General features: G+C 48.0%; 62 protein-coding genes and 3 tRNA genes (2 of these 65 cut by a window edge). 20 read left to right on the forward strand and 45 right to left on the reverse strand.

The features are described from left to right. Positions 1–373, forward strand: the 3' end of a protein-coding gene (locus AOC06_RS05420; protein ID WP_215292499.1) for an efflux RND transporter permease subunit. The gene continues 2726 nt to the left of window position 1, outside the view; 373 of the gene's 3099 nt are visible here — the last part of the coding sequence; the start codon falls outside the window, past its left edge; the stop codon is at positions 371–373. 1 nt (position 374) lies between these two features. Then, positions 375–1070, forward strand: coding sequence for a DNA polymerase III subunit epsilon (gene dnaQ, locus AOC06_RS05425; protein ID WP_215379271.1), 696 nt, complete (start codon positions 375–377; stop codon positions 1068–1070). On the opposite strand, the gene AOC06_RS05430 is transcribed toward dnaQ, so the two are convergent. From AOC06_RS05430 to AOC06_RS05440, 3 genes are read right to left on the reverse strand one after another with little or no spacing between them, the layout of a single operon-like run. Then, the gene (locus AOC06_RS05430; protein ID WP_305120657.1) at positions 1067–2158 is read right to left on the reverse strand and encodes a tartrate dehydrogenase; all 1092 of its coding nucleotides are present in this window, start codon (positions 2156–2158) and stop codon (positions 1067–1069) included. The two genes, dnaQ and AOC06_RS05430, sit on opposite strands and share 4 nt — an antisense overlap. 51 nt (positions 2159–2209) lie before the next feature. Then, the gene (locus AOC06_RS05435) at positions 2210–2884 is read right to left on the reverse strand and encodes a SprT family zinc-dependent metalloprotease (RefSeq protein ID WP_215379273.1); all 675 of its coding nucleotides are present in this window, start codon (positions 2882–2884) and stop codon (positions 2210–2212) included. 2 nt (positions 2885–2886) lie between these two features. Next, positions 2887–4008, reverse strand: coding sequence for an NADH:flavin oxidoreductase/NADH oxidase (locus tag AOC06_RS05440; protein WP_215379274.1), 1122 nt, complete (start codon positions 4006–4008; stop codon positions 2887–2889). Between the two features lie 154 nt (positions 4009–4162). Between AOC06_RS05440 and AOC06_RS05445 the strand changes: the two genes are divergently transcribed. Continuing rightward, positions 4163–5686, forward strand: a complete 1524-nt coding sequence (locus AOC06_RS05445) for a CoA-acylating methylmalonate-semialdehyde dehydrogenase (RefSeq protein WP_215379276.1) — start codon at positions 4163–4165, stop codon at positions 5684–5686. 77 nt (positions 5687–5763) lie between these two features. Here the strand turns inward: AOC06_RS05445 and AOC06_RS05450 are convergent, their stop codons facing one another. From AOC06_RS05450 to rpsO, 22 genes are all read right to left on the reverse strand, one after another. Beyond that, positions 5764–6267: a DUF1178 family protein gene (locus AOC06_RS05450; RefSeq protein WP_112238350.1), complete on the reverse strand. Its 504-nt coding sequence runs from the start codon at positions 6265–6267 to the stop codon at positions 5764–5766. A gap of 68 nt (positions 6268–6335) precedes the next feature. Next, positions 6336–6938 carry an NUDIX domain-containing protein gene (locus AOC06_RS05455; RefSeq protein ID WP_215379277.1) on the reverse strand — a complete coding sequence of 201 codons (603 nt, stop codon included), beginning with the start codon at positions 6936–6938 and terminating at the stop codon, positions 6336–6338. Between the two features lie 18 nt (positions 6939–6956). Further along, complete coding sequence (gene nuoN, locus AOC06_RS05460; protein WP_215379280.1) at positions 6957–8456, reverse strand: NADH-quinone oxidoreductase subunit NuoN; 1500 nt, start codon at positions 8454–8456, stop codon at positions 6957–6959. Between the two features lie 10 nt (positions 8457–8466). Next, positions 8467–9933: an NADH-quinone oxidoreductase subunit M gene (locus AOC06_RS05465; RefSeq protein WP_215379282.1), complete on the reverse strand. Its 1467-nt coding sequence runs from the start codon at positions 9931–9933 to the stop codon at positions 8467–8469. Positions 9934–9957: 24 nt separating this feature from the next. After that, on the reverse strand, positions 9958–12012 hold the full coding sequence (gene nuoL / locus AOC06_RS05470; RefSeq protein ID WP_215379285.1) for an NADH-quinone oxidoreductase subunit L: 2055 nt from the start codon (positions 12010–12012) through the stop codon (positions 9958–9960). A gap of 2 nt (positions 12013–12014) precedes the next feature. Then, on the reverse strand, positions 12015–12323 hold the full coding sequence (nuoK, locus tag AOC06_RS05475; RefSeq protein WP_112204328.1) for an NADH-quinone oxidoreductase subunit NuoK: 309 nt from the start codon (positions 12321–12323) through the stop codon (positions 12015–12017). Next, positions 12320–12967, reverse strand: coding sequence for an NADH-quinone oxidoreductase subunit J (locus tag AOC06_RS05480; RefSeq protein ID WP_215379287.1), 648 nt, complete (start codon positions 12965–12967; stop codon positions 12320–12322). The genes nuoK and AOC06_RS05480 overlap by 4 nt, the downstream gene beginning before the upstream one ends. Before the next feature lie 20 nt (positions 12968–12987). Further along, positions 12988–13479 (reverse strand): NADH-quinone oxidoreductase subunit NuoI, encoded by a 492-nt coding sequence (gene nuoI, locus AOC06_RS05485; protein ID WP_215335771.1) that lies wholly within the window; start codon positions 13477–13479, stop codon positions 12988–12990. Between the two features lie 9 nt (positions 13480–13488). Further along, positions 13489–14562 carry an NADH-quinone oxidoreductase subunit NuoH gene (nuoH, locus tag AOC06_RS05490; RefSeq protein ID WP_215379290.1) on the reverse strand — a complete coding sequence of 358 codons (1074 nt, stop codon included), beginning with the start codon at positions 14560–14562 and terminating at the stop codon, positions 13489–13491. A 3-nt stretch (positions 14563–14565) separates the two neighbouring features. After that, positions 14566–16884: an NADH-quinone oxidoreductase subunit NuoG gene (gene nuoG / locus AOC06_RS05495; RefSeq protein ID WP_215379293.1), complete on the reverse strand. Its 2319-nt coding sequence runs from the start codon at positions 16882–16884 to the stop codon at positions 14566–14568. Between the two features lie 33 nt (positions 16885–16917). Next, positions 16918–18216 (reverse strand): NADH-quinone oxidoreductase subunit NuoF, encoded by a 1299-nt coding sequence (gene nuoF, locus AOC06_RS05500; RefSeq protein ID WP_215379296.1) that lies wholly within the window; start codon positions 18214–18216, stop codon positions 16918–16920. Next, on the reverse strand, positions 18213–18716 hold the full coding sequence (gene nuoE / locus AOC06_RS05505) for an NADH-quinone oxidoreductase subunit NuoE (RefSeq protein WP_215335775.1): 504 nt from the start codon (positions 18714–18716) through the stop codon (positions 18213–18215). Before nuoE ends, nuoF begins: the two co-directional genes overlap by 4 nt. Positions 18717–18736: 20 nt before the next feature. Continuing rightward, on the reverse strand, positions 18737–19990 hold the full coding sequence (locus tag AOC06_RS05510) for an NADH-quinone oxidoreductase subunit D (RefSeq protein WP_215379299.1): 1254 nt from the start codon (positions 19988–19990) through the stop codon (positions 18737–18739). Between the two features lie 3 nt (positions 19991–19993). After that, positions 19994–20593, reverse strand: a complete 600-nt coding sequence (locus tag AOC06_RS05515; RefSeq protein WP_215379302.1) for an NADH-quinone oxidoreductase subunit C — start codon at positions 20591–20593, stop codon at positions 19994–19996. A 1-nt stretch (position 20594) separates the two neighbouring features. After that, positions 20595–21077, reverse strand: a complete 483-nt coding sequence (locus AOC06_RS05520; RefSeq protein ID WP_011902891.1) for a NuoB/complex I 20 kDa subunit family protein — start codon at positions 21075–21077, stop codon at positions 20595–20597. A 5-nt stretch (positions 21078–21082) separates the two neighbouring features. Beyond that, on the reverse strand, positions 21083–21442 hold the full coding sequence (locus tag AOC06_RS05525; RefSeq protein ID WP_215335778.1) for an NADH-quinone oxidoreductase subunit A: 360 nt from the start codon (positions 21440–21442) through the stop codon (positions 21083–21085). A 98-nt stretch (positions 21443–21540) separates the two neighbouring features. Continuing rightward, positions 21541–21625 (reverse strand) — tRNA-Leu (locus AOC06_RS05530). Between the two features lie 90 nt (positions 21626–21715). Beyond that, on the reverse strand, positions 21716–22063 hold the full coding sequence (gene secG, locus AOC06_RS05535; RefSeq protein WP_215379305.1) for a preprotein translocase subunit SecG: 348 nt from the start codon (positions 22061–22063) through the stop codon (positions 21716–21718). Positions 22064–22084: 21 nt separating this feature from the next. Continuing rightward, positions 22085–22843 (reverse strand): triose-phosphate isomerase, encoded by a 759-nt coding sequence (gene tpiA, locus AOC06_RS05540; RefSeq protein ID WP_215379307.1) that lies wholly within the window; start codon positions 22841–22843, stop codon positions 22085–22087. Between the two features lie 4 nt (positions 22844–22847). Further along, on the reverse strand, positions 22848–23849 hold the full coding sequence (locus tag AOC06_RS05545; RefSeq protein WP_215379308.1) for an NAD(P)H-quinone oxidoreductase: 1002 nt from the start codon (positions 23847–23849) through the stop codon (positions 22848–22850). Positions 23850–23871: 22 nt separating this feature from the next. Then, the gene (pnp, locus tag AOC06_RS05550) at positions 23872–26043 is read right to left on the reverse strand and encodes a polyribonucleotide nucleotidyltransferase (protein ID WP_215379310.1); all 2172 of its coding nucleotides are present in this window, start codon (positions 26041–26043) and stop codon (positions 23872–23874) included. Positions 26044–26312: 269 nt separating this feature from the next. After that, complete coding sequence (rpsO, locus tag AOC06_RS05555) at positions 26313–26582, reverse strand: 30S ribosomal protein S15 (protein WP_112204355.1); 270 nt, start codon at positions 26580–26582, stop codon at positions 26313–26315. A gap of 209 nt (positions 26583–26791) precedes the next feature. Here rpsO and AOC06_RS05560 point away from each other — a divergent pair, with 209 nt between their 5' ends. Next, positions 26792–27397, forward strand: a complete 606-nt coding sequence (locus tag AOC06_RS05560) for a lipid-binding SYLF domain-containing protein (protein WP_215379312.1) — start codon at positions 26792–26794, stop codon at positions 27395–27397. On the opposite strand, the gene AOC06_RS05565 is transcribed toward AOC06_RS05560, so the two are convergent. The 6 genes from AOC06_RS05565 to AOC06_RS05590 all read right to left on the reverse strand — a co-directional run bounded on the left by AOC06_RS05565 (position 27394) and on the right by AOC06_RS05590 (position 34044). Beyond that, positions 27394–28941, reverse strand: a complete 1548-nt coding sequence (locus tag AOC06_RS05565; protein ID WP_215379313.1) for a 2-isopropylmalate synthase — start codon at positions 28939–28941, stop codon at positions 27394–27396. The two genes, AOC06_RS05560 and AOC06_RS05565, sit on opposite strands and share 4 nt — an antisense overlap. A 205-nt stretch (positions 28942–29146) precedes the next feature. Beyond that, positions 29147–30010 carry a CDP-diacylglycerol--serine O-phosphatidyltransferase gene (gene pssA, locus AOC06_RS05570; RefSeq protein WP_215368734.1) on the reverse strand — a complete coding sequence of 288 codons (864 nt, stop codon included), beginning with the start codon at positions 30008–30010 and terminating at the stop codon, positions 29147–29149. Between the two features lie 10 nt (positions 30011–30020). After that, the gene (locus AOC06_RS05575) at positions 30021–30668 is read right to left on the reverse strand and encodes a phosphatidylserine decarboxylase (protein ID WP_215351122.1); all 648 of its coding nucleotides are present in this window, start codon (positions 30666–30668) and stop codon (positions 30021–30023) included. A 31-nt stretch (positions 30669–30699) separates the two neighbouring features. Further along, complete coding sequence (gene ilvC / locus AOC06_RS05580) at positions 30700–31716, reverse strand: ketol-acid reductoisomerase (protein ID WP_215379315.1); 1017 nt, start codon at positions 31714–31716, stop codon at positions 30700–30702. A 55-nt stretch (positions 31717–31771) separates the two neighbouring features. Beyond that, complete coding sequence (gene ilvN, locus AOC06_RS05585) at positions 31772–32263, reverse strand: acetolactate synthase small subunit (protein WP_112204366.1); 492 nt, start codon at positions 32261–32263, stop codon at positions 31772–31774. After that, complete coding sequence (locus tag AOC06_RS05590; RefSeq protein ID WP_215379318.1) at positions 32263–34044, reverse strand: acetolactate synthase 3 catalytic subunit; 1782 nt, start codon at positions 34042–34044, stop codon at positions 32263–32265. The genes ilvN and AOC06_RS05590 overlap by 1 nt, the downstream gene beginning before the upstream one ends. 192 nt (positions 34045–34236) lie before the next feature. On the opposite strand from AOC06_RS05590, the gene AOC06_RS05595 reads away from it, so the two are divergent. From AOC06_RS05595 to AOC06_RS05610, 4 genes are read left to right on the forward strand one after another with little or no spacing between them, the layout of a single operon-like run. After that, positions 34237–34806 (forward strand): RNA polymerase sigma factor, encoded by a 570-nt coding sequence (locus AOC06_RS05595; protein WP_215379320.1) that lies wholly within the window; start codon positions 34237–34239, stop codon positions 34804–34806. Next, positions 34803–35261 carry a DUF3619 family protein gene (locus AOC06_RS05600; protein WP_255879894.1) on the forward strand — a complete coding sequence of 153 codons (459 nt, stop codon included), beginning with the start codon at positions 34803–34805 and terminating at the stop codon, positions 35259–35261. The genes AOC06_RS05595 and AOC06_RS05600 overlap by 4 nt, the downstream gene beginning before the upstream one ends. Before the next feature lie 33 nt (positions 35262–35294). Next, entirely contained in the window at positions 35295–35933 is a 639-nt protein-coding gene (locus AOC06_RS05605) for a DUF3106 domain-containing protein (protein ID WP_215379323.1), read from the forward strand. A 9-nt stretch (positions 35934–35942) separates the two neighbouring features. Beyond that, entirely contained in the window at positions 35943–36479 is a 537-nt protein-coding gene (locus AOC06_RS05610) for an RDD family protein (protein ID WP_215379325.1), read from the forward strand. A gap of 1 nt (position 36480) precedes the next feature. Here AOC06_RS05610 and AOC06_RS05615 read toward each other — a convergent pair whose 3' ends face one another. The 5 genes from AOC06_RS05615 to AOC06_RS05635 all read right to left on the reverse strand — a co-directional run bounded on the left by AOC06_RS05615 (position 36481) and on the right by AOC06_RS05635 (position 40174). Continuing rightward, entirely contained in the window at positions 36481–37119 is a 639-nt protein-coding gene (locus AOC06_RS05615) for a PqiC family protein (protein WP_215285428.1), read from the reverse strand. 14 nt (positions 37120–37133) lie between these two features. Further along, positions 37134–38078: an MlaD family protein gene (locus AOC06_RS05620; protein WP_215379328.1), complete on the reverse strand. Its 945-nt coding sequence runs from the start codon at positions 38076–38078 to the stop codon at positions 37134–37136. After that, complete coding sequence (locus AOC06_RS05625) at positions 38075–38839, reverse strand: ABC transporter ATP-binding protein (RefSeq protein WP_215285430.1); 765 nt, start codon at positions 38837–38839, stop codon at positions 38075–38077. Before AOC06_RS05625 ends, AOC06_RS05620 begins: the two co-directional genes overlap by 4 nt. Beyond that, entirely contained in the window at positions 38839–40023 is a 1185-nt protein-coding gene (locus tag AOC06_RS05630) for an ABC transporter permease (protein WP_215379331.1), read from the reverse strand. Before AOC06_RS05630 ends, AOC06_RS05625 begins: the two co-directional genes overlap by 1 nt. A 74-nt stretch (positions 40024–40097) precedes the next feature. Next, positions 40098–40174, reverse strand: a tRNA-Arg gene (locus tag AOC06_RS05635). Between the two features lie 18 nt (positions 40175–40192). Here AOC06_RS05635 and greB point away from each other — a divergent pair. Beyond that, entirely contained in the window at positions 40193–40693 is a 501-nt protein-coding gene (gene greB / locus AOC06_RS05640; RefSeq protein WP_215379334.1) for a transcription elongation factor GreB, read from the forward strand. On the opposite strand, the gene AOC06_RS05645 is transcribed toward greB, so the two are convergent. The 4 genes from AOC06_RS05645 to AOC06_RS05660 all read right to left on the reverse strand — a co-directional run bounded on the left by AOC06_RS05645 (position 40690) and on the right by AOC06_RS05660 (position 44922). Then, positions 40690–42993 carry a RelA/SpoT family protein gene (locus AOC06_RS05645; RefSeq protein WP_255880100.1) on the reverse strand — a complete coding sequence of 768 codons (2304 nt, stop codon included), beginning with the start codon at positions 42991–42993 and terminating at the stop codon, positions 40690–40692. The genes greB and AOC06_RS05645 overlap by 4 nt on opposite strands. Before the next feature lie 93 nt (positions 42994–43086). After that, positions 43087–43290, reverse strand: coding sequence for a DNA-directed RNA polymerase subunit omega (gene rpoZ, locus AOC06_RS05650; RefSeq protein ID WP_011902918.1), 204 nt, complete (start codon positions 43288–43290; stop codon positions 43087–43089). Positions 43291–43336: 46 nt separating this feature from the next. Next, positions 43337–43966, reverse strand: coding sequence for a guanylate kinase (gene gmk / locus AOC06_RS05655; protein ID WP_215379339.1), 630 nt, complete (start codon positions 43964–43966; stop codon positions 43337–43339). Between the two features lie 26 nt (positions 43967–43992). After that, entirely contained in the window at positions 43993–44922 is a 930-nt protein-coding gene (locus AOC06_RS05660) for a YicC/YloC family endoribonuclease (protein WP_215379342.1), read from the reverse strand. Between the two features lie 41 nt (positions 44923–44963). Here AOC06_RS05660 and rph point away from each other — a divergent pair, with 41 nt between their 5' ends. The 3 genes from rph to hemW are packed head-to-tail and all read left to right on the forward strand — an operon-like array spanning position 44964 to position 47488. After that, positions 44964–45704, forward strand: a complete 741-nt coding sequence (rph, locus tag AOC06_RS05665; protein WP_215379345.1) for a ribonuclease PH — start codon at positions 44964–44966, stop codon at positions 45702–45704. 10 nt (positions 45705–45714) lie between these two features. Then, on the forward strand, positions 45715–46314 hold the full coding sequence (gene rdgB, locus AOC06_RS05670; RefSeq protein WP_215379347.1) for an RdgB/HAM1 family non-canonical purine NTP pyrophosphatase: 600 nt from the start codon (positions 45715–45717) through the stop codon (positions 46312–46314). Beyond that, the gene (gene hemW, locus AOC06_RS05675; RefSeq protein WP_215379350.1) at positions 46307–47488 is read left to right on the forward strand and encodes a radical SAM family heme chaperone HemW; all 1182 of its coding nucleotides are present in this window, start codon (positions 46307–46309) and stop codon (positions 47486–47488) included. The genes rdgB and hemW overlap by 8 nt, the downstream gene beginning before the upstream one ends. Here hemW and AOC06_RS05680 read toward each other — a convergent pair. Both AOC06_RS05680 and AOC06_RS05685 read right to left on the reverse strand, forming a co-directional pair. After that, positions 47485–47805, reverse strand: coding sequence for a hypothetical protein (locus AOC06_RS05680; RefSeq protein WP_215379353.1), 321 nt, complete (start codon positions 47803–47805; stop codon positions 47485–47487). The two genes, hemW and AOC06_RS05680, sit on opposite strands and share 4 nt — an antisense overlap. Before the next feature lie 37 nt (positions 47806–47842). After that, a tRNA-Ser gene (locus AOC06_RS05685) sits at positions 47843–47932 on the reverse strand. A gap of 108 nt (positions 47933–48040) precedes the next feature. Between AOC06_RS05685 and pgi the strand changes: the two genes are divergently transcribed. From pgi to AOC06_RS05725, 8 genes are all read left to right on the forward strand, one after another. Continuing rightward, a complete protein-coding gene (gene pgi / locus AOC06_RS05690) occupies positions 48041–49525 on the forward strand; it encodes a glucose-6-phosphate isomerase (RefSeq protein WP_215379355.1) in 1485 nt (494 codons plus the stop codon). 85 nt (positions 49526–49610) lie between these two features. Beyond that, entirely contained in the window at positions 49611–49871 is a 261-nt protein-coding gene (locus AOC06_RS05695; protein ID WP_215379357.1) for an AbrB/MazE/SpoVT family DNA-binding domain-containing protein, read from the forward strand. A 41-nt stretch (positions 49872–49912) separates the two neighbouring features. Next, the gene (locus tag AOC06_RS05700; RefSeq protein WP_255879896.1) at positions 49913–50239 is read left to right on the forward strand and encodes a type II toxin-antitoxin system PemK/MazF family toxin; all 327 of its coding nucleotides are present in this window, start codon (positions 49913–49915) and stop codon (positions 50237–50239) included. Positions 50240–50256: 17 nt separating this feature from the next. After that, the gene (locus tag AOC06_RS05705; protein ID WP_215379360.1) at positions 50257–51642 is read left to right on the forward strand and encodes a phosphomannomutase/phosphoglucomutase; all 1386 of its coding nucleotides are present in this window, start codon (positions 50257–50259) and stop codon (positions 51640–51642) included. Between the two features lie 12 nt (positions 51643–51654). Next, the gene (nadA, locus tag AOC06_RS05710; RefSeq protein ID WP_439650653.1) at positions 51655–52770 is read left to right on the forward strand and encodes a quinolinate synthase NadA; all 1116 of its coding nucleotides are present in this window, start codon (positions 51655–51657) and stop codon (positions 52768–52770) included. A 6-nt stretch (positions 52771–52776) separates the two neighbouring features. Beyond that, positions 52777–53631, forward strand: coding sequence for a carboxylating nicotinate-nucleotide diphosphorylase (nadC, locus tag AOC06_RS05715; RefSeq protein ID WP_215379364.1), 855 nt, complete (start codon positions 52777–52779; stop codon positions 53629–53631). A gap of 75 nt (positions 53632–53706) precedes the next feature. Beyond that, the gene (locus AOC06_RS05720) at positions 53707–53997 is read left to right on the forward strand and encodes a type II toxin-antitoxin system RelE/ParE family toxin (RefSeq protein ID WP_112204489.1); all 291 of its coding nucleotides are present in this window, start codon (positions 53707–53709) and stop codon (positions 53995–53997) included. Positions 53998–54005: 8 nt separating this feature from the next. Beyond that, a complete protein-coding gene (locus AOC06_RS05725; RefSeq protein WP_112204491.1) occupies positions 54006–54314 on the forward strand; it encodes an addiction module antidote protein in 309 nt (102 codons plus the stop codon). 11 nt (positions 54315–54325) lie between these two features. On the opposite strand, the gene nadB is transcribed toward AOC06_RS05725, so the two are convergent. The 3 genes in view from nadB to AOC06_RS05740 are tightly spaced (at most 40 nt apart) and all read right to left on the reverse strand, a layout consistent with a single transcriptional unit that may run on beyond the window. Continuing rightward, positions 54326–55972 carry an L-aspartate oxidase gene (gene nadB, locus AOC06_RS05730; protein WP_215379365.1) on the reverse strand — a complete coding sequence of 549 codons (1647 nt, stop codon included), beginning with the start codon at positions 55970–55972 and terminating at the stop codon, positions 54326–54328. A 40-nt stretch (positions 55973–56012) separates the two neighbouring features. After that, entirely contained in the window at positions 56013–56291 is a 279-nt protein-coding gene (locus tag AOC06_RS05735; RefSeq protein ID WP_112204496.1) for a type II toxin-antitoxin system RelE/ParE family toxin, read from the reverse strand. Beyond that, positions 56291–56467, reverse strand: the 3' portion of a protein-coding gene (locus tag AOC06_RS05740; protein WP_112204498.1) for a ParD-like family protein. 51 nt of this gene lie beyond the right edge of the window; only the last 177 of its 228 coding nucleotides appear in the window; its start codon lies off the right edge, out of view — the gene reads right to left on this strand; its stop codon occupies positions 56291–56293. The genes AOC06_RS05735 and AOC06_RS05740 overlap by 1 nt, the downstream gene beginning before the upstream one ends.

The following is a 56467-nucleotide window of genomic DNA, read 5'->3' on the forward strand; positions in this document are numbered from 1 at the left end:
GATCGCATCGATTGGCATCTTGCTCTTGATTGGTATTGTGAAGAAGAATGCGATTTTGATGATCGACTTTGCTCTGCAGGCGCAACGAGGTCAAGGTATGACTCCAGAAAAAGCGATTCGTGAAGCCTGTATCTTGCGCTTCCGCCCTATCATGATGACAACCTTTGCTGCCTTGATGGGCGCCCTACCGATCGCTCTGGGTCTGGGTGCAGGCGCTGAACTTAGACAACCGCTAGGTATTACGGTTGCAGGCGGCTTGATCTTCTCTCAATTTGTGACCTTGATTATTACGCCCGTGATTTATCTCTACCTAGATAAATACGCAGGCAACGGGCCCATGGAAATTCCGGAATCTGTTTTAGAGGGAACCTAATATGCGTCAAGTTATTCTCGATACTGAAACAACGGGATTAAACCCTGCCACCGGTGATCGCATTATTGAAATCGGCTGCGTTGAAATGATTGGTCGACGTTTAACGGATCGGACCTTTCATTACTACATTAATCCAGAGCGGGATATCGATGCAGGCGCTTTTGCAGTCCATGGTCTTTCAAGAGAGTTTCTCTCTGACAAGCCAGTCTTTGGCAATATCGTTGATCAATTGATTGAGTTTGTTGATGGCGCTGAGATCGTGATTCATAACGCTGCCTTCGACTTGGGTTTCTTGGATAATGAATTCGCCCTACTCAAAAGACCAGCATTTAGATCTTTAGCCGCCAAGATCACTGACACCCTGCTCGATGCGCGGCAGATGTTTCCGGGTAAACGAAATTCTCTAGATGCCCTTTGTGAGCGTTTTTCTATCAGCAATGAGCACCGCACTCTACACGGTGCTTTATTGGATGCGCAATTACTTGCCGAGGTCTATTTAGCGATGACTCGGGGTCAAGAGGACCTCACCATTGATCTGATTGACTACACAGTCAATCACGATGATGCTGGCCTACCCAAGGCCTTACCTACCAATCTCAAACTCATGGCTGCCAGTGCAGATGAATGCAAACAGCATGAGCAAATTTTGGCAGACATCGCCAAGGCTAGCAAAAAAGACCCCGTCTGGAGTGCTTAAATCGCTGCGGCGATTGCCTTACCAAGATCATCGGTCTTCGCAGTGCCACCCAAGTCTGGAGTCAAAGGTGAGTTCTTGGGTCCACCCGCAAGCACCTTCTCAATCGCAGTAAAGATTGCTTTGCCAGCCTCAGGATATCCGAGATGATCCAACATCATGGAGCCACTCCAAATTTGCCCAATCGGGTTAGCAATCATCTTGCCGTAGATATCGGGTGCTGAACCATGCACAGGCTCAAACAAAGATGGGAATTTCCCTTCGGGATTAATACTGCCCGATGGCGCAACGGCAATCGTGCCGGTACAAGCTGGGCCTAAATCAGACAAGATGTCGCCGAAGAGATTGCTAGCAACGACAACGTCAAAACGGTCAGGGTTCATAACAAACTGTGCCGTCAAAATATCGATGTGGTACTTGTCGGTTTTAACATCAGCAAATTGTTTTGCCATGGCTTCAACCCGTTCATCCCAATACGGCATGGTGATGGCAATGCCATTGGATTTGGTAGCTGAAGTTAAATGCTTTTTTGGACGACTCTGCGCCAGATCATATGCGTACTTCAAAATACGATCTACACCATAACGGGTAAATACAGATTCTTGCACTACAAATTCACGATCGGTATCGGGGAACATCTTGCCGCCGACGCTCGAATACTCACCTTCCGTGTTTTCACGTACGACGAAGAAATCAATATCGCCAGGCTTACGATTCGCCAAGGGGCAAGGTACACCAGGTAAAAGACGCACAGGACGTAAGTTAACGTATTGGTCAAAGCCCCTACGAAACTGGATCAAACTTCCCCACAGCGATACGTGGTCAGGAATGATATTGGGCATTCCGACTGCACCAAAGAAAATGGCATCGTATTGCATTAAGGTTTCAAACCAATTGTCAGGCATCATCTTGCCGTGCTTTTGGTAATAGTCACAGCTAGCAAAATCAAAATGGTCGAATTGCATGCCAATGCCGAATTTCTGGTTAGCCACCTCTAAGGCACGAACGCCTTCTGGCATCACTTCTTTACCAATACCGTCACCGGCAATCACAGCGATTTTAGGGTTCTTGAAGATCTTTTTTGCGTTCATCAGTTTTGTCTATTAGTTAGTTATGTTGATTTATTTTACTAGCGAAAAAGTTTAGCTAATCGCCCGGCGAATATCATCACTGCTGGTCTTGCTACCCCGCTCTACGCTCTCAGTATCGTGCTCGCTTGTATTTTCAATGGTTTCTGGCACAGCCTCTTGCATCCGAATATTATCCCTTGGACAGATCGGCGCACCATAGCTAGCCCAGCGCTTGAGTAAAGTGACTTCATAGCCACACTGGCTGCACTTTGCCTTACTGCGACTGGCGTTGCTTGGACGAGGGGGCGGAAACACAATCGCCTGATGAGGATAAGGGCCTAATTCTTGGCTAATCATGGAGAGCTTGACCATCAATTCCTCAGTCGCATGCGCCATTCGAGCAGGACCCTCTAGCCCTACAGTTTGAGCAATACCTTTGAAGTCCTCTCCATGACCACTAAAACAGTCATCGACTGCGTGGCATAACTCATGTACCAAGGTATCCAACAATTGCACTGGATCATCTAATTTAGGTGAGATGAAAATCTCATTGACGCCACCACCCGATCGCTCGCGAGGCCAGCACTGGCCCAGGGTTGTGCGAGGACTACTCGATGCCGGAAAACCACAAGAGACTCTCACAGGTGGAATTGCATAACCCGCTTTAGAGAATACCGGCTCTAAATGTCTTACTGCATCTTGGAGCCAGGATTCGCGAACCGCATGCTGCTTTACTTCTGATGTCATGTTTAGCGCTGCCCTACTTTGACGCCACCAAAGATAGCTTGGGCTTCGCGTGGCAGGCAACGCCAATAGCGCTCGTTAGCAACTACGGTGTCACCGAGCGCTGCAGCAGCCTCCCAACCCCAACGTGGCTTGTAGAGAAATGCTCTAGCCAAAGCAATGAGATCTGCATCACCATCCTGGAGAATTTCTTCTGCTTGATGTGGGTCGGTAATTAAACCAACTGCCATCGTTGGCAGACCAGATTTCTCTTTAACAATCTTTGAAAACGGTATTTGATACTTGGGTCCAATCGCAATCTTTTGCAATGGCGAAATTCCTCCGGAAGAGATGTGAACGTAGTCGCAACCAATCGCTTTGAGTTGCACCGCAAATTCTGCAGTCTCTTCTGGTGTCCAACCACCCTCGACCCAATCATGCGCAGAGATCCGAATGCCTAATACACCTGAGTAGGCAGCTCTGACTGCTTTGAATAGCTCCAAAGGAAAACGAATGCGATTCTCAAACGAGCCGCCGTATTCATCTGTACGTTGATTGGAGATAGGCGATAAAAATTGATGCAGTAAATAACCATGTGCACCATGTAGTTCCACGCCTTCAACCCCAATGCGTACTGCTCGATTAGCGGCAGTTACAAATGATGCAATCATCTTGTTGAGCTCGTCCTTAGAAAGCTCATGGGGCAAACGCTCGCCCTCAAGCTGAGGAATGGCTGATGGTGCTTCGGTTTCCCAGCCGCCCTGATTTACTGCTAAGAGTTGACCGCCATCCCATGGTGTTGCACTAGAGGCCTTGCGACCAGCGTGCGCTAGCTGGATAAATACTGGAGTAGCAGGAGCCAACTTACGGGCGCGACTCAGTTTGTCTTTTAAAGCTGCTTCCGTACGGTCATCCCATAAACCTAAACAGGCTGGTGTAATGCGCCCCTCAGGAGTGACTCCAGTAGCCTCAATAATGAATAGACCTGCGCCGCTATTTAAGAGGTTGCCCCAATGCATTAAATGCCAGTCTGTTGCCTCACCATTCACTGCAGAGTACTGGCACATGGGTGCAACGACGATGCGATTGGCGAGGCTTACAGGGCCTTTTGGTGAGGGTAAGGAATAACTAGAAAAAAGCAGGCTCATAGGGACCTTTTAGGGCAAAAATGCGGTTATCAGACTAAAAACAGCGAAAGCGATAGAATACCTAAAACAAGAATAGGAGACCCTCTTTCGTGGCCCTCACGATCCTGGAAACCTTCTTTTTGCCGACAAACCTGAGGATCACAAAATACACATTATGAAGAATGCACCCCAAGCCTTTGAATCTAAAGAAGATGTTGGACACTTCCTTGGTGGCACAGTAGTTACCCCTCAAGATAGTCGCTTTGCCGACGTCTACAACCCCTCTACCGGCTCAGTAGCCCGTCGGGTTGCCTTGGCCAGCCGCAAGGACGTAGATCAGGCTGTAGCCGTTGCAGAAACCGCATTTCAGACCTGGAGCCAGACCTCGCCATTGCGCCGGGCTCGCATCATGTTTAAGTATCTCGAGCTCCTCAATGCTCACCGTGATGAGTTAGCCGCCATGATTACTGCCGAGCATGGGAAAGTGTTTACCGATGCCCAAGGTGAAGTAACCCGCGGTATTGAAATCGTAGAATTTGCTACAGGCATTCCTGAGCTGCTCAAGGGTGATTACACCGAACAAGTTTCGACTGGGATTGATAACTGGGTGATGCGCCAACCTTTGGGTGTTGTAGCCGGCATTACGCCTTTTAACTTCCCCGTCATGGTTCCCATGTGGATGTTCCCAGTCGCAATCGCCTGTGGCAACACCTTTATCCTCAAGCCCAGCCCAACTGACCCTTCCCCTGCCTTATTAATGGCTAAGCTCCTCAAAGAAGCGGGTTTGCCTGATGGGGTATTTAATGTGGTGCAAGGCGACAAAGAAGCCGTTGATGCTTTGATTGAGAACCCAGACGTTAAGGCAGTCAGCTTCGTCGGTTCAACCCCGATTGCTAATTACATTTACGAGCGCTGTGCACATTTTGGCAAACGCTCACAAGCATTGGGTGGCGCCAAGAATCACATGGTGATCATGCCAGATGCCGACATGGATAAAGCAATTGACGCTCTCATTGGCGCGGCCTATGGCTCTGCTGGTGAACGCTGCATGGCGATCTCAGTAGCAGTCTTAGTTGGTACTGCTGCTGACAAGATCATGCCTAAACTGATTGAGCGTACCAAGACCCTGAAGGTTAAGAATGGCATGGAGCTTGACGCTGAAATGGGTCCAATCGTTACTAAAGTAGCGCTCGATAGAATTACTGGTTACATCGAGAGTGGCGTTGCCTCTGGCGCTAAATTATTGGTGGATGGTCGCGGTCTCAAAGTCCCAGGCCATGAGAATGGCTTCTTCATCGGCGGCACTTTATTTGATAACGTGACGCCCGATATGAAGATTTATCTCGAGGAGATCTTTGGGCCAGTTCTCTCATGCTTGCGCGTAGCGAACTTTACCGACGCCTTGAACCTAGTCAACTCCTGCGAATACGGCAACGGCGTAGCCTGCTTCACCAGTGACGGCAACATCGCTCGTGAGTTTGCACGCCGCGTTCAAGTCGGCATGGTAGGCATCAACGTACCTATTCCTGTGCCGATGGCATGGCATGGCTTTGGTGGTTGGAAAAAATCCCTCTTTGGGGATATGCATGCCTACGGTAAAGAAGGTGTTCGCTTCTATACAAAGCAAAAGAGCGTGATGCAGCGCTGGCCTGAAAGTATCGACAAAGGTGCAGAGTTTGTGATGCCGACTTCCAAATAAGTCGGTGAATACGGCAGTAATCAGAATAGCGATCTTCGGATCGCTATTTTTTTATCCTCAATGAAGCAGCATGCAATCTATTGCAAGGTATCTTTGAATGCGGGTAACAACGGCATCGCCATTACCTCTATACCCTCATCTCGCAAAGCTTCAGCTTCATCTAGGGTGGTTTGACCACGAATGCTTCGCTCGGGAGACTCTTTGTAGTGAATTCTTCTAGCCTCTTCTGCAAATGCAGAACCCACATCCTCAGAGCGCCCCATCAGCTCACGCATGCCTTTCAGAAAAGCAGCTTGTACTTGGGCCTCCAACTGAGAGTGATCGCTGCCAGCTAAAGCAACGACATCGCCGCTAGGGCTAACTTGCTGCACTTGAGGCTGAGCTGTGTTGGCTAGCTCCATGCTCTGGCTTGAGCTTGATTTCGCAATATGTGGAGCAGATGGCATCCGAGTAATCTCGGTACTATCGCATAGAGGACACGCCAAGATACCATTTGCTTGTTGGGAGAGGCAATCTTCCTCAGACGCAAACCAACCCTCAAAGCGATGATCTAAGGGGCAGGATAAATTGTAGACTTTCATAAAACCTAAATGGGGGCAAATATGCCAAATTCAATAGCCCCTATTTTATCGGGTTTATGCAGGGCTAGCTAAGAACCCAGGGCGCTGGGTTTAACGAGATTGCGGCGATAGCGATCTAACCAATAAATCGCAATAGTGGTTTTGACGTCGGTAATGACACCCTGCTCTACCCAGGCCAAGATTTCATCCAAAGGCGCGGCGAAGACATCCAGAAACTCTTCTTCATCTAAGCGACTCTTACCAGCTTGCAGGCCTTCGGCTAGATAGATATCGATAAACTCAGTGGAATATGAAATCACCGGATGAATCCGGCGGATATAGCTCCACTTACTGGCAGAGTAACCTGTTTCTTCTTCAAGCTCTCTTTGTGCACAAACTAGAGGATCTTCATTGGGATCCAATTTACCTGCAGGAATTTCCATGCAGACTTTGGCTATGGGATAGCGATACTGGCGCTCCAGCAGTATGCGGCCATCATCGAGTATTGCCAAAATAGCAACCGCACCAGGATGCGTCAAATACTCGCGGACCGCCTCTTGGCCATCGGGCAAGCTAACCCGATCGCGCTTCATATTTAAGAAAATGCCGCCGTAGATATCTTCGCCCGAGATTCTCTCCTCACGAAGATGCTGATCACCTGGAGGTAAGTCGTGTAGGGATTTTTCGGTCATGGCCGGACCTTAAAGAGCTTAAGAGCCCAGCAAGGTGCGACGCATTGCGTCGAGGCAAGTCGCCATCAGGCCACCAGGGAAAATTCCCAAGACCAGCACCAGAATGCAATTGAGGCTCAAAAGACCTTTAGCAAAGGTGGATCCCGATATGGTGGTTTCATGCAAAGGCTCATCAAAATACATCACCTTCACAACACGCAAGTAGTAGAAAGCACCGATCAAGGAAGCAATCACCGCGATGATCGCGATAAAGGTATGTTGAGCATCTACTAAGGCCTCGAGGACGGATAGCTTTGCGGCAAAACCGACTGTTGGTGGAATACCGGCCAAGGAGAACATCATGACCAAACCAATAAAGGCAAACCAAGGGTGCTTCTTGTTGAGACCCTTTAAACCATCTAAAGTTTCGCAGTCATAGCCCTTGCGTGACAGTAGCATTAATAAACCGAAGCTACCCAGCGTGGTTAAGACATAGGTAATAACGTAGTATGTCGATGCACTAAATGCGTGATCATCAAACACCGAAAGCATACCGAGCATCACAAAGCCCATTTGCGCAATAGCTGAGTAGGCCAACATCCGCTTCACATTGGTTTGGGCAATCGCCGTAACGTTACCAACCACCAGCGACAGAATAGATAAGAGTACTAGCATAGGCTGCCAGTCACCCAAAAGTGGCAACAAGGTATTCACTAGCAAGCGGAATAACAATCCAAAAGCAGCAATCTTCGGAGCAGCGGCAATCATTAAGGTCACCGCAGTTGGCGCACCTTGATACACATCCGGCACCCACATGTGGAATGGCACTACACCCAACTTAAAGGCTAAGCCAGCAACAATAAATACCAAGCCAAATGCCATCACCAAATGATTTACACGGGGATCAGCCACTGTTCTGAAGATCTCAATGAGATCGAGTGAGCCAGTTACTCCATAGAGCATCGACATGCCGTAGAGCAAGAATCCGGAGGCCAAGGCCCCCAAGATGAAATACTTAATGGCAGCTTCAACACTCTTCTCACTGTTATGACGCATCGCTACCAAGGCATAGGTAGGGAGAGCCATCAACTCGAGACCCAAGTAGAGGGTCAGCAGATTCGAACCGGAAACCAAAACCAATTGACCCAACAAAGCCAATAAGCTCAAAACAATAAAGTCAGGCCGGAATAGACCGCGATCCATCAGGTACTGCTTAGAGTAGATCAAGCTTACAAGTACTGCCCCGCAAGAACAGGCTTTCAAGAGATTGGAGAATGGATCAGACTGAAACAAGCCATTCATCGCCACCAGTGAGACATCACCGATGCGGCCAGCAAAGGCGATGACTAAGTAAGCCAGCAAAATAATCGTGAAGAAATAAACAAATCCCACCCCGCGTGGGGTGTGGAAGATATCTTGTTCTACTCCAGCCTGGGCGGGCTGACGCTCTCGAACATAAACACTGGCAACTAGAAGCGCACAGGTCACTACGAGTAGTACGAGTTCAGGCAGGATGGCGAAAAGGTCAAAGGCTTGCATGTGCTTTTACTCAGATTTTGCTAACAGCAACATGCTGCAGCAGATTAATCACAGCGGGATGAATGATGTCGGTAAAGGGCTTGGGATAGACACCCATACCCAGTACACAGATTGTCAATACAGCCATCATGAAATACTCGCGGGCATTGAGATCTTTAAGGTCCTCAACGTGCTTGTTGTGGATTGCACCGAAGAACACACGCTTAACCATCCAAAGAGAATATGCCGCACCCAGAATCAAAGCGGTGGCTGCCAAAATACCAATCAAGAAGTCGTAATCGACCGCCGCCAGAATTACCATGAACTCCCCCACGAAACCGGAAGTCGCTGGCAAGCCGCAATTGGCCATCGCCATCAATACAGCAAAAGCAGTAAAGGCTGGCATCTTGTGAACTACGCCACCGTAATCCGCAATTTGACGGGTATGCATGCGGTCGTACAGTACACCAATGGAGAGGAACATCGCGCCGGATACGAAACCGTGCGAGATCATTTGAACAATACCGCCCTCTACGCCCAAGGGGCTGAAGAGGAAGAAGCCCAGAGTAACAAAGCCCATGTGGGCCACTGATGAATAGGCCACCAGTTTTTTCATATCCTTTTGAACCAGGGCTACGGTACCAACATAGATCACCGCCACTAAAGACAGGAAGATCACAAAGGGGCCGAGATACTGACTGGCATCTGGGGCAATGGGTAATGAGAAACGTAAGAAACCATAAGCACCCAGCTTTAACATGATCGCCGCCAAGACCACTGAACCACCAGTAGGCGCCTCAACGTGTACATCAGGCAGCCAGGTATGCAGTGGCCACATTGGTACTTTCACAGCAAAAGCCATGAAGAAGGCAAAGAAAATCAGAACTTGCTCAACAATATCCAATGGTGCTTTTTGCCAAGTCAAAATATCAAAGGTATTGGTTGCGTTATACAGGTACAGCATCGCGATCAAGGTCAATAAAGAACCGAGCAAGGTGTACAAGAAGAACTTGAACGCTGCGTAGATTCGGTTTTGACCACCCCACACACCAATGATGATGTACATCGGAATCAGGGTCGCTTCAAAGAAAACATAGAAGAGCAAAGCATCAAGCGCAGCAAAAACCCCGATCATTAATCCAGAGAGGATCAGGAATGACGCCATGTACTGCGAGACCTTCTTATCAATCACTTCCCAAGCAGCAATCACAACAAAGATATTGATGAAAGCGGTCAGAACAATGAACCAAACGGAAATGCCATCAACTCCTAAGTGGTAGTTAATGTCATAACGGGGAATCCAAGAAACATTCTCGACAAACTGCATGCCTGCATTGGCAATATCAAATTGCAAAATTAGCGGCAGAGTTGCAATGAAACCAATGATGGATCCGATCAGGGCAAGCCAACGCACACCCGCGCTGGGATGCTCAGACCCATAGAACAAAATAATGAGTCCAAAGAAAATCGGAATCCAGATGGCAAATGAAAGAATCATGATGGCTACTTAAGTAACAAAGGCCTAGCGAACAAAAGGCAGGTAAGCGTACAAAACCCAAGCGAGCAATACCGCTAAGCCTGCAATCATTGCAAAAGCGTAGTGATAGAGATAACCGGATTGCAAATGGCGAATCACACCGGCAAAGCGCCCAACAGCATGCGCACTGCCATTAACCAAGAAACCGTCGATGATCTTTTGATCACCGCGATGCCACAAGATACCGCCAATCCACAACAAACCTTTAGCAAAGAAGGCTTGGTTAAAAGCATCGAGGTAGTACTTATTGTCGAGCAGTAACTTGATGGGTGCCAAGGCCTGAGCGAATTTTTCAGGAAGTTTGGTTGCCCATAAATATCCAATCGCAGCAGAAAGCACTCCCAACGCAACCAATAAGAGCACCGGGGACGTAAAGGCATGCAAGGCCATGGCGATTGGGCCATGAAACTCTTCAGCCAATTCCATCATCGCTGGGTGCTTGCTGATATCGACAAAAATAGAGTCGCCGAAGAAAGTTCCGAACAGCATTGGCTCAATGGTATAGAAGCCAATAATGACTGAAGGTATCGCCAACAGAATCAATGGCAGCGTCACAACCAGAGGGGACTCATGGGGTTTTTCACCAGGGGCAAGACCATGGTGAGCGTGATCATCACCCTCTTCTGCATGATGGTGATCCTGTACATGTGAATCGTGATAGCCCCAACGCGCCTTGCCGTGGAAGACATAGAAGTAGAGACGGAAAGAATATAAGGCAGTAACAAACACACTCGCCATTACTGCAAAGTAGGCAAAGCCAGAACCGGGAATGTGGCTCGCCGCTACCGCTTCAATGATGGAATCTTTTGAATAGAAGCCAGAAAAGAATGGAGTACCAATCAATGCCAGATTACCCAAGAGCATCATTAAGCAAGTGATTGGCATGTACTTCCAAAGGCCGCCCATCTTGCGCATATCTTGCTCATGGTGCATACCCAAAATCACGCTACCAGCGGCAAGGAATAACAATGCCTTAAAGAAGGCGTGGGTCATCAAATGAAAAATGGCTACTGGATAAGCAGAAACACCCAATGCTACGGTCATGTAGCCCAGCTGCGACAACGTGGAATACGCCACCACCCGCTTGATATCGTTCTGGACAATACCCAGAAAGCCCATGAATAGTGCTGTAATCGAACCAATAACCAAGATGAAGCTCAAAGCTGTATCAGACAGCTCAAAGAGTGGCGACATCCGCGCCACCATAAAGATGCCCGCAGTAACCATCGTTGCGGCATGAATCAATGCAGAAATTGGAGTTGGACCTTCCATGGAGTCTGGCAGCCAAACATGCAATGGAAACTGGGCTGATTTACCCATCGCACCAATAAACAAGCAAATACAAGCAACCGTCACTAAGTTCCAGCCAGTACCAGGCAAGGTTTGTGCTGCTAAAGCACTGTTTTGAGCAAAGATCACGTCGTACTGCATCGATCCTGTACTGGCCAATAACAAACCGATGCCAAGAATGAAGCCAAAGTCGCCAACGCGGTTAACCAAAAAGGCCTTCATATTGGCAAACACTGCTGATTGACGCTCAAAATAGAAACCGATCAAGAGGTAGGACACTACGCCCACTGCTTCCCAACCAAAGAAGAGTTGCAAGAGGTTATTACTCATGACCAGCATCAGCATGGCAAAGGTGAATAAGGAGATGTAAGAGAAGAAACGGTTATAGCCCTCTTCTCCAGCCATATAGCCAATGGTGTAGATGTGAACCATCAAAGATACAAATGTCACGACACACATCATGGTGGCAGTTAATGGATCGATTAAGAAACCAATATCGAGATTGAGCTCACCCAATTGCATCCAGTGATAAACGGTGCCATTGAAGTAGAAACCATCCATCACCTGCACTAAGACAAAGCAAGATAAAACAAAGGCAATCATCACACCCAAGATGGTGGCAAACTGACAGGCCCCGTGACCAATCCGATCACCGCCCAATTTAGTACCGAAGAATCCAGCGATGACAGAACCAATCAGTGGAGCTAATGGCACGGCACAGAGAACGGGAAGAGTTAAGGTGAATTGCATGGCTAGCCTTTTAGGTGGTCAAGGTCTTCGGCATTAATCGTATCTACCTTACGGAAGAGTACAACCAAGATTGCCAAACCAATCGCTGCTTCAGCAGCGGCCACGGTCAGAATGAAAAATACAAATACTTGACCTGCCATATCACCCAAGTAATGGGAGAAGGCAACAAAGTTCAAATTGACTGAGAGCAGCATGAGTTCGATCGCCATCAATAGCACAATCACGTTCTTGCGATTGAGGAAAATACCAATCACGCTCGTCGCAAACAAAATTGCGCTCAGCACAAGATAGTGAGCCAGGGTTACAGTCATTTCTTTTCTCCCCGGGCATCTTGCTTCGCAGCCATATCGGTATCCATTTTGACGATCCGCATCCGGTCTGAAGCTTTGACATTAATTTGCTCAGCTACGTTCTGGGCTTTCGCATCCTTACGATTACGCAAGGTCAATGCAACGGCAGCAATGATAGCAACCAATAAAATAACGCCAGCGACTTCAAAGGCATAGACATAATCAACGAAGATCAACATACCCAGAGCCTTAGTATTGCTCATGGTAGATTCTTCCAGCATAGGCTGCACGGGAGAGCTAGTACCAATGAAGCTCCGAATCAAGACAATCGATAGCTCCAGCACAATCACTGCACCCATTAAGAATGCGACTGGCAAATACTTCTTAAAGTCACGACGAAGGTGCTCTAGATCGAGATCGAGCATCATCACTACGAACAGGAACAGCACCATTACCGCGCCTACATAAACCAAGATTAAAGCCAAACTGAGGAACTCCGCTTTGAGCAGCATCCACAAGCCTGAAGCGCAGAAAAAAGCCAGAACCAAAAACAAAGCAGCATGCACAGGGTTGCGGGCTGTAATGACTCGCAAAGCAGAGATAACTAATAGGCCCGCAAAGGCGTAAAAGAAGATCGAAAAGATGGTGGAGGGATCGAATGTCATAGTCTTATAGCTCGATTCGATTAACGATAAGGTGCATCAACTGCACGGTTAGCTGCAATGTCTTTTTCATACTTATCACCGACTGCGAGCAACATGTCTTTTGTGAAATACAGGTCGCCCCGCTTGTCACCAAAGTATTCAAAAATATTGGTCTCGACAATCGCATCTACTGGACAAGCTTCTTCACAAAAGCCACAGAAGATACATTTAGTTAGGTCAATGTCATAGCGGCTGGTTCGACGCGTACCGTCATCACGCTCAGCAGTTTCAATCGTAATGGCATAGGCAGGACAAACTGCTTCACATAATTTACAACCAATGCAACGCTCTTCCCCATTCTCATAGCGACGCAGCGCATGCAAGCCGCGGAAGCGTGGAGACTGAGGTGTTTTCTCTTCTGGATACTGAATCGTAATCTTGGGCTTAAACAGATAGCGACCAGTAATCGACATACCAGTCAAAATGTCTTTGAGCATCAAGCTATTGAGAAATTGGTTGATTTTCTTAATCATCGTCTTTACCTATTTCCAAATATTCCATGGGGATACAACCCAAGCACCAATTACCATGACCCAGAATACAGAGATGGGAATAAAAATCTTCCAACCCAAACGCATGATCTGGTCATAACGGTAGCGAGGCAAAGTGGCACGCAACCAAATGACACAAGACAAAAGGAAGAAGGTCTTACCAAACAACCAGAAGAAGCCTGGTATGTCGCGCAAGATTGGTAAATCCACAATCGGCAACCAGCCACCTAAGAACATTGTCGATGCCAAGGCAGCGATCAATATCATATTGGCGTATTCAGCCAAGAAGAACATCGCAAAGGCCATGCCCGAGTACTCAACCATATGTCCTGCAACAATTTCTGACTCCCCTTCAACCACGTCAAATGGATGACGATTAGTCTCAGCCACGCCGGAAATAAAGTAGATCACAAACATTGGTAATAAAGGTAACCAGTTCCAGGAGAGGAAGTTCAGGCCTTTACTTGCGAAAAAACCATGCATCTGGGATTCCACAATCGCACTCAGATTTAAAGAACCTGAAGTTAATAAGACTGTTACCAAGGCAAAACCCATCGCAATCTCATAGGAGATCATCTGAGCCGATGCACGCATCGCGCCAAGGAATGGATATTTTGAATTGGATGACCAGCCAGCCAATATGACGCCGTAGACACCGATGGAAGAGATCGCCATCACATAGAGCAAGCCAGCGTTGACGTCGGTCAAAACCATTTTTGCCTGGAAAGGAATCACAGCCCAAGCAGCAAAAGCCGGCATGATTACCATTACAGGAGCAATGATGTAGAGCACCTTACTTGCTTGCGCAGGAGAAATAATCTCTTTCATCAAGAGCTTGAGCGCATCAGCAATCGGTTGCAACAAACCTAGGGGTCCGACACGGTTGGGTCCAAGACGAATATGCATCCAACCAATCAGCTTTCTTTCCCATAAGGTTAGATAAGCAACCGCACCAAACATTGGCAGAACAATAATCACAATCCGTACTAAAGCCCAAACTAATGGCCAGAGCGATCCCAATAGGGCTTCGCCTTGAGTGTTAATCAGATTTAAGAAATCAGTCATCTCTTAGGCCTTGCTCAAAGTAATTGGGCCAAACATGGCGCCTAACCTAGCGCTAGCTTCTGTACCAGCAGAGATGCGCACTGCCCCTGCTGCTAAATTTGCTTCTAGCGTAACAGGCAATTGTGTCGACAAATTGCCTTGAGTGATTAAAACAATATCACCCTCTTTAAGGCCGAGCTCATTCATTGCAGCCTGGTTCAGGCCAATTTGATTACCCCGCTTTGCATCAGCAGTTCTTTGCAAGGCTGGGGCACGACGAACTATGGGATCCACCGAATAAATATTGACATCAGAGACGCGCTCAAAGCCGTTTGTGGGAGCAGCATTGCTATTTGATACAGCAGGTGTTCCAGTGAACTGATTGTTGAGTTTGCCAACAAAGCTCTCACCCAAAGCATCGCCCAACACTTCTTCAGGCATATTGAATAAAAAGCCATCCAAGCCAAGTAAGCTACCGAGCACGCGGAGCACCTTCCAGCCTGGGCGGGAATCACCCAAAGGTTTAACTGCTGGCTGAATGGTTTGCGCACTACCTTCTGCATTGATGAATGTGGCGACTGTTTCGGTGAAGGTGCTAATAGGCAGAATCACATCCGCAGCCTCTAACAAATCAGGGCTAGTGAATGATGTCAATGCAATCACCGTATTGGCTTTAGCTAAAGCAGCCTTCGCTTGTTCGGGATTAGGTAAATCACGAGTAGGCTCAAGGTTCATCAGAATGACTGCACGGCGCTCACCAGACAATACGGAGTTCACACCAACGCCATTGGCATTAACCAAGCTTGCAGCAACGGCATTACCACCTACAGGTAAGAAGCCAAAAGTAGCCCCAGTTTGCTCAGCAATAAATTGCGCCAACACATGCAAATCACTTGCATGAGGATGAGTAATAGCAGCAGATCCCAGGAATACTGCGCCGGCCTGACCAGATAAGAGGCTATCCGCTATCGCTTGAGCCGCAGGAGAAATACTGCCAGACACTCCGGCTGGAGCTGAGGTGGATTTTGCTTTTGCAACCGCAGAGGCAACTTCACCAAGACCATTCACCCAAGCACTAGGCTTAGCAATCACGCTCCGTGGTGCATCAATCAGCCAATCGTCGCCGCCTGCATCGATGCGATGCAAGGCAAGGCCACGTTTAGCAGCAGCACGCAAACGCACTGCCATCAATGGCAAGTCTTTACGTAAATAACTGCCAATCACGAGCGCGCGATCTAACTGATCAAGCTTGGCGATCGGCATACCGAGCCATGGTGCTTTAGCAGCGCCGTCAATATTGGATTGCAATAAACGGGATTCAATTTGATCTGAACCGAGTCCACGCACAATCTTTTGCAGGAGATGCAATTCTTCCGTACTGCTGATTGGGTGCGCCAATGCAGCAATCGATTGTGGGCCATTTTCAGCTGCAATCGTTTTGAGCGAGCGAGAAACGTAATCTAAGGCAGACTCCCAATCCGTCTCCAACCACTGACCGCCCTGCTTCACCATCGGCGATGTGACACGCTCTGCACTGTTAATACCTTCGTAGGAGAAACGATCGCGGTCGCTAATCCAGCATTCATTGATTGCTTCGTTCTCTAAAGCAACGACCCGCATGACTTTGTTTGCTTTAGTTTGAATTGTTGTGTTGCTACCCAAACTATCATGTGGGCTCACAGAACGTTTGCGAGCCAATTCCCAAGTACGAGCAGCGTAGCGGAATGGCTTGCTGGTTAAAGCGCCGACTGGGCAAATATCAATCATATTGCCGGACAACTCTGAATCGACTGTCTGACCAACAAAGGTGGTGATTTCAGAATGCTCGCCACGGTTAATCATGCCCAACTCCATCACGCCGGCAATCTCTTGACCAAAGCGAACGCACCGGGTGCAATGAATGCAGCGGGACATTTCTTCCATTGAAATCAATGGACCGACATTCTTGTGAAACACCACGCGTTTTTCTTCTTCGTAACGCGAGTTTGACTTACCGTAGCCTACTGCCAAGTCTTGCAACTGGCACTCACCACCTTGATCGCAAATTGGGCAATCCAGAGGGTGATTAATCAGCAAGAACTCCATGACAGAGCGCTGCGCCTCTACTGCTTTAGCAGAGTGGGTAAAGACCTTCATGCCCTGAGTAACCGGTGTGGCACAGGCGGGTAATGGCTTTGGGGCCTTTTCTACTTCAACCAGGCACATGCGGCAGTTAGCAGCAATCGAGAGCTTCTTGTGATAACAGAAATGTGGAACGTAAGTGCCTAATTTGTTCGCGGCGTGCATCACCATCGAACCCTGAGGAACTTCAACCGTCTTGCCGTCTAATTCGATTTCTACCATGCTCACTTTAAGAAGTCCCGTACTCAATATCTTTTATAAAGGCCGCGCAGATTCTAAGCAGTGCTTATGTTCTACGTGATATGCAAATTCATCCATGTAATGCTTCAACATGCCTCTCACGGGCATCGCTGCAGCATCACCTAACGCACAAATCGTCCGGCCCTGAATATTGGCCGCGACATCATTAAGCAAATCTAAATCTTCTGGACGACCCTCACCGTGTTCAATTCGATTCACGATGCGCCATAACCATCCGGTACCTTCACGACATGGGGTGCACTGACCGCAAGACTCTTCGTGATAAAAATAAGAAAGGCGTAGTAAAGCGCGCACCATGCAGCGGGTATCATTCATCACAATCACAGCGCCTGAACCTAACATTGAGCCGGCTTTTGCAATGCTGTCGTAATCCATTGTGAGATCCATCATCTGCGCACCAGGAATCACCGGCGCAGAGGATCCACCAGGAATGACCGCCTTAATCGCTCTACCATCGCGCATCCCCCCAGCCAACTTCAAGAGCTCAGCAAAGGGGGTGCCCATGGGGACTTCATAATTTCCGGGATAGGTAACGTCACCTGACACAGAGTAAATTTTTGTACCACCATTATTGGGCTTGCCGATATCCAAATACGCTTGACCACCGATTGCCATAATGAATGGCACAGCTGCAAAAGTTTCAGTGTTGTTAATGGTGGTGGGTTTGCCATATAAACCATAGCTTGCCGGGAAAGGTGGTTTATAACGAGGCTGACCTTTTTTACCTTCGAGCGACTCGAGCAAAGCAGTCTCTTCACCACAAATGTAAGCACCCCAGCCTGGCGCAGCATGCAGTTGGAAGTTAAAGTCACTGCCCATGATCTTGTCGCCAAGATAGCCAGCGGCACGGGCTTGCTCAAGCGCCTCTTCAAAGCGAGTGTAGTCTTGCCAAATTTCCCCGTGGATATAGTTGTAACCCACCGAGATCCCCATGGTGTAAGCCCCTATGATCATGCCTTCAATCAAAGCATGGGGGTTATAACGCATGATGTCGCGGTCTTTAAATGTTCCTGGCTCACCCTCATCAGAGTTGCAAACCAAATACTTCTGACCTGGAAACTGGCGGGGCATAAAGCTCCACTTCAACCCTGTTGGGAAGCCTGCGCCACCTCGACCACGCAGGGAGGAAAGCTTTAGCTCAGCGATGATGGAGTCCGGCGTGACTTTATCTGCCAAGATACGACGTAACTGCTGATAGCCGCCACGGCTCTCGTAATCCTTCAGACCCCAATTATTACCATTGAGACCCGCCAAAATCAGGGGCTTAATGTGACGATCGTGCAAACTGGTCATGCTGACTTCCCTTCTGCACGTAGCTCGGCTAAGAGAGCATCAATCTTTTCGTTGCTCATAAAACTACACATCCGCTTGTTATTCACGAGCATGACTGGGGAATCGCCGCAAGCGCCCATGCACTCGCCCTCTTTGAGCGTAAAAGTCCCACAAGGTGTGGTCTCGTTATAACCAATACCTAATGTTTCTTTTAAGTGAGTTGCTGCAGTTTCACCGTGAGTGAGTTGGCATGGTAAGTTCGTGCAAATCACCAACTTGTATTTGCCGACTGGCTTGGTGTCATACATATTGTAGAAAGTGGCAACCTCTTCTACTGCAATACGGGGCATGCTCAAAATAGACGCAATCGTTTCAATCACATCAGAAGAAACCCAACCGATTTCAGTTTGTGCTGCAATCAGAGCAGCCATGACGGCAGATTGCTTTTGCTCTGGAGGATATTTGGCGACATTACGCTCAATGTCGGCCATTGTTTGAGGGGATAGTTGAAGAATAGTCATAAGTCAGTGGCGCGCTGTTATCAGCGGTCAATCTCTCCGAACACAATATCTTGGGTACCAATAATGGTGACGGCATCAGCAAGCATATGACCGCGAGACATCTCATCCATGGCTGCCAAATGCACAAAACCAGGCGCACGAATCTTCATACGGTAAGGCTTGTTAGCACCATCGGAAATCAAGTAAATACCAAACTCCCCTTTAGGATGCTCAACTGCTGAGTAAGCCTCGCCATCTGGCACGTGAATACCTTCGGTAAAGAGTTTGAAGTGGTGAATCAATTCTTCCATATTGGTCTTCATATCCACACGCTTGGGTGGAGAGACTTTATGGTTATCACTCATCACAGGACCGGGATTGGCTTTTAACCAAGCGATACATTGTTTGATGATGCGATTGGACTGGTACATCTCTTCCATACGCACTAAATAACGATCATAAGAATCGCCATTCACGCCCACTGGAATATCAAAGTCAAGGCGGTCATAGACTTCGTAAGGTTGCTTCTTACGCAAATCCCACTCGATGCCAGAACCACGTAGCATTGGACCAGTAAAGCCAAGCTGTAATGCCCGCTCTGGAGTAACGACACCAATGCCGACCAAACGCTGTTTCCAGATTCGGTTATCGGTCAAGAGATTGCAATACTCGTCGACATTCGCATCAAAGCCATTCGAGAACTCTTCAATAAAATCCAATAAAGAACCACTGCGATCTTCGTTTAATCGCTTAATTGCAGAAGCACTACGCACTTTAGAAGCAGAGTACTTAGCCATCTGCTCAGGCAGATCACGATAGACTCCACCTGGACGATAGTAAGCTGCATGCATACGGGCGCCAGAAACAGCTTCATACATATCAAAGATCGCTTCACGATCACGGAATGCATACAAGAAGACAGCCATCGCACCGACGTCAAGACCATGACATCCAATCCACAACAAGTGATTGAGCAAACGGGTTAACTCATCAAACATCACTCGAATGTATTGCGCGCGCACTGGCACTTCAACACCTAAGAGCTTTTCAATAGCCATCACATAGGCATGCTCATTGACCATCATCGATACATAGTCCAAACGATCCATATAGGGAACGTTCTGAATCCAGGTCCGAGTCTCAGCGAGTTTTTCAGTGGCACGATGCAATAAACCAATATGGGGATCGGCGCGCTGGATGACTTCACCATCCAACTCGAGCACTAAACGTAATACGCCGTGTGCCGCTGGATGCTGAGGGCCAAAATTGAGGGTGTAGTTCTTAATTTGTGCCATGACTTAAACCGGACCTCCGTACTGCTCTTCCCGCACAATGCGTGGAGTAATCTCACGCGCTTCAATAGTCACAGGCTGATAGACCACACGCTTGAGCTCAGGGTCATAGCGCATCTCCACATTACCGGTGATTGGGAAATCTTTGCGGAATGGGTGGCCAATGAAGCCATAGTCAGTCAGAATGCGACGCAGATCTTCATGACCGTCAAACAAGATGCCATACAGATCAAATGCTTCACGTTCAAACCAATTTGCGCTAGCCCATACAGGTGTAAGTGAAGCAAGCACTGGATACGAATCATCTGCCGCAAATACCCGTACTCGTAGGCGCCAGTTATGCGCGATCGATAAGAGGTGTGTAACAACCGCAAAGCGCTGGCCTGACCAAGCGCCATCACGGAAGTCTTGATAGTCCACTCCACACAAGTCAATCAGCTGCTCAAATCCTAAAGCAGGATCATCACGCAACATAAGCGCAGCTTCTAAATAGCTATCCGCTTTAATAATTACGGTCACCTCACCTAAAGCAATCTCAATGGATTGGGCACGCCCGCCAAGAACGCGTTCAAGATTGGCTGTAAGTTGATTTAAGCGATCTGACATCTTAAGCTTTCCGTGCAATCGTGCTGGTGCGAGCAATCTTCGATTGCAGCTGAATGATGCCGTAGATCAATGCTTCTGCGGTTGGCGGGCAACCGGGAACATAAATATCGACTGGCACAATGCGATCGCAACCGCGCACTACTGAATAGGAGTTGTGATAGTAGCCACCACCATTAGCGCAGGAGCCCATCGAGATTACCCAACGAGGCTCGGGCATTTGGTCATAGACCTTACGTAGAGCGGGAGCCATCTTATTGCAAAGCGTTCCAGCAACGATCATCAAGTCTGATTGACGTGGTGAAGGACGGAACACGACTCCGAAGCGATCTAAGTCATAACGGGAAGCGCCTGCGTGCATCATCTCTACAGCGCAACAGGCCAGTCCAAAAGTCATTGGCCAAAGAGAGCCATTACGAGTCCAGTTGATTAACTGGTCTGCAGTGGTAGTAACAAATCCTTCTTTGAGAACGCCTTCTAGTGCCATATTGATTACTCCCAGTCGAGAGCGCCCTTCTTCCAGATATAAACAAATCCCACAATGAATTCCAATAAGAAGGTCACCATGGAGGCATAACCAAACCACCCAATATCCCGGAGAGCAACGCCCCAAGGGAACAAAAAGGCAGTTTCTAAGTCAAATAAGATAAATAGGATTGCGATGAGGTAGTAGCGCACATCGAACTTCATGCGTGCATCTTCAAAGGCTTCGAAACCGCACTCATAAGGAGATAGTTTTTCAGCGTCTGGCTTTGAAGGAGCCAAAATTTTTCCGAGGAACATGGGGACTAAACCCACCCCAATGCCTACGAGGATGAACAGCAGAACAGGAAAGTAATTAGCGAGATTCAAAGTAATCCTGAGTTGTTTCTGAGTCGATTAGCCAGTAAAACCTATAAGAGTTACAAATTATCAATTATTCCTAAAACAAAAACATTTTTACTACTTTTTGGTGCCGACGGCGAGACTCGAACTCGCACAGCCTAAGCCACTACCCCCTCAAGATAGCGTGTCTACCAATTTCACCACGTCGGCATCTTGCAAAACTTGTCAATTCTACTGCATTGCACTCATTATCTGCAGAGCACAAAGCACTCAAATGGGCTCAAAAAGACCCTTTTGGGATTACTTTGGTACTGCAGGTTTGCTAGGATCTTGCGCTGGCGCTACCGGAGTCGCTGGAGCTACCTGAGCAGGCGCGACGGTGCCGGATAAAACGCTTTGGGGCGCCGCCTTGTGACTACCAATCCAGGTAATGCCCAGAGTGCAAATAAAGAAGACTGCGGCAAATACAGCAGTTGTGTGGGATAGGAAGTTAGCAGAGCCGCTGGCGCCAAATAGGCTGCCAGAAGCACCTGATCCAAACGCAGCACCCATATCGGCGCCCTTACCCTGCTGGAGTAACACCAACAAGATGACACCCAAAGCAGAAATTACCTGCAGTACCACCAATAAAGTCTTTAGCCATTCCATGACTTATCTCCAAATAAAAATTTATGCCTGACAAATAGCCAGAAATTGCTGGGGATCCAATGAAGCACCCCCAATTAAGCCGCCATCAATATCCGGCATAGCAAAAAGTTCAACCGCATTATCCGGCTTGACACTGCCACCATACAAAATCCCGACATGGGACGCAACGTCTTCATCAAACTCAGCCAGCTGAAATCGAATCGCACGATGCATGTCTTGGGCAATCTGAGCACTTGCCACTTTGCCAGTGCCAATCGCCCAAACAGGCTCGTAAGCAATCAAGCAATCCGCTAACCGGTCTTGCAAAACCGATACCAGCTTGGCCACTTGGGTGCGGACGACCTCAACCTCCCTACCTGAGTTGCGTTCATCGGCAGTTTCACCGACACAAATAACAGGAGTCATACCGTGATCTAAGGCTTGAAGTGCCTTCTCTGCAATCACGGCATCACTTTCACCGTGAATCTGACGACGCTCAGAATGGCCTACGATCACATAAGCACAGCCAAATTCTTTGAGCATGGCCGCACCAACTTCACCAGTAAATGCACCAGCCTCATGACGCGATACATCTTGTGCACCCAGACTCAGAAAGGCTCCAGAGCAATCTTGGATCAAATCAGCACATTGAACTAAATAAGGAAACGGTGGGCAAACGGCATACTTGCGACCAGCAGGCATCCCCTTTTCCATGCCACGGCAAACCAATTGCACCCAATCTTGATTGCTCTTCAGGCTGCCGTTTAATTTCCAATTAGCAATAACAATGAGTGGACGCATATTTCTAATTAACCGTTAAAACAATCTTACCGACATGCTCCGAAGACTCCATCAAGCGATGGGCATCAGCCGCCTCTTCCAATGAAAAGGTTTTATAGATCACTGGCTTGAGTTTGCCTGCATTTAACAACGGCCAAATGCGCTCATATAATTGATGGGTAATTTGCTTTTTAAATGACACTGGGCGTGGACGCAATGTAGAGCCTGTAATGGTGAGACGGCGACGCAAAATCTGTCCCGTGTTCACTTCTGCTTTAGAGCCGCCCATAATGGCAATAATCACAATCCGACCATCATCAGCCAAACATTCCAGCTCACGCTGAACGTAAGTGCCGGTCACCATATCGAGGATAACGTTAACGCCTTTGCCATCCGTCACTTTTTTAATCTCTTCAACAAAATCTTGGGTTTTGTAATTGATTGCTAAGTCAGCGCCCAACTGTAAGCATGCAGCGCACTTCTCATCTGAGCCCGCAGTTACAAACACTTTATGACCGAGTGCCTTCGCAATCAAAATGGCAGTCACACCAATACCACTAGAGCCACCCTGCACTAGCAAAGTTTCACCTTCAGAAAGTTCACCGCGCATGAAAACATTGCTCCATACGGTATAAAACGTTTCAGGCAAAGCGGCTGCCTCTAGATCAGTAAATCCTTTGGGATAAGGCAAGCACTGCGCAATTGGGGCAGTACACAAATCTGCATAACCACCGCCTTGCACCAAGGCGCAAACCTTATCGCCGACTTTCAATCCAAGTGTGTTATCGGTATGCGCTAAGTCACCGCCAATAATTTCACCCGCAACTTCAAGCCCAGGAATATCTGATGCACCAGCAGGTACTGGGTAATGCCCCTTGCGTTGCAAAACATCAGGACGATTGATGCCAGCAGCAAGAACCCGAATTAAGACCTCACCTGAACCTGCAGCAGGTGCTGCAGGATCTGGGCGAGTGGCAGACACCAGCATTTCTGGTGCGCCAAACTCTTTGATTTCCATTACGCGCATGACAAACCCCGGATGAAAAAACTTATTTAGATTCTTCCGAGATTGGAGCAGCTTCTGCACCTTCAGCAGCAGTGCTACCAGCTAAGGGCTCAATCGTTCCGCCCTCATCTGCCATAGCCGCTTTGAGTGATAGGCGTAAACGACCACGCTCATCAGCAGCCAACAGTTTCACGCGAACAACTTGGCCTTCTTGTAAATAGTCTTTCACTTCTTTCACACGCTCTGTAGAAATCTCAGAGATGTGGAGCAAGCCATCTTTACCAGGAAGAATATTGACCAAAGCACCGAACTCAAGCAACTTCACAACTGGGCCTTCGTAGATCTTGCCAACTTCAGCTTCAGCAGTAATGCCTTCGATACGGGCTTTTGCTTCAGCCATGCCTTCAGCACTGGTAGAGGCAATGGTTACTGTTCCATCATCTTTAATGTCGATGCTGCAACCAGTCTCTTTGGTCAATGCCTGAATGGTTGCGCCACCCTTACCGATGACTTCGCGGATCTTATCTGGATGAATCTTGAAGCTGACCATCCGTGGTGCATGCGCTGACAATTCAGTACGAACTGAACCCATCGCTTCTTGCATCTTGCTCAAAATATGTAAACGGCCTTCTTGAGCTTGCGCCAAAGCAACTTGCATGATCTCTTTGGTAATGCCTTGTACTTTGATATCCATCTGCAAAGCAGTAATACCGTTAGCGGTACCCGCTACTTTGAAGTCCATATCGCCTAAGTGATCTTCATCACCGAGAATGTCGGTCAAGACTGCAAAACGATTGCCGTCAAGGATCAAGCCCATTGCTACGCCAGCAACGTGCGCCTTCACTGGAACGCCAGCGTCCATCATGGCCAAGCAACCGCCACAAACAGAAGCCATGGAGGAAGAACCATTGGACTCAGTAATTTCTGAAACCACACGAATACTGTATGCAAAGTCTTCTGGACTTGGCAATACTGGAATCAATGCGCGCTTCGCTAAACGGCCGTGACCGATTTCGCGACGCTTTGGACTACCAACGCGACCGGTTTCACCAGTGGCAAATGGAGGCATGTTGTAGTGGAACATGAAGCGATCACGGTACTCACCTTCGAGTGCATCGATGATCTGCTCGTCACGTGCTGTGCCCAAGGTAGCCACGACGAGGGCCTGGGTTTCACCACGGGTAAACAATGCTGAACCGTGAGTGCGTGGCAATACGCCATTCCGAATTTCGATTGGGCGAACAGTGCGAGTATCACGACCATCGATCCGTGGCTCACCATTCAAAATCTGACTACGCACAATTTTGGCTTCGATTTCGAACATGATGTTACCAACCGCAACTTCGTCCACTTCACCATCTTGCGCTAACTTCGCCAATACTGCTTTGGTAGTGGCTTTAAGCTTCTCAGAACGAGCGCTCTTTTGACGAATCTGATATGCCTCGCGCAATGGACCTTCAGCCAAGGCAGTGATCTTTGCGATCAAGGGCTCATCTTTAGGTGCAGGCTGCCAATCCCACTCAGGCTTGCCAGCTTCGCGAACTAAATCATTAATTGCATTGATCGCAGTTTGCATTTGCTCATGGCCAAACACTACTGCGCCCAACATGATCTCTTCAGATAATTGATTGGCTTCTGATTCCACCATCAATACTGCAGCTTGAGTACCAGCAACGATCAAATCGAGTTCGCTCGTAGTTTGCTCAGTACGAGTTGGGTTCAATAAATATTGACCATTGGTGTAACCCACGCGAGCTGCGCCAACTGGACCGCTGAAAGGAATGCCAGATACCGCCAAGGCTGCAGAAGCAGCGATTAAAGCAGGAATATCCGATGGCACTTCAGGATTAATCGAAAGTACGTGAATCACAACTTGTACTTCGTTGTAGAAGCCTTCTGGGAATAATGGACGAATCGGACGATCGATCAAGCGAGAGATCAACGTCTCACCTTCTGAAGGACGGCCTTCGCGACGGAAGAAACCACCAGGGATCTTGCCTGCTGCGTAAGTCTTCTCTAAGTAATCTACCGTGAGTGGGAAAAAGTCTTGGCCTGGCTTAGCGGTCTTAGAAGCAACCACAGTACCCATCACCACCGTGTCATCTACGTTAACGATAACGGCACCACCAGCTTGGCGAGCAATCTCACCAGTTTCCATCGTGACTTGATGGTTGCCCCATTGAAAACTCTTTACTGCTTTTTTAAACATCGTCATTCTGATCTTCTCCAAATTGTTCACGTCATACTCACATGAGCATGACGCTTGTCGCGGGATAAAGCAGTGTCACGACAACACTGGAGCGTTTGCAGATTACAAGGGATGCCATTCCAGGGAGACTCTAAATAAGGTACTCAGAAACCCATTGGAATGACACGATCCCCTACACAAATAATCTTGAAGCGCTCAAAAACATGCCATCTGCTTAAGACCGAATCTAGAAAGAAACAATCCCAAGGAAGATGGCATAGCAATACTAATAAGAATTACTTACGGAGACCTAATTTCTCAATCAATGCGCGATAGCGTCCCAAGTCTTTGCCTTTGAGGTAATCCAAAAGGCGACGGCGACGTGAAACCATCTTCAACAAGCCACGACGGCTGTGATGGTCTTTAGCGTTAGCCTTGAAATGGGGGGTTAATTCATTGATGCGGGCTGTCAGCAAAGAAACTTGCACTTCAGGACTACCCGTATCGTTTGCGCTGCGCGCATTGTCTTTGACGATTTCCGCCGTCTTGATATCAGCAACTGCCATTTTCATACTCCTTACTTGCGATCACCTGAGCTTTCACCCATCTGGTGTCGTGCGATTAAAAAACAAAAAAGCTTTAAAAATCAAAGCCATCGAATTGTAGCAGAGCCTAGAGCCCTAAAACTAGCGCCATGATGAAAAGAAAGATTGGTATTCTGATGTCATTACACCCAATAAATAATAAATATTTCAATTTAATCAAGGACTTATAAATGATCCCTCTGCGCACACTCCTTCAGAAACTGATTTTTGCAGGGTTTTTGGGCCTTTTATTGAGTAACACCCCTGCTTTTGCCCAGTTTTCCTCTATTTTGGGCAGCGATAAGACCGTAGCCCAGCAAAGAGATGAGATTCTGAAGAAGAACCAAGAGATCCTGAATCGACTCTACAAAACTGAGCCTAGCGCCAAGAGCGCCATTGAGAGTGCGGTTGCCTATGCGACTTTTAGTAATTTTGGCATGAAGATCCTCATTGCTGGCGGTGGCTCTGGTAGCGGGGTTGTTATCAGCAAAAACGGGGTCAAGCCCATTTATATGAAGATGGCTGAAGTCCAAGCGGGGGTTGGCCTAGGAGTGAAATCTTTCCAAAACATCTTTGTGTTTCAAACTCAAGCGGCTTTAAATAGCTTCATTAATTCAGGTTGGACTTTTGGGGGACAAACCACGGTAGCCGCTAAGTACGATCAAGATGGTGCCGCCTATGCTGGTGCAGTAGTAGCTGCTCCAGGCTTGCTGATGTATCAATTGACGGATTCAGGCCTTGCCGCTGAAATCACCGGCAAGGGCACCAAGTATTACAAAGACTCTGACCTGAATTAAGGCGTCATCTGGGCATTGAGTTTGGCCTGACTTGGATCATGCAATTTATTCAAAGCGGATAAGTAGGCTTTGGCTGAAGCCGCAATGATGTCAGGGTCAGTGCCCACGCCATTGACGATGCGTCCGCCCTTGGACAAGCGCACTGTGACCTCGCCCTGTGACTGCGTTCCGGAAGTAATGGCATTGACGGAGTAGAGCAACTGCTCTGCCCCACTCTGCGCTTTTGCCTCTATGGCATTCAGACTTGCATCAACCGGTCCATTGCCTTCCGCTTCAGAGCTCACCTCTTGATCTCCCATCCGGAAAGTAACGGTTGATTTGGGGCGAGCACCTGTTTCAGAATGCTGACTCAATGAAATGAATTGATAGTGCTCTGATTTTTCTGCTGCTGCCGAGTCAGACATGATGGCAATAATGTCTTCATCAAAAATATCAACCTTCTGGTCAGCCAAAGCTTTGAAGCGCACAAAGGCTTCATTCATTGCTTCTTCGGACTCAACCGTAATACCCAAATCTTGCAAGCGTTGCTTAAAGGCATTGCGCCCAGACAACTTGCCCAAAACAATCTTGTTTGCAGACCAACCTACATCTTCTGCACGCATGATTTCATAGGTCTCGCGGGCTTTTAAGATGCCATCCTGATGAATGCCAGAGGCATGAGCAAAGGCGTTCGCACCCACTACGGCTTTATTAGGCTGCACCACAAAGCCAGTGATTTGTGAAACCAATTTAGAGGCAGGCACAATTTGCGTCGCATCGATGCCGCAAGTCAAATCAAAGTAATCCTTGCGGGTACGCAATGACATCACGACTTCTTCTAAAGCGGTATTACCAGCGCGCTCTCCCAAACCGTTAATAGTGCACTCGACCTGACGCGCCCCACCGATCTTCACACCAGCCAAAGAGTTGGCAACAGCCATCCCTAAATCATTATGGCAATGCACAGACCAAATCGCTTTGTCAGAGTTCGGCACTTTAGTACGCAAAGTATGAATGAAATTGCCATACAACTCAGGGATTGCGTAGCCTACGGTATCGGGAATATTAATGGTGCTGGCACCCTCATTGATGACGGCTTCTACTACCCTCGCCAAGAAATCAATCTCCGAGCGATACCCATCCTCAGCAGAAAACTCCACATCGCTTGCTAAGTTTCTGGCAAAACGAATCGAGCGTTTGGCTTGCTCTAATACCTCTTCAGGTGATAAACGCAACTTGACTGCCATATGCAGAGGACTAGTAGCAATAAAGGCGTGAATTCGTTTGGCCTTGGCTTGCTTTAAAGCATCTGATGCACGGGTGATATCTTTTTCATTAGCGCGAGCGAGTGAGCACACTACAGAATCTTTCACAGCAGCGGCTACTGCGGCAATCGCGGCAAAGTCACCTTCTGAGCTGGCAGCAAAACCGGCTTCGATGACATCGACCTTGAGTCGTTCTAATTGACGAGCGATCCGCACCTTTTCATCTTTGGTCATGGAGGCGCCAGGCGATTGCTCGCCATCACGCAAGGTGGTGTCAAAAATGATTACTTTGTCATTCATCGCTACTCTCCGGTTCAAAACTACGCTCTTAAAAATAAAAAACCCCAGCAAATTGCTGGGGCTGGTATGTCATGGTTAATGAATGATTAGTGTCTCATCAACTCAGGCCTTACCCGCCCCAAGCTTTAGGCTTAGTGCTAGAAGGAGACCGGTTAAAAGTGAGAAATTCATCAACATGGAATTACTATAACCCAAAATTTGGGGATTAGCCAAATCGTTTGGGATTCATCATTTCCCAAGCCCAGATCACATAACCTGAGACGGAGTAAATGACGAAGAAGCCAAATAGAGTCAGCGGTGGGTTTGTGGAGATCAAAACAAATCCCAAAATCATCAAAACCATTACACCAAAGGGCACTCGATAGCGCACGTCCAAGGCCTTCCCGCTATAAAACTTGGCATTAGAAACCATGGTTAAGCCGGCATAAACCGTAATCAAAAAAGTAACCCAGGGAATAGCGTAATCCTGGACTGGGATCTTATTGTCATCAGCTAACCAAATGAAACCGGCTAAGAGCGATCCAGCAGCTGGGCTTGGCAAACCCTGAAAGAAACGCTTATCTACTACATGAGTGTTGACGTTAAACCGAGCCAGACGCAAGGCGGCACCAGCACAGTATGTAAAGGCAGCCAACCAACCCCACTTACCCAAGTCTTTTAAGACCCATTCATACGCCACTAAAGCAGGTGCCACACCAAACGAGACCATGTCCGCCAAAGAATCGTATTGCTCGCCAAAGGCACTTTGGGTATTGGTCATACGAGCGATTCGACCATCCATCCCATCTAATACTAAGGAAGCAAAAATCGCAATTGCCGCAATACCAAATTCATGATTCATCGCATTCACAATCGCAAAGAAACCACTGAATAAGGCTGCAGTAGTAAATGCGTTGGGCAATAAATAGATCCCCTTATTGCGTGGACGCTGATGCACTGGATGTATTTCTTCGACTTCATAATCCAGTGGATCACCAAGCTCTGCTGCTAAGCGGTCTTCGGGATGCCTAAAATGGGAACGCGATGTGCGACTGCGCTCGATTCGGCCACGACGTCTAAAGGTAGGCATTCTCAAGTCTTTAATCTAAGCCCGGTAAGCGAGCCAAGGCGGTATTGGTAGCAAAAACCCGATCACCTACGCTCACCATCGGTACCGCTGTTAAAGGCAGATACACATCGACCCGCGAGCCAAAGCGAATAAAGCCGTAGCGCTCACCCGCCTTCAGGCGATCACCCACGTGAACATAACAAAGTATGCGACGTGCAATTAATCCAGCCACTTGAACCAAAGTCACCGTCTGCCCATTGGCATCAATCACCATGGCATTGCGTTCATTCTCTAAGGAAGCCTTATCAAGATCCGCATTCACAAACTTACCAGGGAAATATTGAATCTCCTTCACAAGACCGTGAACGGCGCTGCGATTGGAGTGCACATTAAACACATTCATGAAGACGCTAATCTTCAAGGCCTCGCGTTTAGCGTAAGGATCTTGAGTGACTTCAACCACCACGATACGACCATCGGCAGGAGAAAGCACAAGATCGCGCCCAAGGGGAGCGATCCGTTGTGGATCACGAAAGAACTGTAGAACAAAGAAAAACAAAATCCAGAGGGGCCAAGACCAAGTAAAGCCACCTAGAGAGTGGACTAATAATGTCACGACTCCCAAGACTGCCAAATAGGGCCAACCTTCTTTAGCGATCAGGGGGTGTGGATACATCATCTTTTAATAGTCTCTTTAGTGATCTGGTGACTTAGTTCTTGGATTGGTCAACTAATTTGTTCTTGGCAATCCAAGGCATCATGGCACGCAGTTTAGCGCCCACAATTTCAATATCGTGCTCAGCATTCAAGCGACGACGAGAAATCAAAGTAGGTGCGCCTGCTTTGTTTTCCAAGATGAAGCTCTTGGCGTACTCACCAGTCTGAATATCTTTCAAGCACTGACGCATGGCGCTCTTGGTATCTTCGGTCACAACCCGAGGACCAGTGACATACTCGCCATACTCTGCATTATTAGAGATGGAGTAGTTCATATTGGCAATACCGCCTTCGTAGATCAAGTCTACGATTAACTTGAGCTCATGTAAGCACTCAAAATAAGCCATTTCAGGAGCGTAGCCTGCTTCAACTAAAGTCTCAAAGCCTGCTTTGATCAACTCAACAGCACCACCGCACAGAACAGCCTGCTCACCAAACAAATCCGTTTCAGTTTCTTCGCGGAAATTAGTTTCGATGATGCCGGCGCGACCACCACCATTGGCAGCTGCATAGGACAAAGCGATATCGCGAGCAGAAGCTGATTTATCTTGGTACACGGCGATCAAATGGGGTACACCACCGCCCTGAGCATAAGTTCCGCGCACAGTATGGCCAGGCGCCTTAGGGGCAATCATGATCACATCCAAATCAGCACGGGGTTGTACTTGACCGTAATGAACGTTGAAGCCGTGGGCAAATGCCAAAGCAGCACCCTGCTTGATGTTGGCATGCACTTCTTTGTTGTACACATCGGCAATTTGCTCATCTGGCAACAGCATCATGACGATATCTGCATCTTTAACCGCTTCAGCCACTTCTTTAACAGTTAAACCAGCATTTGCTGCCTTTTTCCAAGAGGCACCGTCTTTACGTAAGCCCACTGTAACTTTGACGCCAGAATCATTCAGGTTCAATGCGTGTGCATGACCTTGTGAACCATAACCAATGATGGTGACGTTCTTGCCTTTAATCAGGGACAAATCAGCGTCTTTATCGTAAAAAACTTTCATGCTATTTCCTTGTGTGAAAAATATGGACTACTTTGTAATGAATCCGTTAAAAAAATTAGACCTTCAAAATTCGTTCGCCACGACCGATCCCAGAGCCGCCTGAACGGACAGTTTCCAAAATCGATGCGCGATCAATCGAATCAATAAATGCATCGAGTTTCATGCCATCACCCGTGAGCTCAATCGTGTAACTTTTATCGGTGACATCAATAATGCGGCCACGGAAGATGTCAGTTGTGCGCTTGAGCTCTTCACGCTCCTTACCAACTGCGCGCACTTTGATCATCATCAGCTCACGCTCGATATGAGGACCTTCGGTCAAATCAAAGACCTTTACCACTTCAACTAAGCGGTTCAGATGCTTTGTGATTTGCTCGATGATGTCTTCAGAACCAACTGTCACAATCGTCATACGCGACAAAGAAGAATCCTCGGTTGGCGCAACACTCAGTGTCTCAATGTTGTAGCCCCGTGCCGAGAATAAGCCAACCACACGCGATAAAGCGCCTGGTTCGTTCTCTAATAAAACCGAAATAATGTGTCGCATTAGAGATCCTCGCTACCCAAGAGCATCTCACTAATGCCCTTACCGGCCTGCACCATAGGCCAAACGTTTTCTTCCGGATCGGTCTGAAAATCCATAAATACAGTGCGGTCCTTCAAGCGAATGGCTTCCTTGAGCGCGCCCTCAACATCAGACTTCTTCTCAATGCGCATGCCAACGTGACCAAAGGCTTCAGCCAATTTCACGAAGTCTGGTAAAGAATCCATGTATGAACTGGAGTAACGCTTGTTATAGGTCAACTCCTGCCATTGACGAACCATACCTAAGTAGCGATTGTTCAAAGACACGATCTTCACCGGTGTGTTGTATTGCTTGCAGGTTGACAGCTCCTGAATACACATCTGAATCGAACCCTCACCAGTCACAGTGAAAACGTCTTTATCTGGGAAGGCTTTCTTGATGCCCATAGCGTACGGCAAGCCAACGCCCATGGTGCCAAGACCACCCGAGTTAATCCAGCGACGGGGTTTATCAAACTTGTAGAACTGTGCAGCCCACATTTGATGCTGACCAACGTCAGAGCAAATAAAGGCATCACCACCAGTGAGCTCCCAAAGCTTCTGAATGACGTACTGAGGCTTTACGATTTGGGACTGCTCGTCATACTTCAAGCAATCTTTTTTGCGCCATTCATTAATCTGCGCCCACCACGCTGCCAGCTTGGCATCATTCTTCAGCGGCCCTGCTACTTTGAGCTGCGCAGTCATCTCTTGCAACACTTCTTTGAGGTTGCCAACAATGGGAACATCCACCTTCACCCGTTTCGAAATCACAGAGGGATCGATATCGATGTGGATGATCTTGCGCGGATGACTTGCAAAGTGTTCGGTATTACCGATCACGCGATCGTCAAAGCGCGCGCCAATCGCTATCAACACATCGCTGTGTTGCATTGCCATATTGGCTTCGTAAGTGCCGTGCATACCCAGCATGCCCAAAAACTGTGGGCTCGTTCCAGGAAAACCACCCAAGCCCATCAAGGTATTGGTGACGGGATAACCCAAGAGATCAGCGAATTCTTTTAACTCTGGCGCAGCATCGGCCAGGATGATGCCGCCGCCGGTATAAATATAAGGACGCTCAGCCTCTTGTAGCAAAGCAACCGCTTTGCGGATTTGACCGCTATGGCCCTTCACTACCGGGTTATAGGAACGCATCTCCAAGGTTTCGGGATAAACAAAAGGTCCCTTGGTTGCGGAGATATCTTTGGGAATATCGACCAAGACTGGGCCAGGTCTTCCAGTGCGTGCAATATGAAAAGCCTTCTTCAACACCAGGGGCAAATCTTTAATGTCTTTAACCAAGAAATTGTGCTTCACGATTGGACGTGTAATGCCTACCGTATCCGCTTCTTGGAAAGCATCTTCACCAATCGCATAAGTTGGTACGTTACCGCTAATGATCACCATCGGGATCGAGTCGGTATACGCAGTCGCAATTCCGGTAACAGCATTCGTTACGCCAGGACCGGATGTGACTAAAGCAACGCCAACCTTGCCGGTTGCGCGTGCATAACCATCAGCCGCATGCACTGCTGCTTGCTCATGGCGAACCAGGATATGTTCAAACTTATCCTGTTTAAAAATTTCGTCGTAGATAAAAAGCACTGCTCCACCGGGATATCCCCAGACAAATTCAACGCCTTCTGCGTGCAAAGCATGCACGAGCATTTCGGCACCGATCATTTCTGGTGGAGGGGTTTTGGAGCTGGCTGAGTCTGGATTAGCTGTTTTAGCTAAAAATTCTGCGCTGCTTGTATTCATTTTCTTTCGTCCTTTGCAATTTTCGGCAAAAAATTGTTTGGTCTGTTCTGTCCCTGGCTTATGACCTGGGTTCGAACGGCGCTGCTACCAAAGAAAATCACTTCTTGAATGATTTTCTCGGCAGTAAGCCCTCTATTCTATAGCAATCCCCTAAAATAGCTCAACCATACCGATTCAGGTCTAATCCTTTGCATGGCATCAGCCCAAGAACTATCTGATTTTCTGAGCAGTGTTGAGCAGCGCGCTTTTAAACAAGCGGTCTACGCTGTGCGAGACGACGATGCTGCGCTGGATATTGTTCAGGACGCCATGATCAAACTGGCTGAAAAATACGGTGATCGGCCAGCCGCCGAACTCCCGCTAGTCTTTACTCGTATCCTCCAAAACCGGATTCATGACTGGTTTAGAAGGCAAAAGGTCAGAAATGCTTGGGTGACCCTATTTTCTAGCATGGGTAAAAAATCCGAGGAAAACGATGATTTTGACCCTTTAGAGCAACTTTCTGCCCCAGATGACAGCCAAATTCATCAAGATGGGTCTCAAAAGCTGGAACAAAGTCAGCTTTTACAGGCTTTAGAGTCAGAAATATCTAAATTACCTGTCCGTCAACGAGAAGCCTTCCTCATGCGTTATTGGGATGAGCTCAGTATTTCTGATACCGCAAAAGCAATGAATTGTAGTGAAGGTAGTGTAAAAACACATTGTTCAAGAGCCACTCAGTCTTTAGCTAAAGCATTGAAATTAAAAGGAATTACCCTGTGAACCACAGCAAAATTGACAATTTGACCCCACTAGAAGCCGATCGCTTTGGTCAGGCCAGCGCTGCTCTTTTGCGTCAGGGAGCCCAAAACTTACCTGCGAACATTAAAGACCGTCTTTATGCAGTACGTATGAAGGCGCTGTCACTGAGCAAAGCTCAAGTGCATGCTCGCTCTAACGTATTAGCCACTAATACTGGTAACTGGTCATCACACTCGAGCACGCTTTGGGATGGCTTCAGATGGGCTGCACCCGTCGCCTTTTTGGTTCTGGGTCTTTATGGTATTGCTCAGTGGCAGCAAGATTCACGAATTAATGACATTGCCCAAGTCGATGCGGCCTTATTAACTGACGATGTTCCACCTGATGCCTATGCAGATAGCGGCTTTTTGAGCTTCTTAAAGAATGGCCCCCTATCAGACTCGGACTCTGATAGCGTAGACCCTTCGACTCACTAAGCCCATACTGGCTAAGCCAGCTTAATTCTGCCTATGCCCCACTCCCTCAAAAACCATCTCGCCAGTAGCCTAGCCCTGCTGGCTTTATGCTTTCTGGGGCCCGTTGGCTTAAGCGGCGCACAAGCTCAAAGCTCTGGAGCAGCAGGTGGAGCTCATGCAAAAGCGACTGGCATTCCCGAGAAAACACCAGATGGAATTTGGGATAACTTAAAACCGAGTCAACAAGCAATATTGGCTCCGCTAGAGGAAGACTGGGATTACCTCACACCCGAAAGTCGTAAACGCTGGGTTCAGGTTTCTAATCTTTACCCAAAGATGAGTGAATCAGAGCAACAACGCCTTCAATCTAGGATGAAGAGTTGGTCGAATTTATCCCAAAAAGATCGTCGCATTGCCCGCGAGAACTATCTTGCCAGCCTGAAGTTTCCTGCAGACAAAAAAGCAGAGGCCTGGAGTGCCTATCAAAAACTGAGCGAAGAACAAAAAAAGAAATTGGCCATGCTCGAGGAGAGTAAAAAGAAGCCCAATGCAGTAAGCTCGCCAACCTTGATACAGCATCCGATAACTCAAAAGTCCGACATTGTCATCAAAGCTCCGCACAATCCGCCTAGCACGAGCACCACCCCCGCTGAATCTAATAGCGAAAGCTCCTCAAACTCAAATCCCTATTGAGCTATTTGCATGACCCCTTCTGAGTTAAATGCATTACCTGCACCCCTGTTTTGGCGCAGAGTGTTTTGCAGCCTTTATGAACAGCTCGTTTTATTGGGCGTTGTGGCTTTGACTTTTTTATTGCCGAACCTAGCCCTAGGCATTTTGTTCGGAATTTCTTTGCCGAGCTGGCTGACTTTTTTATATCTGTATCTCGTGCTTGGGTTTTACTTTGTTTGGTACTGGACCAAGACGGGACAAACTTTAGCGATGCAAACCTGGCGCATCAGACTGATTGCTCTCAATGGGATGGCGCCGACCCGCATTCAAGCAATACGGCGTTACATTTATGGATCACTATGGCTTGCGCCTTGTATTGGTATCCAATACTGCTTTGATTTACATCGCTGGCAAATTATTGAAATGCTATTTTTTGTGGCGCTCTTTTTGTGGCCACTCAGCATCTTCTTGGATCGAGTAAGTCCATTACAGCGTCAAGGACTTCCCGATCGGTTGGCAGGTACGCGTCAAGTCGTTCTACCAACAAATCGGGTCACACTGAGCTGACTTACTGCCCCAAAGGCTTGGGCAACTTCGCAGCGTACTTATTCAGCTCTACTTCGTATAGCTTCAAGATCTGCGCCAAGGCTTCTTGCTGACCTTGAACAAGTGCTTCTGGGGTGTTATTCGTCAAAGCAACTCGCTTGGTATAGCGATTATTGCCAATCACCGGCTTTTCGTTACCTGCTGTTGTTACGGTGAGGAAGAACTCGACTGTTACAACAGCCTCTGGTCGAACTCGGTAATCACCATAAAACTCTTCTACGCTAGCCTGCAAGGTATAAAAAGGAAAGAAGCTGGTGTTCTGCCCCACCGTCATTGCAAACATATTGGCCTGGTTCATCCACTGACGAGTAGCATTGGAGACCATCTCATTTGGTAATGTGGCATAGACGTTATAGAAGTCTTTCTCATAACGGTTATCACCCAAGCGATAGACCAGAGATTTACCATCAAATGGGGGCGTTACTGAAACTGTGCCCATCCGTAACCAAATATCCGTACGAGCTTGATAAGTAGGACCCGTTCTCACAGGGGCCACTAACCAGCTATTGGTCTCGATGGGTGGGCGATTTGGCAATGAGCAAGCCAATAATGTGCAGGCCGATGCAGCACAGAGGATGAACTTCAGCGTATTGGCACTCATGATGTGATTGAATCTCATTTTTGACCTCCCGCAGCGCTACTGCTTTGTGTTCCATTCATGGGCAGAATAATTTTTGGTGGAGGCTCCCCCCAAATCAGGGTGGCAGGCGAGCGACTGGCAATCCGCGACAACTCATTGAGCTGTTCGGTCGTTTGACGAATATTTTCCATGGAGATTTCTGTATTGCCTTGGACGCTCGTGAGAGTCTGACGCAAAGAGACTATTGACCCAATCAGCTCTCGGGTTAAGACTTCTAGCTCACCTTTATCCGTCACCTTAGAGATACGCTCCAGAACGATATTGAGCTCTTGTACAGACTTCACGACACCCTGGTTTCCTTTACCATCGCCAGCCATCAGCACGTTGAGGTTGGTTAATAAGGCGTTAAATTTTTGCTGAGTTTCCTGTATGTCGGCTTTGCTCAATGAATCCACAATCTTCTGTAGGCCAGAAAGAATTTCATCAGTCTGACTTGGCAATGAAGGGATCTCAAAATACTCCGGTTTCCATGGAAATTTTAGCGGTGGATACATTTCTGCAGAAGAGTGCGATGCAAAGTCAAACTCAACATAGTTCACACCCGTAATCCCCATCGACTTCACGCGAGTACGAAGACGATCCTGTACAAACGTATTCAGACTTTCTTGATCGATCTTATCGCCAAAGATTTGCATCCGGATCACCACATATTCTTTGCGCTCCGTAATCGGAGTTTCTTTCTCATACATATCGCCAGATAAGCCGACTAAAGTAACTTGTCCAATCTTGACCCCCCGAAAACGAACGGGAGCACCAACATCCAAGCCAGTGACAGACTGTTTGACGTAGGTTTCCACCATGAAGGAGGGTTTGAACAAACGCCCTCCTCCAAAGATCAGAATAATGGCAATCAAAACGCCGATGGCACTGAGTACAAACGCACCTAAGCGAAAATAATTGGGATTGGCATTGTTACTCATGCGACTTCCTTACTCATAATGCGGTTAAAGAATTGATGGACGCGAGGGTCGGGGCTGGAATCTCGTAATACCTTGGGATCACCCTCGGCAATAATACTTTTGGTCTTTTTATCTAGCATGATGACTTTATCGGCAATGGCGTAGATGCTCGCCAACTCATGAGAAACAATCACAAAGGTAAAACCGAGGTTTTTAGATAAATCCAAGATGGTACTGTCCAGATCTGCTGAGGTAATTGGATCAAGACCTGCAGAAGGCTCATCCAAGAACAGAATCTTCGGATCCAATGCCATCGCACGCGCAATGGCAGCGCGCTTTTGCATACCACCACTAATCTCGTTCGGCATATAGCTTTCATAAGGCAGCAAACCAACTAAATCGAGTTTGCAACGTGCTAAGAGCTTCATTTGGTCTTGGGTCAACTGGGTGTACTCTTCCATAAAGAGTGTCACGTTATCCAGGAGATTCATTGAGCCAAATAAAGCACCCTGCTGGTACATCATGCCAAAGCTCGTCATAATTTTTTGTCGCTCGGCACCGACTGCAGTCGTAATGTTCTGCCCTTCAATCAAGACATCACCAGCCAAAGGTTGATGGAGACCGTTGAGATTGGTTAATAGGCTCGATTTTCCGCAACCAGAGCCGCCAAGAATCACAAAGATTTCGCCAGCGTTCACGGAGAAATTGAGGTTCTGGAGCAAAATATTTGAGCCATAACCTACGGTCAGGTTCTGCACATCAATGGCTGGTGTGTTTGTCATCAGAAGCCCGTCTTATAAGAAATGAAGGCAAAGATGCCATCCACCAATACGATCAGCACAATACTGCTCACCACTGCCCGCGTTGCAGAGATACCGACCGCTGCAGCCCCAGTCCCCGTTTGCATTCCACGCAAACAACCGACCGCAGAAACAACCACACCAAACAGCGTCGCCTTAATCAAGCCAGACAGGATGTCTTCGATACCGACTACCTGCAACATGCCGTTATAGAAGTTCACCATGGGCACACCATAAATGACTAGGGTGAGTGCTGAAGAAAAGACGCTCACAAGATCGGCAAATAAAGTCAGAATTGGTGTCACCAAAATACCTGCCAATACACGGGGCACAATCAAGAAACGAACTGGACTGAGACCGCCTGTCACTAAGGCATCAACTTCATTGTTCACAGTCATCGTACCGATCTCCGCAGCGAACGCAGCTGAGGAACGGCCAGCCAATAAGATCGCGGTGATCAATGGCCCGAGTTCGCGGAAAATGCCGAGAGAAACCAAGGGGCCCACAAAAGAGATAGCGCCGAACTGTTGCATACCAATGGCAGATTGGAAGGACAAAATCACGCCAATCAGAAAGGCCACCAAACCTACAATCGGCAAGGCCGCAATACCAGCTTGAACAGCGGCATTCACAAAATCGCCCCAACGGACTTTAGCGGGATTACATACTGACCACGCTAAGTCTGATGCGAGGTGTCCAGTAAAAGAAATTAAGCCTGCTGAATCATCCAAAAGGTTTTGGGTCGCCATTCCGGTGCTGACTACAAAACTTCTTTTTGGCTTTACAACTGCAGGGGGGAACAAATTACCAATCGGCTCAAATTCTTTGAGGAGCGGTTGATAGCGCGCATCCAGTCCAATGATCTCAAATTGACCACTGGCATTTTTTTGCGCCTGCTCAAGATCGATCAAAAAAGCAAATCCGGAGCCATCCAATGAGGTGACTTGGCTGGCATCAAATGAGAGTGCGGGATTTTTACCCTTTGCCTGAGTTAACCAAGCGTCCTGCTTTTGGCGAATGTCTGTCCAAGTGTGCGCCAAGGTGTAGACATTGACCTGCCCTTTCAGGGCCACTTTGGCATGCAGGGGGTCGAGTAAAGTCCATTCAGCTACTGGTGAATCGAGGTTTTGTTCTAATGGGCCGGGAATGGTCTGAGAAACGCTCATAGCCTAACTATAAGGGATCTCGATGACTCCCATAAGGAAAAGGGCCCAGTTTTTACACTAGGCCCTTGGTGTTTTGGTGCGGCTGGCAGGAATTGAACCCACGACCCCTTGGTTCGTAGCCAAGTACTCTATCCAGCTGAGCTACAGCCGCAACAGCCATAATTATGCCATGGAAGAGAAGAACTACATCACACCCACCGGTCACGAACGTATCAAAACTGAGCTTTTGCAGCTTTTAGACGTCGAACGTCCCGAGATTGTGAAGGTAGTCCATTGGGCCGCCTCCAACGGGGATCGCTCTGAAAATGGCGACTACATCTACGGAAAAAAACGTTTACGGGAAATTGATCGCCGCATTCGCTTCCTCAATCAACGGCTGGAATTCGCCGTAGTAGTTGATAACACCGCCCGCAAATCGGGAGAAGCTGATGCAGAGCAGATCTTCTTCGGTGCTACCGTGAGCTATGCCGCGCTCGAAGGAAAAGACGCCGGGAAAGAAACATGCATCACGATTGTCGGAGTAGATGAGGTCGATTTAGACAAAGGCAATGTGAGCTGGGTCTCACCGATTGCAAAAGCACTGATCAAAGCCAGATTGGGCGACTGCGTCAAGATTCAGACACCTACCGGTCTGACTGAGATTGAAATCTTAGATGTGCAGTATCTTTAGTCTGAGCGGGTGCGTGTCGCTCGCATCACATCATGATTTGAGCGCAAGCTACGCATCACCTTAGAGAGATGCAAGCGATCAGAAACCTGAATCGTAAAGCGAATCACTACAGAATCTTCTTTGTAACGATCGTCCATCGAGACATTCAAAATATTGGAATCGGCGGAGGTAATGCTGCTAGCCACTCGAGCGAGTACACCCTTGCCTTGGCGAGTATCGACCGCCAGATCCACTTCGAACTCGCGATTAATATCTTTCCCCCACTCCACCTCAACCCATTTATCACCATCTTTTGAGAGCATGCGTAAGGCATGGGGACAATCATTAGTGTGAATGTGCAGGCCCTCGCCTTTACCGAGGTAGCCAATAATGTTGTCACCTGGAATGGGATGACAACAACTCTGGAAGCTAATGGAATTGCCCTCGCGACCATCCACAATAATGGCCTGGCGCTGATGAGAATAGGAAGGCTCAAGCTGTGTAGCGGCCCAATCGGCAGCATCTAACCGCATTTGCTCACCCATACCCTCCTCATCGAGCAGAATCTTCAAGCGAATCGCGAGCTCTTGGGGTGAACGTCGTCCGAGCGCAATATTGACGCAGGCCTCTTCACGGGTTTTATCGCCTGTCCAATGGAGTAATTTTTCCCAGACCTCGCCAGTCAATAAAGCAGCATCGACTCCTTGCTGGCGTAAGGCGCTCATCAAAAGACGCTCGCCCAATTGCAAGGATTCAGAATAATGTTTGGTTTTTAAGGAGTGGCGAATGGCTGCGCGTGCTTTACCTGTGCGAACAAAGGCTAACCAGCCAGGGTTAGGTTGCGAGCTTGCCGAAATAATGACCTCAATAATGTCGCCATTCTTAAGCTCACTGCGCAGCGGTAATTGCAGTCCGTTGATCTTGACTGCGACACAGGTGTTACCAAGATCGCTATGAATGGAATAAGCGAAGTCAAGCGCAGTAGCGCCACGCGGTAAGGCGCGGATATGCCCCTTAGGCGTAAAGACATATACCGCATCTGGGAACAAATCAATCTTGACATGCTCAAGGAACTCTTGCGGGTCGCCACTACTATCCTGAATATCAATCAGCGATTGCAACCATTGGTGGGCTCGGTTCTGCACCTCACTCATATCAGGAGCACCATCTTTATAGGCCCAGTGGGCTGCTACGCCAGCCTCCGCTACTGCATGCATATCACTCGTACGAATCTGAAACTCTACTGGCACACCTGATGGCCCAATCAGGGTCGTATGTAAAGATTGATAGCCATTGAGTTTAGGGATAGCAATGTAATCTTTGAACTTCCCTGGCATGGGCTTAAACAGCGCATGCAAAATACCCAGAGCGCGGTAACACTCATCAATCGAACTGACCGTCACGCGAAATGCATAGACATCTAGCACTTGAGAAAAATTCACATGCTTTGCGCGCATTTTGGAATAAATACTGAACAGGGTTTTCTCGCGCCCCTGCAAGTCCACTACTAAATCGGATTTGGCAAACGCCATACGCGTGGCTTGCAGAATTTTTTCCACCATCTCTTTGCGATTACCACGCGCCCGTTTAACAGCCTTCTCAATAACCCTGAAACGCATCGGCATTGAGTAGCGAAAACTAAGGTCTTGTAATTCACGATAGATCAGATTGAGTCCCAAGCGATGGGCAATCGGCGCATAAATTTCAATTGTCTCGGCAGCAACCCGGCGGCGCTTTTCCATCGGTACTGCATCCAAGGTCCGCATATTGTGAGTACGGTCCGCTAGCTTGACCAAAATGACTCTCACGTCCCTAGCCATCGCCATGAACATTTTGCGAAAGCTCTCTGCTTGCGCTTCAGCATGGCTTTGGAACTCGAGTTTGTCGAGCTTAGTTAAACCTTCAACCAGTTCAGCAACCTTCGCCCCAAAGCGCTCAACCAATTCTGCTTTGGTTGAGCCAGTATCTTCAATCACATCATGCATTAACGCAGCCATGATGGAAGCAGCGTCTAATTTCCATGTGGCACATAACTCAGCAACAGCGACTGGATGGGTTATATAGGGTTCGCCGCTATGACGGTATTGACCTAGGTGGGCTGCATCAGAATACTGAAACGCCTTTTTAATTTGGCCAATCTCATCAGGCTTGAGGTAGGTCAACTTATTGAGTAAACCCTCAATGGAAACGACTTGGTGCTTGAGTGGCAGAGTAGGTGCAGAAGTTGGGCCGAATAAATGGCGACTCGATTGCGCCAACAGAGTCGCAATAATCGATTTCTTACCTGCCTGTGCATCTAATGAATTTTGGGGATCAAGCAATTCTGCTTGCCCAGAAACTACGCCGGAGGATTCCGAGGCACTTGAGGCCCTGCTTTTTAGACTGAGAGGGAGCTCCACACCGGAACTCCTAATTTATAGAGGTACTTTGGTCAACATGTCACGGTCGGTTACACCAGCGGCAACTTCGCGTAACGCAACTACGGTTGCTTTATCTCTGGACTCAACGCGTGGGGAGTGACCTTGAACCAACTGGCGAGCACGATATGTGGCAGCCAGAACCAGTTCAAAACGGTTAGGAATGGTTTTAAGACAATCTTCTACAGTAATACGGGCCATGCTGAACTCACTTCGTTTTTAGCTTCAATACCCATAGGATAACTGATTACACCCCAAGGCGCCTTAAAAGCACGGGGTTGCGCGCCATCACGGGGCCTGAGCGTAAGCGGCTTGCCGCCAAAATATGGCGTAAATCCGCTAAGGCTTGATCAAAGGCATCATTGATCACAATGAAATTGGCTTCATGAGCGTGCTGGAGCTCGATATGGGCGGCAGCCAAGCGTCGTTCAATGGTCGCCTCGTCATCTTGCCCTCTTTTGCGTAAACGCTCTTCAAGGGCTTCGATTGAGGGAGGAAAAATAAAGATCCACTGCACTGCTGGAATTAACTTGCGTATTTGCTGAGCACCTTGCCAATCAATCTCCAAGATCACATCACTGCCCGCTTGCATTTGGTTTTCAATCCAAGTTTTGGAAGTGCCATAGAAATGGCCATGAACCTCAGCCCATTCCAGAAACTGCGCTTGATCCCGTTCCCGCTTAAATACTTCAGGAGTCACAAAGCGGTAATCCCTGCCATCCACTTCACCGGGTCGGGGTGAGCGCGTTGTGGTCGATAGCGAGAGGGTTAAGCCAGGCTCACTCTGCAATAGCGCATTAACCAAAGAGGATTTGCCCGCGCCCGATGGGGCCACAATCATCAGCATGCTGCCTTGGTAAGCGTTATTTAAAGTCATAGCTTGATTGTATGTAAAGGTTTTGCTTACTCTAAATTCTGGACTTGCTCGCGCATTTGCTCGATCAAGAGCTTCAGCTCAAGAGCAGCTTGAGTGCACTCTTCAGCCACTGATTTGGAGCTCAGAGTATTGGCTTCCCGATTGAGTTCTTGCATTAAAAAATCCAAGCGCTTACCAACGGGTCCCTTACCCGCCAATGCCGAATCAACTGCTTGTAGATGGGTTTTCAAACGCGCAAACTCTTCGGCCACATCAATACGAACGGCATACAAGACTACCTCCTGCCGAATCCGCTCCATCAACTCTATGCCACTTTTAGCTTGGGCTTGTGCAGCCAAGGCTTCTGATAAACGCTCTGTGAGCTTTTCTTGATACTGTGCTACGTAGCCCGGGATCAGGGGCTCAATTTTGGCGACAATCTCGCGCATCTTTTGGGTGATATTCAGGAGCACCTTAACTAGGGCCTGACCCTCGGCAGCACGACTCTCCATGAGGGCAGTTAATGCAGCCCTGCCAGCTTCAGCAGTAGCGACCAACCAGCTATCTTCATCCCCGCGTGGTTCAGATAGTACCCCTGACCAGCGCAATACTTCAGCAACGCTCATGGGTTCGGCTTGCGGAAAGCCTGCTTGAACTTTTTCTTGGAGACTATACAAGGCATCAAGAGCATCTTGATTGATGGCGCCTAAGGCATGGGGGTTAGGTTTACTCGCACCTGCGCCATTTGAGTTAATGCGCCAGGCCGCCCTAAATTCGACCTTACCCCGACCCAAACTTTGGGTAACCATTTCTCTGAGGGCTGGCTCGGCAGCCCTGCATTCATCCGGCAAACGAAATCCGAGGTCTAAAAAACGGCTATTGACCGCCCGACACTCCATTTGCAGATCAGCAACTACCCCTGCGCCCAAGGAAACTTGGCGAGAAGCGCTGCCATAACCGGTCATGCTCGATATCATATGGACATTGTAGATTGATCTATCTCTCAGGACTAAAGAATATGAATACCAAAAACCAGACCCCTATCAGCCGCCCCAGCGGTCGCGCCCCTCAGCAATTGCGTGAGGTATCCATTACTCGCTCATTTACCAAGCATGCTGAGGGATCAGTCCTCATTGCTTTTGGGGATACCAAAGTCCTATGCACTGCTAGCGTCTTAGAGCGAGTGCCCCCGCACAAAAAAGGGTCTGGTGAAGGTTGGGTTACCGCTGAATACGGCATGCTTCCCCGCTCCACCCATACACGCAGCGATCGTGAAGCCGCCCGAGGGAAACAAACCGGTCGCACTCAAGAGATTCAACGTTTGATTGGGCGTGCCATGCGCAGTGTTTTTAATCTCGAGATTTTGGGTGAACGCACGATTCATTTAGATTGCGATGTTTTGCAAGCCGATGGCGGTACACGTACCGCAGCGATTACTGGCGCTTATGTTGCAGCCCGCGATGCTGTCAACCATCTTTTAAGAGCTGACATCTTGAAGCAAGATCCCATCATTGATAGTGTGGCAGCGATTTCGGTTGGCATCTATCAAGGTCAACCAGTACTGGATCTAGATTACCCAGAAGACTCCTCCTGCGATACCGATATGAATGTTGTGATGACGGGCAAAGGCGGCATGATTGAGATTCAGGGTACTGCCGAGGGAGCTGCATTCTCGCGCGCTGAACTGATTGAGCTATTGGATTTAGCCGAGCAAGGCATTCAGGAATTAAGCAAACTGCAAACCCAAGCCCTCAAGTAATTCATTCGTAATGCAAAAACTGGTTCTTGCCTCAAATAATGCTGGGAAACTGAAAGAGTTTTCAGAATTATTGGCGCCCTTTGAGTTTGAAATCATCCCTCAGGGACAATTAGATATTCCAGCTGCGGAAGAACCCTTTGACACCTTTCTGGAAAATGCCTTAGCAAAAGCCCGTCATGCGAGTCAACTCAGTGGACTGCCTGCTTTAGCAGACGACTCTGGTATTTGCTTGAATGCATTGCATGGCGCTCCGGGTGTTCGTTCTGCGCGTTATGCAGGTGAGCATGCTAACGATGCCGACAATAACCAAAAATTGCTAGCAGCTCTTGCTAATCAAACTGATCGCAGTGCTTATTATGTGTGCGCTCTCGTGCTGCTGCAAAGTGCCGATGATTCAAACCCCATCAGAGTAGAAGCCCATTGGGATGGTGAGTTCATCGACATCCCCAGAGGGGATCACGGTTTTGGCTACGACCCCTACTTTTATATTCCTGAATTAGGCAAAACCGCTGCAGAGCTCTCACCCAGTGACAAGAATGCATTTAGTCATCGCGGTCAAGCATTAAGAATGCTTCTCGCTGAGTTAATCAAGCTGGATCAGCGTGTCTAGCTCAATACTGTTGCGCCCCCAGTTCACAGCGCTCCCGCCGCTGGCTTTATATATTCACTTTCCTTGGTGTGAACGAAAGTGCCCTTACTGCGACTTTAATTCCCATCAGATTAAAGAAGGAAGAAGTGGCTTCGATGAAGCGCGTTATATCAAAGCGCTCATTACAGATTTAGAAACTGAACTCCCACGCATTTGGGGTAGACAAGTACACAGCATCTTCATCGGTGGTGGGACACCAAGCCTGCTTTCTGGGGCCGGTATGCAAGAGCTACTCTCGGATGTGAGAGCCCGCATCAACCTTGAGCCCGATGCAGAAATTACGATGGAAGCCAATCCTGGCTCGGTCGAAGCAGAAAAGTTTGCCGCCTTTGCGCAAGCGGGTATCAATCGGGTTTCTTTAGGTATTCAGAGTTTTGGTGATGAACAGCTCAAAGCTTTGGGCCGAATTCATAATGGAAAAGAAGCTAAAGCTGCAATTGAAATTGCTTTGCAGCACTTTAAATCTGTCAATCTGGATTTGATGTATGGCTTGCCAAAGCAAACGCTCGAGCAAGCCCGAAACGATATCGAAACTGCGCTTTCATTTAATACTCCACATGTATCGCTATATAACCTCACACTAGAACCCAATACCTACTTCGCAAGCTTTCCACCGCAACTCCCAAGTGAAGAGATCATTGACGCCATCTTCGAGCAAAATTTAGCCTTACTGACAAAGGCAGGATATCGACGCTACGAAGTTTCAGCGTATGCCAAGAAGGGTCAGGAATGCAAACACAACCTGAACTACTGGCGCTTTGGCGATTACATTGGCATTGGTGCTGGGGCGCATGGAAAGATCTCTTTCCCAGATAAGGTCACACGTCAGTTAAGAGAAAAGCATCCTGAGCAATATATGAAGGCAATGGAGACCCAAGGTCATGCATTGATTGAAGCGCGTGAGATTGCTACAGAGGATCTGCCATTCGAATTCATGCTCAATGTATTGCGCCTGAGCGATGGAGTTCAGACTGCGACATTCAGCGAGAGAACTGGACTGCCTCTAAGCATGATCAGCAAAGAACTGATAGAAGCAAGTGATAAAGGCTTGCTAGATCCCAATCCCACACTCCTAAGAGCCAGCGAGCAAGGGTATCGCTACTTGAATAACTTACAGGAGATCTTTTTAACTTAGAAGCTTTTGGTGATCTGAGGGCTCAGCGGTACGCTTCCATCCCCCTCCAATCCCTCAGCTTCTTGTTCTCCAGCGGGCTGGGCGCCAGATGGGGCCTGCATTTTTTGATTCATACGCCCATTGCGAGTGGGGCCAGTTTGAGTGCCATCCAATTGAGGTACTGAAATCTTTGGCGACAAAGGCTGAGAATTAAACTGTTTTAATTCCTCAGGGGATAAAGCAGGCATTACGGTATTTTGAGCGAAGCTGGGTAAGGTCATGAGTATCAAACCAGCAAATAAGGACAATCTTGAAAGTTGCTGAGTCAATCGATTCATGTGATCCTAGAGACGCTATTTAAATTGATGCAGATTTTGGCGGAAGAGGTGAGATTCGAACTCACGGAGGACTTTCATCCTCGCCAGTTTTCAAGACTGGTGCATTCAACCGCTCTGCCACTCTTCCTTCGCAGTGAAGTGGCGAATTATAAAGAACTTTTACCCAATCCTGCCTAAATCGGCGTATTTTCAGACATTTAGGGCTTTGGTCACCCCGTATTGATAAAATCGATTTATGCCCCTTAAAGACGCCTCAAATACCATCCATACTGCAGTTGATGTCATTTTAGATACTGCCTATCAGGGTATTGATGATCAAGCATGGATAGGTCTTTTTGCACAATCTCGCAAAGCTGGCTTAGAGCAATTGATCGCCGATCTCTTTGCCGGCAAGCATGTCAATGCCAGCGAGGGTCGCGCCGCCTTGCACTCTGCCCTGCGTAATTTATCCAAATCCCCCGTTCTATTGGATGGCCAAGATGTCATGCCCGCAGTCAGCGATGTCTGGCGCCGTATTGATAGCCTCTGTAATCAATGGGCTGGTGTTACCGATGTGATTCATATTGGTATTGGGGGCTCAGACTTCGGACCTCGCTTGGCCATTGAGGCTCTCTCTCACGTGCCAGGACTTCAGAGCCGCGGCATGCGTATGCATTTCTTGTCCAATATTGATACTGCGGAGCTGGCTCGCATTTTGCAACGAGCTCAACCCAACAGCACTCGAGTCATTATTGTTTCAAAGTCCTTCACGACTTTAGAGACCACCATGAATGCCAAAGCAGTTGTTGCTTGGCTCAAAGATAACAATTGCACTAGCGGACAAATTGCACACTCCTTGTTTGCAGTCACAGCCAACGTTGCTGCCGCTGAGGCTTTCGGGGTTGAAGAAGACAATATCTATCCATTTTGGGATTGGGTGGGCGGTCGCTATTCCGTTTGGTCGGCGGTCGGCCTCCCAATTGCTCTGCAGTATGGCTTTAAGACTTTCCAAGATTTCTTAGCTGGCGCACATGCAATGGATTTACATTTTAAGAATACGCCGCTAGAAGAAAATCTCCCTGTGATCATGGCGCTCGCACTGTTACATCAGCAAGAGAAACATGACATCAAAGCCTTTGCTGCAATTCCTTACGCTGATGCTTTGGATTGGTTTCCAAGATGGTTACAACAACTTGATATGGAAAGTAATGGCAAGAGTGTTGGGCGTGACGGTAAGGCGGTCAAGTTTTCATCACCGGTGGTATTTGGTAGCTCAGGCAGCAATGCTCAGCACTCCTACTTCCAACTCTTCCACCAGGGAACAGAGATCATTCCAATTGACTTCATTGCGGTTCGTAAACCCATGAGCGATCGCCCTGAGGCGGTGGCCCATCACCGCATCCTGCTCTCTAATTGTTTAGCACAAGCGCAAGCCTTAGCGCACGGCAAGGAAGCCAAAAATCCAAACAATGTCTATCCAGGCAAGCGTCCGAGCAATCTCCTATTACTACCTGAGCTCAATGCCTTCTATCTTGGCGCACTACTAGCTCTCTATGAAAATCGCACCGTCACTCTAGGCGCCCTTTGGAATATCAACAGTTTTGACCAGCCTGGTGTTGAGTTTGGGAAGGTCCTGGCCAAACCAATTGAGCAGGCATTGGCCAGTGGTTCAGATGCCATTGAAGCGGGTGACAGTATTGATGACGTCACTGCAGCCCGTATTCGCTTGTTAAATTCTTAAGTCTTGACAGGGCATCTACCCGATCAGATTGACATGATGTCTGCCGTTGTTTAAACTTGTATAAACATTATTTAAGGGGGTAAATATGGCTCCAGCTCTCAAAGTTGAGCAAACAGTACAGGAGTGGGGTAACGGCTTAGGCGTTAGGATTACTTCTCCAGTAGCTAAAGCAGCCCATTTGTCCCAAGGCGTCCCCATTTCTGTAGAGGTGGTCAAGAACGGAGTACTCCTTCGTATTGTCGGCAAACCTAAACTCAGCCTTAGTCAAAAACTCAAGGCATTTGACCCTGAGCAACATGGCGGCGAAGTGATGCCATCAAAACCCATTGGGAAAGAAATTATTTAATGGTGGAAAAATTGAAAGCTTGGGTGCCTGAACGTAGAGACATGATATGGATTAACTTTAATCCACAATCAGGTAAGGAAATGAAGAATGAGCACCCGATGCTTGTGATTTCACCAAAAGCATTTAATGAAAAAACTGGCATTCTTATTGGCCTTCCAATGACGCATGCGAAATCCAATGAAGCTAATCCGTTTGCCATTAAGTATTCTGTTGGCCGCGGCGAGCCCGTATATATTTTGACTCACCAACCTAAATCCTTTGATTGGCGTCAACGATCTGCAAGACCTCACCCTTGGAAGACCTTGCCAACAGCCCTTTTTCAAGAGGCTTGCGAAGGGCTAAATTCGATCATTGAGATCTCTCACTAATACAACTAGGAATTCAAGTGCAACTCTCCCCTTCTATCTTCAAGGCTTATGATATTCGCGGCATCATTGATGAGACTCTAGATCCATCGATTGCCAAACTGATTGGCCAAGCACTTGGTACTGAGATGCGTGAACTCGGTGAGACTGAGGTCGTGATTGGTCGTGATGGTCGCCTATCTGGCCCTAGCTTAATTGCCGCCTTAACAGAAGGTCTGCTCTCGACTGGTATGAATGTGATCGACCTCGGAATGGTTGCCACCCCAATGGTGTACTTTGCAGCCAACCAAACCATCGATGGCAAGAAACCTAAGTCTGGCGTAATGATTACTGGCAGTCACAACCCGCCCAATTACAACGGCTTCAAGATGGTGCTCGGTGGCGCTGCGATTTATGGCGAGCAGATTCAGAAACTACGCAAGCGCATTGAGAACAAGGAGTTTGCAACAGGTCAAGGCACTCGCTCTACCTTTGACATCTTCCCGATGTACCTCAAGCATATTGTTGGTGATGTGAAACTGGCTCGTCCAATGAAGATTGCAGTTGATTGCGGCAATGGTGTTGGTGGCGCATTTGCTGGTCAATTATTCCGCGCTTTGGGCTGTGAAGTGCAAGAGCTCTTTTGCGAGGTTGATGGTCACTTTCCAAATCACCACCCGGATCCAGCCCATATCGAGAACCTAGAAGATCTGATTAAGAACTTACAGACTACTGATAATGAACTCGGTCTCGCTTTTGATGGCGATGCCGATCGTTTGGGCGTGGTTACTAAAGATGGTCAAGTGATTTTCCCTGACCGTCAAATGATGTTATTTGCCAAGGATGTTCTCTCTCGAAATCCTGGTGGGCAGATTATTTACGACGTGAAGTGCACTCGCAACCTAGCTACCTGGGTTAAGCAACATGGTGGCGAGCCCCTGATGTGGAAAACGGGTCACTCTTTAGTGAAAGCCAAACTCAAAGAAACAGGCGCCCCACTCGCCGGCGAAATGTCAGGCCATATCTTCTTCAAGGATCGTTGGTTTGGGTTTGATGACGGTCTTTATACAGGTGCACGTCTGCTTGAGATTCTGTCTAAAGAAAAAGATCCGAATCAAACTTTAAACAATCTGCCAAATGCCATTTGTACCCCTGAGTTGCAACTGGCCTGCGCCGAAGGTGAGCCATTTGCATTACTCGAGGTGATTAAAGCGAATGCCAAGTTCCCCACTTCAGAATCCATCAACACAATCGATGGTGTACGAGTTGAATACCCAGATGGTTTTGGCTTAGCTAGACCATCAAACACTACCCCAGTTGTTGTGATGCGTTTTGAAGCAGATACTGAGGAAGCGATTGCTCGTATTCAGGCAGAATTTAAGGCTGTGCTCTTGGCTGTCAAGCCAGATGCTAAGTTGCCGTTTTAATTGAGAACCAATTTGAACTCACCCATTTCCTTTGATTACCCCCAGCAGGATGCTTCTGGTGCCACCTGTATTGCTCAGGCTTGGGCTAAAACGCCTCCCCATCTAGATGGCGCGCCCAAAGCAGCTGTGATTGAGAGAATTAAGCAACTATTGGTGGAGAAAGATGCTGCACTGGTCGCTCACTATTACGTTGATGGCGATATTCAAGATCTGGCGATGGCCACTGGTGGCTATGTAGCGGATTCGCTTGAGATGGCTCGCTTTGGCAAGAACCATTCTGCCAAGAATTTGATCGTAGCTGGCGTGCGTTTTATGGGTGAGACTGCGAAGATCCTCAGTCCTGAGAAACGTATCTTCATGCCTGACTTAGATGCCACCTGCTCTCTCGATTTAGGTTGCCCTGCTGATGAGTTTGCTGCCTTTAGAGCAAAACATCCCGATCGTGTAGTGGTTGTTTATGCCAATACCAGCGCTGCGGTTAAAGCCCAAGCCGATTGGATGGTCACCAGTTCCTGCGCTTTAGCGATCGTGCATCAACTCAAACTTGAAGGTAAAAAAATACTGTGGGCGCCCGATCGCCACTTGGGTAGATATATTCAGGAACAAACTGGAGCTGACATGCTCCTTTGGAATGGTGCCTGTATCGTCCACGATGAGTTCCGGGCTGAGGAGTTAGCGACTTTAAAAGCCAAACATCCGAATGCCATGGTTCTCGTTCATCCTGAATCACCCCAGGCTGTTGTTGATTTAGCGGATGTCGTGGGTTCAACTTCAGCCATGATTAAAGCCGTCGTCGAAGGTAGCACTGCTGAATACATTGTGGCCACTGATAACGGCATCTTGCATCGCATGCGTCAACTGGCGCCCCATAAGAAACTCATTGAAGCACCCACTGCCGGCAACAGCGCAACCTGCAAAAGCTGTGCTCACTGCCCTTGGATGGCCATGAATGGTCTTCAGGGAATTCTGGATTGCTTAGAGAAACATTCTGGTGAGATTCTGGTTCCAGAGCCCACCCGCTCTGAGGCCCTAGCTTGTATTGAGCGCATGCTCGCCTTTACGCAAAATCATCCTGATTTACTTGCCAAAGCCCAGCATGGTTTTGTCAAAAATATTGGTGCAGCCTAATTCGGTATGTTTGATCACAACGAAACCTTAGAGCAAGCGCGTCAACGCAACATTACCGATGCACTGACGGAAGATATTGGCGTTTGTGACTGGACCGCCAAACTGGTTCCCCAAAAAAAGGTGCATGCCCAACTGCTCGTCCGTGAGCAGGCAGTTCTGTGTGGGGTTGATTGGTTTGAAGGCGCGCTCAAGAGATTAGATCCTTCAGCTAAGATTACCTGGCATTACCTCGAAGGCGATGAAATGGCGCCCGATACTTTGGTATGCGATATTGAAGCAGGCTCTCAAGCTTTGCTGTCTGCTGAGCGCCCCTGTATTAATTTCTTACAAACTTTATCGGCTACTGCTACTCTCACCCGTGAGTACGTCAATGCGATTGCCGGTGTGAGCCCTAATCCTAATGGCTGTGCTGTGCTGGATACTCGCAAGACTATTCCCGGCTTACGTCAGGCCCAGAAGTACGCTGTCCGAGTAGGTGGTGGCCAAAATCAACGACTTGCCTTATGGCACGGCATTTTGATTAAAGAGAATCACATCGCCGCCGCAGGTAGCATCACTGCAGCCCTTCAGGCTGCTGCCGCTCTGAATGCGGGTGTGGATATTCAGATTGAAGTGGAGAACTTAGCTGAGCTCGATGAAGCCTTAGCTGCTGGAGCCAAAAGTATTCTGCTAGATAACTTCAATCCCATTCAGATGAAATTGGCCGTCTCGATTAATCATGGCCGCGCATTACTGGAAGCCTCAGGTGGCATTGATCTTGAACAGATTCGGGAGATTGCTGCCACTGGTGTAGACCGTATCTCTTTAGGAAAGTTAACGAAAGATATAGCTGCAGTCGATTTCTCGATGCGGATTCTTTAAGTTTTTTCAGTAAGCTCCCATCTAAATTACGTACATTCCTACAGATTTAATGTATCCTATTGGCTACATTAATGCATGCTCGAAATAAGGAAAACCGAAGAATTTAAAGCGTGGCTAGACTCTCTTCATGATTTGATGGGAAGAGCAAAAATTCAAGCCAGAATTAAACGTTTAGCCGAAGGAAACCCAGGAAATACAAAATCCGTTGGCAGTAAAGTCTTTGAGATGAAGATTGATTTTGGGCCTGGCTACAGGATTTATTACACACAACATGAGAATGTGATGTATCTATTACTTATCGGGGGCAATAAAAGAACTCAGGTTAAAGATATTCAGATTGCAAAATATTTAGCCAAAAACATATAGGCAATGAGATGAAAAAGACAATTATCAGTCCTTATGATGTAGTGGAGCACTTACGTACCCCAAAGGAAATGGCGCTTTATCTACAAGCATGTATTGAAGAATCCAATGGGGATGCGGCGTTTATAGCAAGAGCGCTTGGTGATATAGCGCGCGCAAAAGGAATGGCTCAGGTAGCTAAGGAATCCGGGCTCTCAAGGGAAAGCCTTTACAAAGCCTTGTCTGGCGATCGAATACCGGGGTTTGATACTGTATTAAAGGTGCTGGCAGCTCTTGGTCTGAGCCTACATACAAAACCCACTAGTAAAGCTCGTGCTTAACTTGACTTAATCTACTCAGAGTCTTGTGCTTGAGGGGTCAAAATCGTTGGATACGAAACCGCCCAAGTACCTGGGTAATCACGGCTGTAATGCAGACCCCTGCTCTCTCTTCTCATCAGAGCAGATCTGACAATCAATTCTGCGCACTCGAGCAGATTGCGCAGTTCGATTAAGTCTCTCGATACTTTGAAGTTAGCGTAATACTCTTGTACTTCGTAGCGTAATAACTTAATACGGTGTAGCGCTCTCTCTAGGCGACGGTTGGTTCTCACGATTCCAACATAGTTCCACATCAGAGAACGCAGCTCATCCCAGTTATGGGCAATGACGACTTGCTCATCAGCATCATCAACCTGACTCTCATCCCACAAGGGTAAATTAGGAAGATTAACGTTCTTCATTTCCGAGATATCTTGTGCAGCAGCTTTACCAATCACCACACACTCTAGTAGTGAGTTGCTGGCCAGACGATTAGCGCCGTGCAGGCCGGTATAGGTTGCCTCACCCACAGAATAAAGTCCTGGCAAATCGGTGCGCCCTTTAAGATCAGTTACCACACCACCACAGGTGTAATGTGCTGCCGGCACTACCGGAATCGGTTCTTTGGTGATATCTAGGCCCAGTGTTAAGCAACGGGCATAGATCATGGGAAAGTGTTCTTTAATGAAATCTGCGCCCAGATGGGTTGCATCGAGATGTACATAGTCAAGGCCATGCTTTTTCATTTCAAAGTCGATAGCACGAGCGACGATATCACGCGGGGCTAATTCATTACGCTCATCGTGCTCAGGCATGAAGCGCTCGCCACTTGGTAGCTTCAATAGGCCGCCCTCTCCCCGCATCGCTTCGGTAATCAAAAAGGTGCGATCGCTCGGGTGATACAAACACGTTGGATGAAACTGAATAAATTCCATATTACCTACTCGGCAACCCGCGCGCCAAGCCATGGCAATACCATCACCAGTAGCAGTATCTGGGTTACTGGTGTAACGGTAGACCTTACCTACTCCACCAGTTGCTAGGACTACTGATTTAGCAGCAATCGTTTCTACACGATTATTCTTAATATCAAGCGCATAGACTCCATAGCAACGATTGGGTTTATTGCGAACTGTCTTTGGGTCTAGCTGGCGATTAGTAATGAGATCTAGGGCTATCCAATGCTCTAGTAATTGAATATTGGTATGTGCTCGTGCTTTATCTAGCAAGACTTCATGAATCGCTTTACCCGTAGCATCTGCTGCGTGCGCAATACGACGATGGCTGTGACCCCCCTCGCGAGTCAGATGCAAGCCCATGGGGCCGGCCTCATCAGCAGTGAAAGGAACGCCTTGTTCTACCAACCACTCAATTGCCTTAGCGCTTTCCTCTGCGATGTAGCGCGCGGTAGATTCCACCACCAGGCCGGCACCAGCATCTAAGGTATCGGCTACGTGGGAGTCAATACTGTCGTGCTCTTTATCCACTACGCCCACGATACCGCCTTGTGCCCATGCCGTTGCCGCTTCACCTAAGCCGCGCTTTGCCATCACGATCACGGGCTGAGACTCAGCCATATGTAAGGCCACAGTTAAGCCTGCAAGACCTGCTCCGATAATCAGAACGGGTAACTCAGCTTGAGTAGAAGGATTTTTTGAAGAGGGTTGAGCACTGGCCATAAGGGCTTAATTCTATAGGTCTATTGGAAAGTGCGTTGAACTACCTTTTGAGGTCTCTATAAAAGTTTTCATGAGGACCTATGGCCTCAAGATATATTAGTCTGAGTCCATTATTAACCGAGTAACCCAGTAGAAATAGCTGAGATTTACTTTTAAATTTATAGACTCGCAGATCAGCCAATTCGCCTTTTTTCTTTTCGCCTAATGATGGTTGATTTGCAATCTGATCTATTGCTTTATCAACATCTTTTGCGACATTATCATTTAGCTTCTTATACTGCCTGGCGAAGCGGCGCATCTGGATCACCGAGTGAGCCATTAAACCTTCCTAGATCTTGGAATAAATGGTGTTCCGTACTCCCTAGGCTCTGCAAGTGATGCTAAGGCCTCAGTAATAAATCCGACCGGGAGGTCAGGATTATCTATAGCCGCGCGACCAACCTTGGCCCAAAACTCTATTTGACCTGCAATTGTTCGATGCTCAGACTTAGCCTC

Origin of the sequence: Polynucleobacter paludilacus (assembly GCF_018687595.1) — a bacterium.
In the GTDB taxonomy this organism is placed as follows: domain Bacteria; phylum Pseudomonadota; class Gammaproteobacteria; order Burkholderiales; family Burkholderiaceae; genus Polynucleobacter; species Polynucleobacter paludilacus.

Excerpts from the sequence above, each read along its gene's own strand:
- AOC06_RS05510 (WP_215379299.1), bottom strand. The coding sequence starts at position 19,990 with ATGGCACAAATTAAGAACTACACCCTCAATTTTGGCCCTCAGCATCCA.
- nuoH (WP_215379290.1), bottom strand. The coding sequence starts at position 14,562 with ATGACTGATTTCTTAAATCTGATTAACACTCAAGGCGAAGCCCTATTG.
- tpiA (WP_215379307.1), bottom strand. The coding sequence starts at position 22,843 with ATGCGTCCACTCATTGTTATTGCTAATTGGAAATTAAACGGCAGCCTG.
- AOC06_RS05520 (WP_011902891.1), bottom strand. The coding sequence starts at position 21,077 with ATGGCACTAGAAGGCGTTCTCAAAGAAGGATTTGTTACTACCACTGCA.
- rph (WP_215379345.1), top strand. The coding sequence starts at position 44,964 with ATGAATACCAAAAACCAGACCCCTATCAGCCGCCCCAGCGGTCGCGCC.
- AOC06_RS05615 (WP_215285428.1), bottom strand. The coding sequence starts at position 37,119 with ATGAGTGCCAATACGCTGAAGTTCATCCTCTGTGCTGCATCGGCCTGC.
- AOC06_RS05590 (WP_215379318.1), bottom strand. The coding sequence starts at position 34,044 with ATGAATACAAGCAGCGCAGAATTTTTAGCTAAAACAGCTAATCCAGAC.
- AOC06_RS05630 (WP_215379331.1), bottom strand. The coding sequence starts at position 40,023 with ATGAGCGTTTCTCAGACCATTCCCGGCCCATTAGAACAAAACCTCGAT.
- AOC06_RS05435 (WP_215379273.1), bottom strand. The coding sequence starts at position 2,884 with ATGACATCAGAAGTAAAGCAGCATGCGGTTCGCGAATCCTGGCTCCAA.
- rdgB (WP_215379347.1), top strand. The coding sequence starts at position 45,715 with ATGCAAAAACTGGTTCTTGCCTCAAATAATGCTGGGAAACTGAAAGAG.
- nadB (WP_215379365.1), bottom strand. The coding sequence starts at position 55,972 with ATGGCCAGTGCTCAACCCTCTTCAAAAAATCCTTCTACTCAAGCTGAG.
- AOC06_RS05560 (WP_215379312.1), top strand. The coding sequence starts at position 26,792 with ATGATCCCTCTGCGCACACTCCTTCAGAAACTGATTTTTGCAGGGTTT.
- nuoL (WP_215379285.1), bottom strand. The coding sequence starts at position 12,012 with ATGCAATTCACCTTAACTCTTCCCGTTCTCTGTGCCGTGCCATTAGCT.
- greB (WP_215379334.1), top strand. The coding sequence starts at position 40,193 with ATGGAAGAGAAGAACTACATCACACCCACCGGTCACGAACGTATCAAA.
- AOC06_RS05595 (WP_215379320.1), top strand. The coding sequence starts at position 34,237 with ATGGCATCAGCCCAAGAACTATCTGATTTTCTGAGCAGTGTTGAGCAG.
- AOC06_RS05680 (WP_215379353.1), bottom strand. The coding sequence starts at position 47,805 with ATGAATCGATTGACTCAGCAACTTTCAAGATTGTCCTTATTTGCTGGT.
- AOC06_RS05515 (WP_215379302.1), bottom strand. The coding sequence starts at position 20,593 with ATGTCAGATCGCTTAAATCAACTTACAGCCAATCTTGAACGCGTTCTT.
- AOC06_RS05700 (WP_255879896.1), top strand. The coding sequence starts at position 49,913 with ATGATATGGATTAACTTTAATCCACAATCAGGTAAGGAAATGAAGAAT.
- AOC06_RS05720 (WP_112204489.1), top strand. The coding sequence starts at position 53,707 with ATGCTCGAAATAAGGAAAACCGAAGAATTTAAAGCGTGGCTAGACTCT.
- gmk (WP_215379339.1), bottom strand. The coding sequence starts at position 43,966 with ATGACTTTAAATAACGCTTACCAAGGCAGCATGCTGATGATTGTGGCC.
- AOC06_RS05735 (WP_112204496.1), bottom strand. The coding sequence starts at position 56,291 with ATGGCTCACTCGGTGATCCAGATGCGCCGCTTCGCCAGGCAGTATAAG.
- rpsO (WP_112204355.1), bottom strand. The coding sequence starts at position 26,582 with ATGGCAGTTGCTGATATCAAGACGGCGGAAATCGTCAAAGACAATGCG.
- AOC06_RS05455 (WP_215379277.1), bottom strand. The coding sequence starts at position 6,938 with ATGACCGAAAAATCCCTACACGACTTACCTCCAGGTGATCAGCATCTT.
- AOC06_RS05575 (WP_215351122.1), bottom strand. The coding sequence starts at position 30,668 with ATGATGTATCCACACCCCCTGATCGCTAAAGAAGGTTGGCCCTATTTG.
- AOC06_RS05450 (WP_112238350.1), bottom strand. The coding sequence starts at position 6,267 with ATGAAAGTCTACAATTTATCCTGCCCCTTAGATCATCGCTTTGAGGGT.
- pnp (WP_215379310.1), bottom strand. The coding sequence starts at position 26,043 with ATGACGATGTTTAAAAAAGCAGTAAAGAGTTTTCAATGGGGCAACCAT.
- AOC06_RS05620 (WP_215379328.1), bottom strand. The coding sequence starts at position 38,078 with ATGAGTAACAATGCCAATCCCAATTATTTTCGCTTAGGTGCGTTTGTA.
- AOC06_RS05725 (WP_112204491.1), top strand. The coding sequence starts at position 54,006 with ATGAAAAAGACAATTATCAGTCCTTATGATGTAGTGGAGCACTTACGT.
- pgi (WP_215379355.1), top strand. The coding sequence starts at position 48,041 with ATGCCCCTTAAAGACGCCTCAAATACCATCCATACTGCAGTTGATGTC.
- AOC06_RS05445 (WP_215379276.1), top strand. The coding sequence starts at position 4,163 with ATGAAGAATGCACCCCAAGCCTTTGAATCTAAAGAAGATGTTGGACAC.
- nuoE (WP_215335775.1), bottom strand. The coding sequence starts at position 18,716 with ATGACTATTCTTCAACTATCCCCTCAAACAATGGCCGACATTGAGCGT.
- AOC06_RS05695 (WP_215379357.1), top strand. The coding sequence starts at position 49,611 with ATGGCTCCAGCTCTCAAAGTTGAGCAAACAGTACAGGAGTGGGGTAAC.
- AOC06_RS05545 (WP_215379308.1), bottom strand. The coding sequence starts at position 23,849 with ATGCGCGTAATGGAAATCAAAGAGTTTGGCGCACCAGAAATGCTGGTG.
- AOC06_RS05605 (WP_215379323.1), top strand. The coding sequence starts at position 35,295 with ATGCCCCACTCCCTCAAAAACCATCTCGCCAGTAGCCTAGCCCTGCTG.
- dnaQ (WP_215379271.1), top strand. The coding sequence starts at position 375 with ATGCGTCAAGTTATTCTCGATACTGAAACAACGGGATTAAACCCTGCC.
- AOC06_RS05440 (WP_215379274.1), bottom strand. The coding sequence starts at position 4,008 with ATGAGCCTGCTTTTTTCTAGTTATTCCTTACCCTCACCAAAAGGCCCT.
- nuoI (WP_215335771.1), bottom strand. The coding sequence starts at position 13,479 with ATGATTAAGAAAATCAACCAATTTCTCAATAGCTTGATGCTCAAAGAC.
- ilvC (WP_215379315.1), bottom strand. The coding sequence starts at position 31,716 with ATGAAAGTTTTTTACGATAAAGACGCTGATTTGTCCCTGATTAAAGGC.
- nadC (WP_215379364.1), top strand. The coding sequence starts at position 52,777 with ATGTTTGATCACAACGAAACCTTAGAGCAAGCGCGTCAACGCAACATT.
- AOC06_RS05660 (WP_215379342.1), bottom strand. The coding sequence starts at position 44,922 with ATGATATCGAGCATGACCGGTTATGGCAGCGCTTCTCGCCAAGTTTCC.
- AOC06_RS05610 (WP_215379325.1), top strand. The coding sequence starts at position 35,943 with ATGACCCCTTCTGAGTTAAATGCATTACCTGCACCCCTGTTTTGGCGC.
- secG (WP_215379305.1), bottom strand. The coding sequence starts at position 22,063 with ATGGAATGGCTAAAGACTTTATTGGTGGTACTGCAGGTAATTTCTGCT.
- AOC06_RS05480 (WP_215379287.1), bottom strand. The coding sequence starts at position 12,967 with ATGACATTCGATCCCTCCACCATCTTTTCGATCTTCTTTTACGCCTTT.
- AOC06_RS05565 (WP_215379313.1), bottom strand. The coding sequence starts at position 28,941 with ATGAATGACAAAGTAATCATTTTTGACACCACCTTGCGTGATGGCGAG.
- AOC06_RS05430 (WP_305120657.1), bottom strand. The coding sequence starts at position 2,158 with ATGAACGCAAAAAAGATCTTCAAGAACCCTAAAATCGCTGTGATTGCC.
- rpoZ (WP_011902918.1), bottom strand. The coding sequence starts at position 43,290 with ATGGCCCGTATTACTGTAGAAGATTGTCTTAAAACCATTCCTAACCGT.
- AOC06_RS05625 (WP_215285430.1), bottom strand. The coding sequence starts at position 38,839 with ATGACAAACACACCAGCCATTGATGTGCAGAACCTGACCGTAGGTTAT.
- AOC06_RS05465 (WP_215379282.1), bottom strand. The coding sequence starts at position 9,933 with ATGATTCTTTCATTTGCCATCTGGATTCCGATTTTCTTTGGACTCATT.
- nuoN (WP_215379280.1), bottom strand. The coding sequence starts at position 8,456 with ATGCAAGCCTTTGACCTTTTCGCCATCCTGCCTGAACTCGTACTACTC.
- nuoG (WP_215379293.1), bottom strand. The coding sequence starts at position 16,884 with ATGGTAGAAATCGAATTAGACGGCAAGACGGTTGAAGTTCCTCAGGGT.
- ilvN (WP_112204366.1), bottom strand. The coding sequence starts at position 32,263 with ATGCGACACATTATTTCGGTTTTATTAGAGAACGAACCAGGCGCTTTA.
- pssA (WP_215368734.1), bottom strand. The coding sequence starts at position 30,010 with ATGCCTACCTTTAGACGTCGTGGCCGAATCGAGCGCAGTCGCACATCG.
- nuoK (WP_112204328.1), bottom strand. The coding sequence starts at position 12,323 with ATGACTGTAACCCTGGCTCACTATCTTGTGCTGAGCGCAATTTTGTTT.
- nuoF (WP_215379296.1), bottom strand. The coding sequence starts at position 18,216 with ATGACCAGTTTGCACGATCGTCACATTAAGCCCCTGATTTTGGCGGGT.